We start from the raw sequence: 54,803 nt of genomic DNA, 5'->3' as shown, positions 1-54,803 counted from the left end.
AGGTGCTCCTTGGCGTCCGTGCTCAGCTCGATCGCCATGTCGCGGTCCTTCAGGCGCTCGTCCACCTGGGCGATCATCAGATCGACGATCTTGATGATGTCGTCCTTGGTGAGCTGGTGGAAGACCACCGTGTCGTCGACACGGTTCAGGAACTCCGGGCGGAAGTGCTGCTTCAGCTCGTCGTTGACCTTGGCCTTCATCCGCTCGTACCCGGTGGCGACGTCGCCGGCCACCGCGAACCCGAGGTTGAAGCCCTTGGAGATGTCCCGGGTACCGAGGTTGGTGGTCATGATGATGACGGTGTTCTTGAAGTCCACCACCCGGCCCTGGGAGTCGGTCAGCCGACCGTCCTCCAGGATCTGCAACAGCGAGTTGAAGATGTCCGGGTGGGCCTTCTCGACCTCGTCGAAGAGGACCACGGAGAACGGCTTGCGGCGCACCTTCTCGGTGAGCTGGCCGCCCTCCTCGTACCCCACGTATCCGGGCGGGGAGCCGAAGAGCCGGGAGACGGTGTGCTTCTCGCCGAACTCCGACATGTCGAGGGAGATCAGCGCGTCCTCGTCGCCGAAGAGGAACTCCGCGAGCGTCTTGGACAGCTCCGTCTTACCCACGCCGGACGGGCCGGCGAAGATGAACGAGCCACCGGGACGCTTGGGGTCCTTCAGGCCCGCCCTGGTGCGGCGGATGGCCTGGGAGAGGGCCTTGATCGCGTCCTGCTGGCCGATGACGCGCTTGTGCAGCTCGTCCTCCATGCGCAGCAGTCGCGAGGACTCCTCCTCGGTGAGCTTGAAGACCGGGATGCCCGTGGAGGCGGCCAGAACCTCGGCGATGAGGTCCTCGTCCACCTCGGCGACGACGTCCATGTCGCCGGACTTCCACTCCTTCTCGCGCTGCGCCTTGCCGGTCAGCAGCTGCTTCTCGTTGTCACGCAACGAGGCGGCCTTCTCGAAGTCCTGCGAGTCGATCGCGGACTCCTTCTCCCGGCGCACGTTCGCGATCTTCTCGTCGAACTCGCGCAGGTCCGGCGGGGCCGTCATCCGGCGGATGCGCATCCGCGAGCCGGCCTCGTCGATCAGGTCGATCGCCTTGTCGGGCAGGAAGCGGTCCGAGATGTAGCGGTCGGCCAGCTGGGCCGCCGCGACCAGGGCCGAGTCCGTGATGGAGACGCGGTGGTGCGCCTCGTAGCGGTCCCGCAGGCCCTTGAGGATCTCGATGGTGTGCGGCAGCGAGGGCTCCGCGACCTGGATCGGCTGGAAGCGGCGTTCGAGCGCGGCGTCCTTCTCCAGGTACTTGCGGTACTCGTCCAGCGTGGTGGCACCGATGGTCTGCAACTCGCCGCGGGCCAGCATCGGCTTGAGGATGCTGGCGGCGTCGATGGCGCCCTCGGCGGCGCCGGCGCCGACCAGGGTGTGCAGCTCGTCGATGAACAGGATGATGTCGCCCCGGGTGCGGATCTCCTTGAGCACCTTCTTCAGGCGCTCCTCGAAGTCACCGCGGTACCGGGAGCCGGCGACCAGGGCGCCGAGGTCCAGGGTGTAGAGGTGCTTGTCCTTGAGCGTCTCGGGCACCTCGCCCTTGACGATCGCCTGGGCCAGGCCCTCGACGACGGCCGTCTTGCCGACGCCGGGCTCGCCGATCAGCACCGGGTTGTTCTTGGTGCGGCGGGACAGCACCTGCATGACCCGCTCGATCTCCTTCTCGCGCCCGATCACCGGGTCGAGCTTGGTCTCCCGAGCGGCCTGGGTGAGGTTCCGGCCGAACTGGTCGAGCACCAGGGAGGTGGAGGGCGTGCCCTCGGCCGGGGCTCCGGCGGTGGCCGCCTCCTTGCCGCCCGAGTAGCCGGAGAGCAGCTGGATCACCTGCTGCCGCACCCGGTTGAGGTCGGCGCCGAGCTTCACCAGGACCTGGGCGGCGACGCCCTCGCCCTCGCGGATCAGGCCGAGCAGGATGTGCTCGGTGCCGATGTAGTTGTGGCCGAGCTGGAGTGCCTCGCGGAGCGAAAGCTCCAGCACCTTCTTGGCCCGGGGGGTGAAGGGGATGTGCCCGGACGGAGCCTGCTGGCCCTGCCCGATGATCTCCTCCACCTGCTGGCGGACCGCCTCAAGCGAGATCCCGAGGCTCTCCAGGGCCTTAGCGGCGACACCCTCACCCTCGTGGATCAGGCCCAGAAGGATGTGCTCGGTGCCGATGTAGTTGTGGTTGAGCATCCGGGCTTCTTCCTGAGCCAGGACGACAACCCGCCGCGCGCGGTCGGTGAACCTCTCGAACATCGTTAATCGCTCCTCAGAGCGGTCAGGCAGTAAAGGGGTCGGTCCCCTCCCTGTCCTTCCGCAGCTTAGTCCCGCAACGGGGGACCGCTCATTCCGACTGTGGCTCCTGTCCCCGGCTCCGTGCCCCGAACAGGCGACAACAGCTCCAACCCGATAGTGCGAGACGATGTTCCCGCAGGCCAAGGGATGGCGCCCCGGATGACTACGCCGTCGGCGAACGCCCCCGGGAATACCAGCCACGAACCCACAACCACCGCCCCCTCATCCATTAGGGACTTCCTACCCCCCAAGGCTGACACTCCATGCGGGACTGGTCCCGAACATCCGCTACAGGCGAACGCGAACACCCTGAGCGGCGGCATGTCGACGAGCCGTGACCGGCCGGCGCCTGGCCGGCCGCCGGCGGTCGGGAGGGGTCACCGGGGGGTGGGGAGAGGGGTCGGGGACATGCCTCGGGGGGCCGCCCGGAAAGCACGACCCCCCGTACAGGGACCCTCACCCGGGCCGTGGCGAACCACGGCCGACTGAAAGGCCGTTCGATAGCGACGCGACTCAGACGCCGGCCTTCTCGTACGCCTCGCGGATGTTCGCGGGAACGCGGCCCCTGTCATTGACGTCGTATCCGTTCTCCTTCGCCCAAGCGCGGATTTTCGCGGTGTCCTGGGTGGCGCCACCCGCGGTCGCGCCCGCCACGGCCGCCCGACCGCGGCCCCGAGCGGTGCGGCCACTGCCGGCACGCCGACCAGCCTTCACATAGGGCTCAAGCGCATCGCGCAACTTGTCGGCGTTTTCGGAGTTGAGGTCGATCTCGTAAGTCTTGCCGTCGAGGGCGAACGTAACTGTCTCGTCAGCCTCGCCACCGCTGAGGTCATCGAGGAGAAGGACCTGAACCTTCTGTGCCACCGGGCTACTCCTCTTTCATAGTTCCGAATACCATTAGGGGTACTGCGCAAGTAATCAAACCGTCATTGCCGGAAAAACACAAACCCCGGGTCAAGATTACTGGGGGCACCCCTTAAGACGAGGTGGGACGATTCGGACATAACCGCCGCTCGTCACATGATTCAGAGATGCAACAGCATGCGGCTGTTACCCAAAGTGTTGGGCTTCACCCGTTCCAGTCCCAGGAACTCGGCGACGCCCTCGTCATAGGAACGCAGCAGCTCACTGTAGACATCGCCGTCCACCGGCGCGTCACCGATCTCGACGAACCCGTGGCGGGCGAAGAACTCGACTTCGAAGGTCAGGCAGAAAATGCGACGGACCCCGAGCCAGCGGGCGGTCCCGAGCAACTTCTCCAGCACCCGGTGGCCCACACCCTGCCCCTTGAGGCGCGGATCGACCGCGAGAGTACGCACCTCGGCCAGATCCTCCCACATCACGTGCAGGGCTCCGCAGGCGACCACTTCCGCGTCCTCGTCGCGCTCGGCCACCCAGAACTCCTGAATGTCCTCGTAAAGGGTGACCGTTGCCTTGTCGAGCAGGATGCGCTGGCGCGAGTAGGCGTCGATCAGCCGGCGCACGGTTGCGACGTCCGTAGTCCTGGCACGGCGGACAGTGACTTCCGTTGGGGTTTCCGACACAGCGGCGAGGTTATCGCTGGGGAGGTTGGTCTTCCTCTTCGGGGGCGGTCACGCGAACTCCCGCGACATCCACGACCCGGAGGGCGCCGCGCAATGCGGCGGTCTGCTCGGGGGACATCATGCCGAAGAAAGCGACGAGAGCGGCGGCCGGGTTGTCACTCTCTGACCACGCGTCATTCATCAAAGCCGCCGAGTACGCAGCGCGAGTGGAGATCGCCTCATAGCGATAGGCACGCCCCTCCTGCTCGCGGCGCACCCAGCCCTTCTGATGCAGGTTGTCCAGAACCGTCATCACAGTCGTATAGGCGATCGAACGGTCCTGCCGCAGATCCTCGAGAACTTCCCGCACCGTGACCGGGCGGTTCCACTCCCACACGCGGGTCATCACCGCGTCTTCCAAGTCTCCCAATGGGCGAGGCACAGGAAGAACAATAGTCCCGACAGGATAAAACGGACGTTTCCTTCAGGCCGATCGGGGGCGTCCGCCTGTCGGATCAGCCCTCGGCGGAGTCCCTGCGGGCGGTGGAATCATCGGCGCCGGACGTCGAGTTCGCGGCGGTCGCCGAGTTGACGGAGGCCAGCGCCGCGTCCACGGCGGCGTCCTCCTTGTACTTGTTGGCGCCGCCCTGGCTTCTGATGATGGTGACGATCAGATAGACGAAAGCCACGGCCATCACCGTGGGAGCGAAGAGCGCGGCGATGTGGTCCACGGGAATCGGCCTCCTTGGAGCTGCTCGGGTGAGTCAGCCTACCGACCACCGCGCGCCGCTCTCTCGTCACTCCTCCCCTTCGCCCCCCGAGGTCCGCTCCGCGGCCTCCGCGTCGCCCCCGCCCTCCGCCTCGTCCCGCTGGGGAGAACCCCCGTCCGTGGGGGGCGGCGCCGGGCGCTTGCGGCGTGGCGGGAAGACGTCCGCCGGAGTCGGCACCGGGCGCTGGGCCTGCGAACGACGCGACCGCTGCTCACCGTTGTCGTCCCCGTCGCCGCCCGGGGTCGGGGAAGAAGCCTGAGACGTAGCCATAAACCGACTTTAAGTACTAAACAGACAATCTTGGCTAATTGGCGTTCGGCGGCGTGTTCCCCCGTTCCCCCGTGTGCCCCCCTTCGGGGGCGCGGCTCAGAGCCGGGAGACGTTGCGCTCGTAGACCATGCGGAGGCCGATCAGGGTGAGCCAGGGCTCGTGCTCGTCGATCACCGTGGACTCGCGCAGCACCAGCGGGGCCACCCCGCCGGTGGCGATCACCGTCACATCGTCGGGATCGTCGGCCAGCTCCCTGGACATGCGTTCCACCATGCCGTCGACCTGGCCGGCGAAGCCGTAGAGGATGCCGGACTGCATGGACTCCACGGTGTTCTTGCCGATCACATGCCGGGGCCTGGCCAGCTCGACCTTGTGCAGCTGGGCGCCGCGCAGGCCCAGCGCCTCCACGGAGATCTCGATGCCGGGCGCGATGGCGCCGCCGGCGTACTCGCCGCGCGCCGAGACCGCGTCATAGGTGGTCGCGGTGCCGAAGTCGACCACGATGCACGGGCCCCCGTACAGCTCGACCGCCGCCACCGCGTTGATGATCCGGTCGGCGCCGACCTCCTTGGGGTTGTCGGTGAGGATCGGCACCCCCGTCTTCACGCCCGGCTCGACCAGCACGGCGGGGATGTCGCCGTAGTAGCGCCTGGTGACCTCGCGCAGCTCGTGGAGGACGGATGGCACCGTGGAGCAGATGGCGATGCCGTCGATGCCGTCGCCCAGCTCCTCGCCGAGCAGCGGGTGCATCCCCATCAGGCCCTGGAGCAGCACCGCGAGCTCGTCGGCTGTGCGGCGGGCGTCCGTGGAGATGCGCCAGTGCTCGACGATCTCCTCGCCGTCGAAGAGGCCGAGGACCGTGTGGGTGTTGCCGACGTCGATGGTGAGCAGCATGTCAGTTGCGCCCCTCGGAGCGGAGGTCGAGACCGATGTCCAGAATCGGCGCCGAATGGGTGAGCGCGCCCACCGCGAGGTAGTTCACCCCGGTGGCCGCGTACGCGGCGGCCACGTCCAGGCTGAGCCGTCCTGAGGACTCCAGCTCGGCCCGGCCGGCGACCAGGGCCACCGCCTCGGCCGTCTCCTCGGGGCTGAGGTTGTCCAGCAGCAGCAGATCGGCGCCCTCGGCGAGGACCGGCTCGATCTGGTCCAGGCGGTCCACCTCGACCTCGACCGGCACCCCGGGGAACTCGTCCCGCACCCGGCGGAACGCCTCGGCGACGCCGCCGGCGGCGATGACGTGGTTGTCCTTGATCAACGCGGCGTCGGAGAGCGACATCCGGTGGTTGACGCCGCCGCCGCAGCGCACCGCGTACTTCTCCAGCATCCGCAGCCCGGCCGTCGTCTTGCGGGTGTCGCGCACCCGGGTCGGGGTGCCGGCCAGGACGTCGGCCCAGGCCCTGGTGGCGGTGGCGATGCCGGAGAGCCGGCAGAGCAGGTTGAGCGCCGACCGTTCGCCCGTCAGCAGATCCCGGGTGCGGGTGGTGACGGAGAGCAGCACCTGTCCTGCCTCGACCCGGTCGCCGTCGGCGACATGCCGCTCCACCTCGAACTCGTCGGCGCACACCACGGAGAGCACCGCCTCGGCGATGTGCAGACCGGCGACCGTGCCGGCCTGCCGGGCGGTGAAGTCCCCGGTGGCGACGGCGGACTCGGGGATGGTGGCGACGGTGGTCAGGTCGACCCCGCCGTCCAGGTCCTCCTCGACCGCCAGGTGGGCGACGTCCTCCACCCGGATCGGGTCGAGCCCCGCCGCGTCGAGCAGCGCGGCGAGGTCCGGGTCGAGGCCGCACTCCAGGGGGTCCAGCGGGTCGAGACCCTCGGCGTCGTGCCCGGCGCCGCAGCCGCAGCCCGAGCCACAGCCGCCGACCGGCTCGTCCGCCTCCGGACGGCTGCCGATGGGCAGCAGGTTCAGCTCTACCTGCGGGGGGCCGGATGGACGGGGGCTGCTGGTCACGACTGAGGCTCTCCTAGGGGACGACCGGGCCGTCAGGGAACCCGGTCGTGTCGGTGGTGTGGACGGCGAGGACGGGGCCCGCGGCGCCGGTGCGCAGTGCGGCGACCAGATGGCGTCGCCCGACCGCGTCGTTCCGCTCGGGGTGGTCCTCGCGCCAGTGGCAGCCGCGCGTCTCCGCGCGGCGCTGGGCCGCGCTGACCAGAACCCGGGCGACCAGATGCAGGTTAGCCGTCTCCCAGGTGTCGGCGCCCGGCTCCGCCGGCTTCCGGTCATCATCTTCCGCCAGGGCGTCCAGCGCCCCGGCGGCCTCGGCGAGGCTGTCGGCCGAGCGCAGCACGCCGGCGCCCGAGGTCATCGCGCGCTGGATGGCGAGCCGCGCCTCGGGCGGCAGCAGCCCGACGCCGGGCAGCGGGCGCGGGACGGCGGGCGCCCCGGGGCCGGCCCCGGGGCCCTCGGGTGTCGCGAGCACGGCCGGCACGGGGCGTTCGGCGGTGTGTTCGGCGGTGCTTTCAGCGGCGCGCCCGGCGATGTGTTCGGCGATGCGTTCAGCGATGCGTTCAGCGAAGACAAGGCCCTCCAACAGCGAGTTGGAGGCCAGCCGGTTGGCGCCGTGCACCCCCGTGCAGGCGGTCTCGCCGCAGGCGTAGAGCCCCGGCACGGTGCTCCGCCCCGCGAGGTCGGTGCGCACCCCGCCCGAGGCGTAGTGGGCAGCGGGGGAGACGGGGATCGGCTCCGTCACCGGGTCGATGCCGTGCGAGCGGCAGGCGGCCAGGATGGTGGGGAACCTGCGCTCCCACATGGCCGCGCCGAAGTGCCGGGCGTCCAGATACATGTGGTCGGTGCCCTGCTCACGCATGCGGCGGGTGATCGCCTTGGCCACGATGTCGCGGGGCGCCAGCTCGGCCAGCTCGTGCTGGCCGGCCATGAAGCGCTCGCCGGCCGCGTCCACCAGATGGGCGCCCTCGCCCCGCACCGCCTCGGAGATCAGCGGCTGCTGCCCCTCGGCGCCTGGGCCGAGATAGAGCACCGTCGGGTGGAACTGGACGAACTCCAGATCGGAGACCTCGGCGCCGGCGCGCAGCGCCAGGGCGACGCCGTCCCCGGTGGAGACGGCCGGGTTGGTGGTCGCCGAGAAGATCTGCCCCATCCCGCCGGTGGCCAGCACCACGGCGTCCGCGCGCACGGCGCCGACCCCGTCGTGCCGGCCCTCGCCCATCACATGGAGCGTGACGCCGGCGGCGCGTCCGGTGGCGTCCTTCAGCAGGTCGAGCGCCAGGGCGTTCTGCACCGTCTCGATGCCGGCCGCGCGCACGGCGGCGAGCAGGGCGCGGGAGATCTCGGCGCCTGTGGCGTCGCCGCCGGCGTGCGCGATCCGCCGCCGGTGGTGGCCGCCCTCGCGGGTCAGCGCGAGGGCGCCGTCCGCCTCGGTGTCGAAGGTGGCGCCGAGCGCGATCAGCCGCCGGACCGCGTCCGGGCCCTCGGTGACGAGGGCGCGGACGGCGCGCTCGTCGCAGAGCCCGGCGCCGGCGACGAGGGTGTCGGCCAGATGCTGCTCGGGGGTGTCGCCCTCGCCGAGCGCGGCGGCGATGCCGCCCTGCGCCCAGCGGGTCGAGCCGTCGTCGAGGCGGGCCTTGGTGACGATCACGGTGCGCAGGCCGGCGGCGGCGCAGCGCAGCGCGGCGGTGAGCCCCGCGACGCCGGAGCCGACCACCACCACATCCGCCTCGATGGCCCAGCCGGGCGCCGGGGCCGGCAGCGGCCCGGCTATGGCGGGCGGCAGCGCCTGCTCCTCGCTCATGCCCGGCCGTCCAGGGTCAGTGTGACGTTGTCGATCAGCCGGGTGTCGCCGACCCGGGCGGCGACGGCGAGCAGCGCCTCGCCGGTGTGCTCGTCGCGCACCTCGTCGAGAGTGGCCGGATCGAGCAGTGCCAGATAGTCGAGGGCGAGCGGGGGGTCGCCGCCGGCCGCCTCGTCCAGGACGGCGCGCGCCGCCGCGCGCGCCCCTGGCGCGTCGGGCCGCTCGGCGGCGGCGAACAGCGCCCGGGAGATGGCCAGCGCCGAGACGCGCTCGGCCGGGGAGAGATAGCGGTTGCGGCTGGAACGGGCCAGGCCGTCCGGGTCGCGGAGCGTCGGGACGGGGACGATCCGCACGGGGAAGTTCAGATCGCGCACCATCCGCCGCACCAGGGCCAGCTGCTGCGCGTCCTTCGCGCCGAAGGTGGCGTAGTCGGCGCGGGTGAGGTGGAGGAGCTTGGCGACCACGGTGAGCATGCCGTCGAAGTGGCCGGGCCGGGAGGCGCCTTCGAGGCGCTCGCCCAGCGGGCCGGCCGCCAGGGTGACGGACGGTCGGCCATCCGGGTACATCTCGGCGTCGGTGGGGGCGAACACCAGATCGGCGCCGGCGGCGGCGGCGACCTCGACGTCGGCGTCGAGGGTGCGCGGATAGCGCTCGAAGTCCTCGCCGGCACCGAACTGGAGCGGGTTCACATAGACCGTGACGACGACCTGCCCGCCGGGGCCGACGCGTTCCCTGGCGGCCCTGATGTTGGCCGCGTGCCCCTCGTGCAGGGCGCCGAGCGTCATCACCACGGCGCGCTCGGCCCCGCGCGTGTAGTGGGCGTACAGCTCCTCGGCGCGACGCGCCACGGTCAGGGTCATCCCTCAGCTCCGTCCGAACCGTTTGACGCGGTGCCGCCGGCCGCACCGCCGGCGGCCAGCACGCCCAGCAGCGCCTCGGCCAGCTCGGGCTTGAGCAGCCCGTGGTCTAGGGCGCGGTCGGCCGTGGTGCGGGCCAGCGCCAGATAGCTGGCCAGGGTGTCGGGCGCGTGCGCGCGCAGCTCGGCCAGATGCGCCGCGACCGTGCCGGCGTCGCCCCTGGCCACCGGCCCTGTGAGCGCGGCGTCGCCGGAGCGCAGCGCGTTGTCGAGGGCGGCGCCCAGCAGCGGCCCCAGCATCCGGTCGGGCGCGGCGACGCCGGCGCCGCGCAGCACCTGGAGGGACTGCGCGACCAGCGTGACCAGGTAGTTGGCGCCCATGGCCAGCGCCGCGTGGTACAGCGGGCGGTCGGACTCCTCGATCCACTCCGGCTCGCCGCCCATCTCGATCACCAACGCCTCGGCGGCCATGCGCAGTTCGGCCGGCGCCGTGACGCCGAACGAGCAGCCGGCCAGCCGCTGCACATCGACGGGGGAGCCGGTGAACGTCAGCACCGGGTGCAGGGCCAGCGGCAGCGCGCCGGCGCGCAGCGCGGGGTCGAGGACGCGGGTGCCGTAGCGGCCCGAGGTGTGCACCAGCAGCTGGCCAGGGCGGATGGCGCCCGTCCCGGCAAGCCCTGCGACCAGCGTGGGCAGCGCGTCGTCCGGCACGGTCAGCAGCACCAGATCGGACGCGGCCAGCACCTCGTCCGGCGGCAGCAGCGGCACCCCGGGCAGCAGCGCCTCGGCGCGGCGCCGCGAGCTGTCCGAGACGCCGGAGGCGGCCACCGGCTGGTGCCCGGCCAGCCGCAGCGCGGCGGCCAGCACCGGGCCGACCCGGCCGGCGCCGACCACGCCGACGCGCAGCCGCGCGGGACGGTCGTGCGCCTCGACGTTGCGGGGCGCTGAGGCGGCGTTCACCGTTGCGTTCTCTTCCTTTTCGGGCGTTCCGGTCCGACCGACCCGGTACCGGACGTCCCCCTCATGCTACGGCGCCCGCCTGCCGCCGCCCGAGCCGTGCTGCCCGCTGGCCCGCACCAGGCCGCTCTCGTAGGCGAGGACCACGGCCTGCACCCGGTCCCGCAGCCGCAACTTGGCCAGAACCCGGCCCACATGGGTCTTGACGGTGGCCTCGGAGACGAAGAGCCGCGCGGCGATCTCCGCGTTGGAGAGGCCCTGCGCGATCAGCAGCAGCACCTCCCGCTCCCGGTCGGTGAGCAGGCCGAGTTCGGGGCGGTCGCGGGCCTCGGGGCCCGGCATCAGGCTGGCGAACCGGTCGAGCAGGCGACGCGTCGTGGAGGGCGCCACCACCGCGTCCCCGCTGTGCACGGAGCGGATCGCGGCCAGCAGCTCGTCCGGCGGGACGTCCTTCAGGAGGAACCCGGAGGCGCCGGACTGGAGCCCGGAGAAGGCGTACTCGTCGAGGTCGAAGGTGGTGAGGATGAGCACCCGCGGGCCGCCGACGCCGCCGGCCCCGCCCTGGCAGATCCGCCTGGTGGCCTCCACGCCGTCCATCCGGGGCATCCGCACGTCCATCAGCACCACGTCGATCTCGGTGGTCGCGAGCCGCTCAAGCGCCTCGACGCCGTCGCCCGCCTCGGCGGCGACGGTGATGTCGGGCTGCGCGCTCAGCACCATCTTGAAGCCGGTGCGCAGCAGGGCCTGGTCGTCGACGAGCATCACGCGGATCGGCGTCATCTGGCTCTCCCCCTCGGTGGTCATGGCGTAACGAGCGCGTCGCGGCGCTCAGTCGCCGCCGGACAGCGGCAGGGTGGCGCTGATACGGAAGCCGCCGCCGGGGCGGGGGCCGGCGACCAGCAGGCCGTTGACCATACCGACCCGCTCCCGCATCCCGATCAGGCCATGGCCCTGGCCGTCCGCGCCGCGCCCCTCGTAGAGCTCCTGCTGGGCGCCGCGGCCGTCGTCCTCGGCGAGCACCGTGAGCGCCTCGCCGCCGTACTCAAGGGTGACCATGGCGCCGGCGTCGGGGCCGCCGTGCTTGCGGGTGTTGGTGAGCGCCTCCTGCACGATGCGGTAGGCCGTCAGCTCGACGCCGCTCGGCAGCGGCCTGGGCGTGCCGGCTATCCGGAACTCGACCGGCAGCCCGGTGTCCCGCACCTGGTCGACCAGGTCGGCGAGCTGCTCCACGCCCGGCTGGGGAACGTAGTCCTGGGCGCTGACCTGGCTCTCCTCGGTGCGCAGCACGCCCAGCAGCCGACGCATCTCGGTGAGCGCCTGCCGGCCGGTGCCCGAGATGGTCTTGAGCGCGTTCAACGTCTGCTCGGGCGCGCTGTTCAGCACATAGGCCGCGCCGTCGGCCTGGACCACCATCACGGAGACGTTGTGCGCCACCACGTCGTGCAACTCCCGCGCGATCCTGGCACGTTCGGCGGCGACGGCCATCCGCGCCTGGGTCTCCCGCTCCAGTTCAAGCCGGGCCGCGCGCTCCTCCAGCTCCGCGTAGTACGCGCGCCGGGTGCGCAGCGAGTCGCCCAGCACCCAGGCCAGGCAGAAGGCGACGGCGAGGAAGATGGCGGAGATCACCCGGCTGGGCAGCGACTCCTCCTCGGACGTGGGCCACCGCATCGCGCTCAGGGCCGGCGCGGCGACCGACATCACCAGCCCCATCCGGGACGGCCAGCGCTCCGGCCGGGCGGCCACCGTGAAGGTGATCACCAACAGCGCGAAGTCGGCCGGGATGGGGTGGACGTCGGCCCAGAACTGGAAGAGGCCCGTGACGATGGCGAGGCCGAGCATATGGGCCGGCCAGCGGCGGCGGAGCATGATCACGACGCCGAGCAGGACGGTGGCGATCAGGCCACCCTCCTCGGGCCCCTCGTAGCTCACCTCGGCGACGACGAGGATGGAGCTGATCACCAGCACAAACGCCCAGCAGCCGTCGACCCAGGTGGGGTGACGGCGGAGAAAGTCATAGAGCCGGTTCACTTCACCCAGAGTAGCCACTACATCGGGCCGGGGAGTCAGCCCGACGACCGATACATGAAGGGCTCAACTACTCCTCAAGGTGGACGAGGCCCGATCACGACGACAGGAGACTTCCATGGGGACGGAGCCCGCGTTCCTCGGCTGGCGTGCGGCGATGGAGCGCGCGCTCTACGGGCCCGGAGGCTTCTACCTCCGCGAACGCCCGGGGGCGCACTTCCGTACCTCGGTGCACGCCTCGCCGCTCTTCGCCGACGCGGTGGCACGGCTGCTGCGCCGGGTTGACGAGGCGCTGGGCCAGCCCGCCGAGCTGGCGCTGGTCGATCTGGGCGCCGGCCGGGGCGAGTTGCTGACCGGGGTGCTCGCCAGCGCCCCGCCAGGACTGGCCGACCGGCTGCGCCCGTGCGCGGTGGAACGGGCGCCCCGGCCGGCCGGTCTCGACCCCAGGATCGCGTGGCTGGCGGAACCGCCGACCGAAACGGTCGGGCTGCTGTTCGCCAACGAGTGGCTCGACAACGTGCCGTTGGACGTGGTGGAGACCGACGAACGCGGGGTGGCCCGCCTGGTCGAGGTGGCGCCGGACGGAACGGAACGGCTGGGCGGGCCGGTCGAGGGGGCGGACGCCGCGTGGCTGGCGCGCTGGTGGCCACCGACCGGTCGTCCGGGCGAGCGGGCGGAGATCGGCCGCCCTCGGGACCTGGCCTGGGCCGCGGCGGTCGCCGGCGTCTCCCGTGGCCTCGCGGTGGCCGTCGACTACGCCCATCTCCGCGCCCGGCGCCCGGCCTCGGGCACCCTCACCGGCTACCGCGACGGCCGGGTCGTACCCCCCGTGCCGGACGGGTCGATGGATCTCACCGCCCATGTGGCGTGGGACGCCTGCGCCGGGCCCGGGTCCCACACGCCGACCCAGCGGGCGGCGTTGCGCGCGCTGGGCGTGCGCGGCGCGCGCCCGCCGTTGGCGCTGGCGAGCAGCGATCCCGCCGGCTATCTGCGCGCCCTGCGGGACGCGGGCGAGGCGGCCGAACTCACCGACCCCGAGGGGCTCGGCGGCTTCCGCTGGCTGCTGCGTCCGGTCGGCGTGGACCTGCCCCTGGCCGTCTGAGCCCCGGGGCACGGCTACTTGTCGATATCGCCGACGACGAAGAAGAAGGAGCCGAGGATGGCCACCATGTCGGCGACCAGGGTGCCGGGCAGCAGCTCGCTCAGCGCCTGGATGTTGTTGAACGAGGCCGAGCGCAACTTCAGCCGGTGCGGCGTCTTCTCGCCCTTGGAGACCAGGTAGTAGCCGTTGACGCCCAGCGGGTTCTCCGTCCAGGCGTAGGTGGCGCCCTCCGGCGCCTTCAACACCTTGGGCAGGCGCTGGTTGACGGGCCCGGGCGGCAGTTCGGCCAGCCGGTCGAGGCAGACCTCCGCCAGTTCCAGGGAGTTGCGCGTCTGGTCCAGCAGCACCTCGAAGCGGGCCAGGCAGTCGCCCTCCCGCCGGGTGACCACCCGCAGCGTGTCGGCCAACTCGCCGTAGGCGAGGTAGGGCTCGTCGCGGCGCAGGTCGAAGTCGACGCCGCTGGCCCTGGCGATCGGCCCCGACACCCCGTACGCGTGTGCCACCTCGGGCCGCAGCACCCCGACGCCCCGGGTGCGGGCCCGGAACACCTCGTTGCCCAGCACCAGTTCGTCCAGCCGGGTCAGCCCCGCCCGCACCGCGCGCACCGCCTCGCGGGTGCGTCCCTGCCAGCCGGCCGGCAGCTCGTCCTTGAGGCCGCCGACGCGGTTGAACATGTAGTGCATCCGGCCGCCCGAGACCTCCTCCATCACTCGCTGGATGCTCTCCCGCTCGGTGAACGAGTAGAAGATCGGGGTCAGTCCGCCCAGCTCAAGCGGGTAGGAGCCGAGGAACATCAGGTGGTTGAGCACCCGGTTCAACTCGGCCAGCAGGGTGCGCAGCCAGACGGCGCGTTCGGGCACCTCCATGCCCAGCATCCGCTCGACGGCCAGCACCACGCCGAGTTCGTTGGCGAAGGCGGAGAGCCAGTCGTGCCGGTTGGCCAACACGACGATCTGCCGGTAGTCGCGGACCTCGAAGAGCTTCTCCGCGCCCCGGTGCATATAGCCGACGATCGGCTCCGCCCGCGAGATCCGCTCGCCGTCCAACACCAGCCGCAGCCGCAACACACCGTGCGTCGAAGGGTGTTGGGGGCCGATGTTGAGCACCATGTCGGTGCTCTCGGCCGCCCCGCCGATGCCGACCGTGGTGTCCGTTCCGCCCGTGGTGTCCGTGCTGTCCGGAGGAGCCGTGTCAGCCGTGTGAGCCGTGTCAGCCATGCCGGTCAGTCTGTCACCTCGGCCGCGCCGCCGTCTCGACCCAGGGCCCGTCCGTCACCGTCCGTGACCGGGGCGGTCCGCGATCCCCGGCCGGGTTCCGGCCGGGCGTTCTAAGCTTCGGGTATGGACACGGTTGCGCACGGGCCCGGGCCGGACGGGCGGTCCGACGCGGCCGACCGCTGGCGCCCCATCGAGCCGGGGGTGCTGTCGCTGCGGCGGCTGCTGCTGGCCTGCTGGCTGGGGCCGCTGACGGTGGCCGCCGTGCTGCTGCCCACGCTGCTCGGCGCGCCCCTCTGGGCGCTGCTCGCCGTGCCGCCGCTGGCCGGCACCTGCTGGGGCTGGTGGGCACTGGGCCGCAACTGGCGCTCCTGGCGCTATCTGGAGCGGGACGACGACCTGTTGATCGACCGGGGGGTGCTCTGGCGCCAGCTGACGGTGGTGCCCTACGGCCGGATGCAGCTGGTCGAGGTCACCTCGGGGCCGCTCGAACGGAAGTTCGGCCTCGCGCGGCTGCAACTGCACACCGCCGCCGCGGCCACCGACGCCACCATCCCCGGGCTCGCCCCGGCCGAGGCGGAACGGCTCCGCGACCGCCTGACCGAACTGGGCGAAGCCCGCTCGGCCGGACTGTGACGGCCGGGATGAGCGACGAGCGGGAACGCGGCGGCGAGCCGGCGACGGAGATCCCCACGGAGATCCCCACCGGACAGGGCAAGCGGCTCCATCCGCTCACCCCCTGGCGCCGGGCCTGGGCGCCCGTGGCCGGGCTGTGCGCGGTGGCCCTCCAGAACGCCTCCGAGGTGCGCGACCAGGCCCAGGGCGACGGCCTCGGCTGGCTGCTGCTGGGCGTCGCGGTGCTGGTGCTGGGCGCCACCGCCTACGGCTACCTCTCCTGGCGGGTCACCCGCTATCTGGTCACCGACACCGAACTCCGCATCCGCACCGGGCTGTTGTTCCGCCGCACCGCCCACCTGCGGCTGGACCGCATCCAGGCCATCGACATCTCCCGACCGCTGCTGGCGAGGGCGTTCGGCGTCGCCAAGCTGAAGATGGACGTGGTCGGCTCGGGATCGGCCGACGAACTGGCCTTCCTCGACGACGGCGAGGCGGCCGACCTGCGTGCCGAACTGCTCGCCCGAGCGGCCGGGATCGCCCCCGAGGCCGCCCCCGGCGCCGGCGAGGCCCCGGCCCACCAACTCCACCAGGTCGACGCGCGGATGCTCGGCTGGTCGCTGGCGCTGCTGGGCAGCGGCTGGGGCGCGCTGCTGGCCGCCGCCGTCATCACGCCACTGATCTGGCTGGCCACCTCCAGCGTCTTCCCCGCCCTCGCGGTGCTGGTCCCGCTGCTGGCCGCGATCTGGCGCGGCTCGCTCGGCGCCTTCCTCACCCAGTACGGCTGGACGGTGAGCGAGTCGCCCGACGGGCTGCGCCTCGACCACGGGCTGCTCCAACGCGACCACGCGACGGTCCCGCCGGGGCGGGTACAGGCGGTACGGATCGTCGAACCGCTGCTGTGGCGGCCCAGGGGCTGGCTGCGGGTGGAGCTCGACGTGGCCGGCGAGGGCAACGAACGCGGGCTGCTGCTCCCCGTCGCCACCCGCGCCACGGCCATCGAACTCCTCGGCCGCATCCTGCCCGACGTGCGCCTCGACGAGACCCTCGCCCAGGTCACCACGGCGCCGCGGCGCGCCCGTTGGGCGGTGCCGGTATGGCGGGTCGGCTACGGCCACGGCGTGACGGACGCCGTCTTCGTCGCCCGCGCGGGGCGGCTGCGCCGCGTCCACACGCTGGTGCCCCACGCCAAGGTGCAGAGCGTCCGGCTCACCCAGGGGCCCTGGGAACAGCGCCTCGGCCTGGCCTCCATCCACGTCGACCAGGGCGCGAACGGCACGGCGACCGCGCGGCTCCAGGACGCGGCCTACGCGGCCGACGAAGTCGCCGCACAGGCCGACCGCTCCCGCCTCAGCCGCCGCACCGCCACCCCCGACCGCTGGCTCACCCCCCACCCCAACCACTGACGGCCTGCGGCCGGCAAGGCCGGGGGCCCGCGCGGGCGGAGGGGGCGCCACCGCCGGCGGCCGGCGGCCGGCGAAGCCGAACGCCGCGCGGCGGGAGGAACACCACCGCTGACGGCCGACGGTCGGGGGCGCGGGTGGGGCCGACCCGGCGGCGGAGGGGGGCACCACCACCGCTGCCGGCCTGCCGCCGGCACAGCCGGTGGCCCGCGCAGCGGCCGAGGGGAACGCCAGCGCCGGTGGCCAGCGGCCGGCAAAGCCGGAGGCCCTCGGCGGAGGGGCGCGCCACCACTGACGGCCGGCCGCCGGCACAGTCAGCGGCCCGCGCAGCGGAGGGGGGACACCACCACTGACCGGCCAGCGGCCGAGAACGCCGGGGCCCTGGCGGAGGGGGACACCACCGCCTGCGGCCGGCGAAGGCGGGGCCGACCCGGCGGCGGCCTGCCGCAGGCAAAGCCGAACGCCCCCCGGCGGAGAGGGGCACCACCGGCCGCCTGCCGCCGCTGGTGGCCGGCAAGGCCGGGGGCCGGCAAAGCCAGCGGCCGGCGCGGCGGCGGAGGGGCGCGCCACCATCGGCGGCCAGCGGTCGGCGAAGCCGGAAGCCGACCCCGGGGACACACCACCGCCGGCGGCCGGCGGCCGGCGCGGGTGGGGACCCGGCGGTGGCCTGCCGCCGGCGAAGTCGAACGCCCGCCGGCGGAGAGGGGCACCACCGCCGGCCGCCTGCCGCCGTGGGTGGCCGGCAAGGCCGGGGGCCGGCGAGGCCAGGGGCCGCACCACTGCCGCCGTGGGTGGCCGGCAAGGCCGGGGGCCGCACCACTGCCGCCGTGGGTGGCCGGCGAGGCCGGGGTCAGGTGGTGGGGTCGCCCGGGAGGGCGATGAGGTGGAGTAGGGCCTGGGCGGCTGTTCTGACGTGGGTCATGTCGCCGGGCAGGACCAGGGTGGGGCGGGCGCCCCAGCCGGGGGAGACGTTGTACCTGGTGCCGTTGACCGTCAGCGAGACCGTCTGGCCCCGGGTCATCCGCACCGGCCTGCCGGTGATCGTCGCCAGTGGCGCGCTGTCGATGAGCCGGCGGTCGCTGCCGAGGAGGGTCAGCACCCCTCGGTCCACGATGACGAACCCGTGCTGGGCGAGGGGCCGCAGCCCCCTGCCTATCTGCACCTCGTCGAAGACGTACTCCGGTCGGCCGTCGGTCATCGGCGTTCTCCTGTCAGCCGATGACGTCGTCCGGCAGCCCGTCGCCGTCGGCGTCGTCCGCCTCGTCGTCGGCGTCGTCGGCGTCCTCGTCGTCCCGGTCGATCAGCACCGGCGAGCCGTGGTGGGACCAGACGCGCCAGCCGCCGTCGTCCGCTCTGCGGAACACGTTGGTGGCCACGACCAGGCCGCCGACCAGCGGCCCCGTGGAGCCGTCCTCCTCGGACGGGCCGCCGCTGAGGATGTTCTCCGTGCAGGTCACCAGCGCGGTGTCGCCCAGTACGGAGACCTCGACATCGGTCAGGAAGAACTGGATGTACTCGGTGTTGGCCATGATCAGCGCATAGGACCGCAGCACCTCGTCCCGTCCGTTGATCACCGGCCAGCCGGGGTGGACCACGCTGATGTCGTCGGTCAACCACCGTTCCGTCAGGGCGTCCAGATCGCCCTGCTCGATCGCGTCGTACAGCGCCGTGTTGGCCGCCTCCACCGCCTCGATGTCGGTGTGCGCTCCCGTCATGCCGCTCCCTCCCCGCTCTTCGCCTCCGCGACGGCCCGGGCCACCCGGACCGCGTCCGCGCTGGCCCGAGCCTCGTGTACCCGCACAGCCCACGCCCCAGCCGTGGCCGACAGCGCGGAGATCGCCGCGGTGGCCGCGTCCCGTTCCCTGGCCGGTGGCGGGGTGCCGTCGGGGCCGGCCAGCACCCGGCCGAGGAACCGCTTCCGGGAGGCCGCGACCAGCAGCGGCAGGCCCAACTCGGCGCGCAGCGTGCCGATCCCGGCCATCAGCGCCAGATCCTGCGCGGCGTTCTTGGCGAAGCCGAGGCCCGGATCGACCACCAGCCGGTCCTCGGCGATGCCGCCGGCCACGGCAGCCGCGACGCTCTCCCGCAGTTCGGCGATCACCTCGCGGACCACGTCCCCGTAGACCGCCCGGTCGTTCATGTCCACGCTCTGGCCGCGCCAGTGCATCACCACGAACGGCACCCCGGCGTCGGCGACCAGCGGCACCATCGCGGCGTCCGCCCGGCCGCCGCTGACGTCGTTGACGAGGCGGGCGCCGGCCTCGACGGCGCGTTCGGCGACCGAGGCGCGCATGGTGTCGACGCTGATCAGCGCCCCCCGGTCGGCCAGCTCGCGCACCACGGGGACGACGCGGCGCAGCTCCTCGGCCTCGTCCACCCGGGTGGCGCCCGGGCGCGTTGACTCGCCGCCGACATCCACCAGATCGGCCCCGTCGGCCAGCAGGTCGAGGCCGCGTTTCACGGCGTCCCCGGTGTCGAACCACCGTCCTCCGTCGGAGAAGGAGTCCGGTGTGACATTGACCACCCCCATCACCGCGCAGCGGTCCCAGCGGGGCAGACCTGTCACCTGGCCGTGCGAGATGCTCATGCGACCAGGGTAGGCGCTGGTCGCGTGGCCATCCGGCGGTCGGCGGGAACGGCCTCGGGAGGCGTTCCCACCGGCCCCGAGGGGAACAGGAGGGGGTGGCTGCGACGCTGACCCCGGTGCTGTGACCGAGCGTCCGAAGGTCGCAGGTAGATTCGAACACCTCAAACAAGCCAGAGACCGGGCGAACCAGCCAGGTACGAGGACGCCGTGCCGGGTACGAGCGACACCGAAGCACGACCACGCACCAGACGGCAGGGAGCGAGAGAACCATGGACCGCATCGCGCTGCGCGGCCTGCGCGCCACCGGCTTTCACGGGGTGCTCCCCCGGGAGCGCGCCGAGGGGCAGACGTTCGTCGTGGACGTGGAGCTGGGCCTGGACACCGGCCCGGCGGCCCGGCACGACGATCTCGCGCGCACCGTGGACTACGGGGTGGTGGCCGAGCAGATCACCGCCCTGGTCGCGGGCGAGCCCTGCGATCTGGTGGAGACACTGGCCCAGCGGATCGCCGACCAGTGCCTGACCCACCAGGCCGTGGCCGAGACGACCGTCACCGTGCACAAGCCGCAGGCCCCGATCACCGTGCCCTTCGACGACGTGACCATCACCATCAAACGGAGCCGAGCATGACCCCCAGCAACGCCGCCTCCTCCCCCGACCCGACCGTTCAACCCGTGCCGGCCTCCGTGGTCAGGCAGGTGGACGCGGCCGACACCACGCTGCACAACCCGAAACGTGCCGTGCTGTCCATCGGCGGCAACGTGGGCAACCGGCTGGAGAACCTCCAGGGCGCGGTGGACGCGTTGGAGGACACCCCCGGGGTCCGCGTCAAGGCGGTGTCCCGGGTCTACGAGACCAAACCGGTGGGGGTCGAACAGGACGACCAGCCCGACTACTTCAACGCCGTGGTGCTGGTGAAGACCACGCTGCCGCCTGGCTCGCTGCTGGAGCGGGCGCAGGCGATCGAGGAGGCGTTCGAACGGGTGCGGGACGTCCGCTGGGGACCGCGCACCCTGGACGTGGACATCGTCTCCTACCAGGGCGTCACCTCGGCCGATCCGGCGCTCACCCTGCCGCATCCCCGGGCACACGAGCGGGCGTTCGTCCTGGTGCCATGGCACGATGTCGAGCCGGGGGCCGAAGTACCGGGGCACGGGCCGCTGGACGGGCTGCTCGCCTCGGTCGCCGAGCAGGGGGTGACGCTCCGCTCGGATCTGGAGCTCGTGCTCCCCGACTGACCGGTGCTGGCACGGCCGGGGGCGGCAAGGAGACGACACAAGGGGCGCGTGGAGCGGTGAACGAACTGCGGATCGGGACGCTGGTAGGGCTGTTCGCCGCGGCCTTCGGGCTGGCCTGGGCGGCGGCGGGGCTCTGGGAGTCCTGGGACAACACGCTGCCGGCCGTGCCGCTGTTCGCCCCCGTGATCCTGGCGTTGATCGCCGCGGCGCTGCTGGCCACCGCGCTCTCGCTGCGCTCCCGGCTGCGCGCGCAGCGGGAACGGCGCCCGGACGCCCGCCCGCTCGACCGGCTCAGCGCCGCGCGGGCGGTGGTCTTCGGGCAGGCGAGCGCCCTGGTGTCGGCGCTGGTCGCCGGCGGCTACGGCGGCTTCGGTCTCTTCCTGCTGCTGGAGCGGATGGACGTGCCCGCCCGCAGGGACCAGGCGCTCTACGCGGGCCTGGCCGTCGTGGCCGGGATCGCCGTGGTGGCCGTCGCGCTCTATCTGGAACGGGTCTGCCGTCTCCCGGACGGCGACGACGAGAACGGCCGCGGCCCGATGGGCTCCCCCGTCTGACGGCGCTGGCGTTCAGACCCCGCTGACCGTCTCAAGGCGCACCTCGGCGCGTTCCACGGAGCGGACGTCGGCGTCGATGGAGCGGCGCAGCGCCTCGTGCAGGGTGGCCGGGGTGAGCACGCCGAGGAAGCGGTCCTCCTCGTCGAGCACCGCTATCCAGCCGGCGTCGTACTGGAGCATGGTGCTGAACGCCGCCTTGAGCGAGGCGCCGAGCGGCAGCCAGGCCTCCATCCGGCGGGCGTGGTCGGCGACCGTGCCGGTGATCTCCCGGCCCACTCGCTCCTCGGCCGGCACCCAGCCGTGCAGTTGGTCCTGCTCGTCCAGCACCACGGCCCAGCGCACCCCCTCGGCGCGCATCCGCGCCAGCGCGCCCTTCATCGGGTCGGCGAGGTGCACCACGGGGGGGTTCTCCAGGTCGGCGCGTTCCACCGGCGTCACGGAGAGCCGCTTGAGGCCCCGGTCGCTGCCCACGAAGGACGCCACATAGTCGGTCGCCGGGGCGCCGAGGACGGCGGCCGGGGTGTCGTACTGCTCGATGCGGCCCTGGCCGAACACCGCGATGCGGTCGCCGAGTCGGACCGCCTCCTCGATGTCGTGGGTGACGAACAACACGGTCTTGCGGACCTCGCGCTGGAGCCGCAGGAACTCGTTCTGGAGGCGCTCGCGGACCACCGGGTCGACGGCCCCGAAGGGCTCGTCCATCAGCAGCACCGGGGGGTCGGCGGCCAGCGCCCTGGCCACGCCGACCCGCTGCCGCTGGCCGCCGGAGAGCTGGTCGGGGTAGCGGTCGCCGTAGACGGCGGGGTCGAGGCCGACGAGTTCGAGCAGCTCGGCCGCGCGCCGCCTGGCCTCCCGGCGTCGGCCGCCGAGCAGCACGGGGACCGTCGCCGTGTTGTCCAACACGGTGCGGTGCGGGAAGAGGCCGACCTGCTGGATCACATAGCCGATCCGGCGGCGCAGCCTCACCGGGTCCACCTCGGCGATGTCGTCGCCGGCCAGCAGGATCCGGCCCGACGTCGGCTCCTCAAGTCGGTTGACCAGCTTCATCGTGGTGGTCTTCCCACACCCCGAGGGCCCGACCAGGGTCACCAGCTCCCCCTCGGCCACCTCCAGGTCGAGATCGTCCACCGCCACCGTGCCGTTGGGGTAGCGCTTGGAGACGTGCTCGAACCGCAGCATGTTCATGATTCTGTCAGATTAACCGTCTAGGGTTCTTGAACATGAGTGCGGCAAGCGCCCAGAGCTGTCTGGCGGCGAACGACTGGATCTGCGGAGAGTATCTGCGCAGCCGCAGTCAGGAACTGACCGACGCCACGGTGGAACATGTGCTGATCACGGCCACCTCGATCGGCATCGCGGTGCTGATCGCGTTCCCCCTGGCGCTGCTCGCCCGCCGCTGGCGACTGGCATCGGCCGGCATCCTCAGCCTCACCACCGCGCTCTACACCGTCCCCACGCTGGCCATGTACGCGCTGCTGCTGCCGTTCTTCGGCATCTCCGTCTCGCTGGTCATCTGCGGCCTGGTGCTCTACTCGCTGACCATCCTGGTCCGCAACATCCTCACAGGGCTCCGCTCGGTGCCGGTCGAGGCCAGGGAGGCCGCCATCGGCCTCGGCTACGGCCGCACCCGGCTGCTCTTCACCGTCGAGCTGCCGCTGGCGCTGCCCGCGCTGATGGCCGGGCTGCGCATCGCCACCGTCTCCGCCGTCTCGCTGACCACGGTCGGCGCCATCGTCGACAACGGCGGCCTGGGCAACCTCATCTACGCGGCGATGGACAGCTACTTCAAGGCGCAGGTGCTCACCGCGTCCGTGCTCTGTGTGCTGCTCGCCATCACCGCCGACCTGCTGCTCCTCGGCCTGCAACGGCTGCTGACGCCCTGGACCAGGGCCGCCGCCGGCGGCCGGCGCGCCCGCCGCGCCGCGGGCGCACCGGTCCGCGACGCCGTGCTCGACGACGCGCGCGCGACGGTCTGAGGAAGGTGACCCGACCATGAACGCGATCCTCGACGCCTGGACCTGGCTGACCACCGCCGACCACTGGACCGGCCGCGGCGGCGTCTGGCAACGTCTCGGCGAGCACCTCGAACTCACCGGCCTCTGCCTGCTGCTCTCCGCCATGCTCGCCCTGCCACTGGCCTTCTGGCTGGGGCACGGCGGCGGCCGGCGCTACGGCGGCGCGCTGGCCATCAACATCTCCAACGCGGGCCGGGCCGTCCCCACCTTCGCCGTGCTGGTGCTGCTGACCATCAGCCCGGTCGGCGAACACGGCGAACTGCCCACCATCATCGCCCTGGTGCTCTTCGGGGTGCCGCCGCTGCTGACCAACGCCTATGTCGGGATCGCCGAGGCCGACCGCGACGTCGTCGAGGCCGCCAGGGGCATGGGCATGTCGCCGACGCAACTGCTGCTGCGGGTCGAACTCCCGCTGGCGTTCCCCCTGTTGATGACCGGGGTGCGCACCGCCGCCGTCCAGCTGGTGGCCACCGCCTCGCTGGCCGCGCTGGCCGCCGGCGGCGGCCTCGGCCGCGTCATCACCGCCGGCTTCGACACCAACAACACCGCGCAGGTCTTCGCCGGCGCGGTGCTCGTCGCCGGCCTCGCGCTGCTGGTCGAGGGCTTCCTCGCGCTGGTGCAGCGCCTCATCGACCCACATCGCCGTCCTCGCGACGGCCACGCCGAAACCGCCACCGGGCGGTCGGTGTCGACCACCCCCGAGATGGAGACAACCACGTGACCGCCAGACCAACCCCCCGCGCGGCCCGCCGCACCCGACTCGCCCTGGCCGGGATCACCGCCCTCACCCTGGCTCTCACCGCCTGTGGCGGCGACAGCCTGGAGGAGGAGAACGGCTCGGGCGGCGGAGGCGACGGAGGCGGTGACAAGGGCTCGCTGACGGTGGGCGGCGCCAACTTCACCGAGGCCACCATCATGGCCGAGCTGTACGCCGGCGTCCTGGAGGAGGCCGGCTACTCCGTCAACATCACCACCGTCGAGGGCCGCGAGCTGTACGAGCCCGAACTCGCGGGCGGCGGCATCGACGTCGTTCCCGAGTACGCCGCCACCATGGCCGAGTACCTCAACACCTCGGAGAACGGCCCCGACGCCGAACCCGTCGCCTCCCCCGACGTGGACGACACCGTCGCCGCGCTCCGCGAGCTGGCCGAGCCAAGGGGCCTGACCGTGCTCGACGCCGGCGACGCCGTCAACCAGAACGCGTTCGCCGTCACCGAGGAGTTCGCCGCCGACAACGGGCTGACCACCCTCACCGATCTGGGTGAACTCGGGGAGCCGGTGCGACTCGCCGCCGGCGAGGACTGCCCCGGCCGCCCGTTCTGCCAGCCGGGCCTGGAGAACACCTACGGCATCGACGTCGCGGAGATCGTCCCGCTCGGCGTCGGCACCGTCCAGGCCAAGCAGGCCGTCCAGCGCGGCGACGCCGAACTGGCGCTCGTCAGCACCACCGACGCGGTCCTTGAGGACTTCGGCCTGGTCACCCTGGAGGACGACCAGAACCTCCAGCAGGCCGACAACCTGCTGCCCGTCCTCAACACCGAGGGCGCCGGCAGCGACCCCGACGTCGCCGAGGCCCTCGACGCGCTCACCGCGACGCTCACCACGGAGCACCTCAAGGAGCTGAACCGCGCCGTGGACTCCGAGCGCCGCAAGGCCGAGGACGTCGCCCACGAGTACCTGGTCGAGCAGGGACTCGTCAGCGAGTGAACGCATATCCGCGCGCCGGCCGACCGGGCGTACGAACCCCCACGCGCGGCACATAACCACCAGGGCACAACCCGCCGGACGCCCTCCCGCGTGGCCGGGGCACCACGGTAGGTTTCGCCCATGGCACGTGGACGTCACCGTAGCTCGGCACTACACAGGGTGCTGCTTCCGGCCTCGCTGGCCGGCCTGGCGCTGCTGGCCGCCGGCGCGGCCTGGCTGGTGGGTGACGAGGAAGCGACACTGTTGCGCTCCCTGACCGCCGTCGCCGCGCTGGCCGCCGTGATCGCGGCGGTCCAGCTGCGGCGCTGGGACCTGGCGGCCGGCCGCACCGTCGCCAGGGAACGCGCCGGCCGCGCCGGCCTCAGCTGGAAGGCCGACGAGCGCCAGGCCGAGCTGGAAGAGGCCCAGGAGCTGGTCACCACCCTGGAGGCCAAGGTCACCGACAAGCGCTCCGAGCTGGGCCGGCTCCGCTCGGAGCACGCGGCCCTGCTGCGCCGCTACGCCACGGCGGAGAGCGAACGCGCCAACGCGCTCGAAGGACGACGGCAGTTGGCGCTGGAGGCGGCCGAGCCGGCCAAGGCGCTGTCCGCCGGCGCGACCGACCACCGCACGGCGGGCGGCGCCCCCACCCCGCTCACCTACCGCCAGGCGAACGAGGCCCTCAGCCAACTCTCCCGCCACGTCGCCCGCCAACGCGAGGCCGCCCGCCCCCAACCCCCGGCCCCCACCCCCATGGGCGGCCCCCCACCCCAACGCACCGCCGGCTTCGACTTCTTCGGCGCCCACTGACGCCTCCGGCCTGGCGGCCCCTCCGCCCGGTGGCCGGCGCACAGGACGGACTGAAAGGGGCCCTGGAGCCAGCCCAAAACCCGACCCGGACCGCGCGGCAGCGCGAAAACGCCCAGCGCGGGAGCCGCACGCGCCAGCGCAAAGCACCCCCCGGCGGGGCACCGCACATCGACGGCAGCCCTCCCATTCCCGAACAGGCCACGTCGGTCCGGCCGCGCGCCAGCGCGAAAACGCCACCGGCGCCCGGCCGCCGAGTTGGCGGCGACCGGGCGGGTGTGGGTCCCGCTCAGCGGAAGGCGGCCTCGGGGCGGTCGCCGTCGACGAGGAGGGGGAGAGCGCGGCGGCGTCCGGCGGCGATGATGGCGTACTGGTAGAGGCCCGGGGGCTCGTGCAGTTCCCGCAACGGCACCCAGCCGACGTGGGCGTTGGGCTTCATCGACGGCACCTCGGGCAGCTCTTCGCCGTCCAGGACGTAGGTCACCCCGTTGGGCAGGCCCTGGTTGTCGGTGGTGAGGGTGAAGGCGAGGACCTCGGTGAGGGCGCGGTCGTAGCCGGTGGTCTCCCGCAGGGTCTTGCGCGCGGTGAGGATGGGGCAGTGCCCGGGGAGCACGGTGCCGTGTGGCAGGACCCAGCCCTCGTCGCCCGGGGTCTTCTCCCCGCGCACCATCAGCGCGTGGTTGCCGCCGGTCGTGGCCAGGATGTGGAAGGTGACGGGCAGTCCGCTCGGTCCCGGAAGGGGCAGGGACATCGGTGAGTCTCCTCGGATCGTCAGCTGTCAGTGGGTGAGGGCGGGCAACAGCCCGGCGGCGGCGGTCAGCAGGCACATCGCGCCGACGAACGCCGGCCCGGCCGTCCGGTCCAGGAACGCCCCGACCGGACTCGCCCGCCCCCGCACGCCGTTCTCCTCGGGGCGGCGCTCGACCCGCCAGTGCCGCTCCGTCCTGGCCAGGTACCGGGTGTGCGTCGGCTCCTGCTGCGCGTGCTGCAACGCCCAGACCGCGACGGGCAACGCGTCGTCGTCGAAGAGCGGCGAGAGCTGCCCACAGCTGAAGCACTCCGCCCCATAGATCGCCTCCGGCGCACCCACCCCCCGCTCCTCACACAGCACCCGGTCCGCACCCCGGACGATCGAGACCGGCTCAACCGCCTCGCTCCCGCCCGGCGACGGGAGATCGTCATGGCTGCCAGCAGCCCCACCGCCCGCCGTCGCCGGCTGGGTTCCGAACTACGGAATCTTCGCCGTAACGCGGGGAAGTCGTTGGACGATGCCGCCGAGGTGCTGGACTGCCACCGGAGCCGGGTGAGCCGGATCGAGACAGGTCATCTCCCCGTGAAGCGGCGGGATCTGGAAGACCTCTTCAACCTGTACTCGGTGACCGACACGCAGATCCGGGAAACTCTCCAGGCCATGGCGCGGCAGCTCAACCAGCCCAACTGGTGGGCGGAGTACGGCCTCGACCCCACCTACGAGAACCTGCTGGGCCTGGAGTCCGAGTCCAACTACATCAGATCGTTCCAGTCCATCCTGATTCCCGGACTTCTCCAGACGAACGAGTACACCAGGGCCGTCATCCGCGCCAACCCGGCGCTGGTCACCGACGAGGCCGTCGAGAAGCTGCTTCAGGTGCGCACCGAGCGGAAGTTGATCCTCACTCGGGACGAGGAACCGATCCGCTTCTGGGCCATCATCGGCGAGGCGGCCCTACGGACCCCGGTGGGCGGCGCCGAAGTGATGCGGGCGCAGGTCGACCAGCTGCTGTCGATGACGGAGCGGCCGAACATCACCGTCCAGGTGCTCCCCTACCAGGCGGGGGCGCACGCCGGGCTCTCGGGCCCGTTCATCATTTTCCAGTTCCCTCTGCCTGGCGAAAGAGCCCGCGATCGAGGAGTACACCCTTGTCTTCGACAATCTGCGATCGTCGGCGTTGAATCCCGGCGATTCCTACGAACTCATCAACGACATCAGGAAGACGCTGTGACCATAGAGAGAGTCGAACCATTGAGCAGCACCGCAGGCGTCCAGTGGATCAAGTCATCCCGAAGCGGCAGCACCAACAACTGCGTTGAGGTCGCCGCGCTGGCGAAGAGGACGCACGGCGTCCGCGACTCCAAGCGCACGGACGGCCCGATCCTGACCTTCGGATCGGCGTCCTGGCAGGCGTTCCTCACGGACGTCGGCGACAACGACACCCCCCGCTAAACCACGAACCCACCCCACACCACGACGGCACCACACCACCCTCCGGGTCCGCCCGGAGGGACGCCGGCTCCCCGTGCCTGGTCCGTCCTGCCCACGCGCAACCGAGCAGATCGGACACACCCTCGTTCGCATGGGCCGCGTCGGACAAGACCCAACGCCCCGCCACGACACCAGCCAGCGAGCACTCTGGGCTACCCTCGCGTCCAAGCTCTCATAATCGACCTGCCAGCATTTCAGGTGTGCCTCCTGTGCCGAAGCCAGGCCGGCTCCATCAGCCCAAGACTCCACGGGCCGCTCCCGCGCCTCCTGCGGAACGCCCCTTCCATCTTTCTGACCTGCGACGTTGCACTACCGCCAGAGTGCTGCACTTTCACCCACCCACGGCACCCCGATCTGACCTTCAGCCAGCGGCTTTACACTCGTTTCCTCATCAACCCCGGAGGGTTCGCAACCAGCGAGGCGCTCAGCGAGGTAACTCCCCGCCTGGTCCGGTCCTCATCAACCCCGGAGGGTTCGCAACCGGTACCTTTCAAGGGACTTGGGCATCGACATCTCGGGTCCTCATCAACCCCGGAGGGTTCGCAACACTGCATCCGGTGCGGCGGCTACCTCGGCGCCCCGGTCCTCATCAACCCCGGAGGGTTCGCAACGCCACCACGATGTCCGGGATCAACAGGCCGTCCGCCGTGTCCTCATCAACCCCGGAGGGTTCGCAACGCGGGCTTGGCGGGGGCGAAGTGCGGGTGGCCGGGTCCTCATCAACCCCGGAGGGTTCGCAACCGGCGTTGTCCAATGGGAAGAGCTACCACCCCACCGGCCGGGCACCGGGGCGGAGTTGGCCTCGCTCCTCAAGGACCTCCACGGGTTGCCACAGCCGCCCCACGGCCTCGGACTCGCACATCTGGATCCCTTCGTCCACCTGCCCGAGCGGATCAGCTGGCCGACCACGACCGGCCGGCCGTGGAGGGCCGCGCGCCAGCGCAAGACGCCGCCCGCAGGGCACGGCTGCCACGCGGCACCCGCATCCCGACGCTCAACCGCGCACCAGCACCGGGGAGCGGGGCCTGCGGCCCCTGGCCCGCAGGGCCCGGCCAGGCCGCGCGCAGCGCCGTCGCTCAGGACAGCCGCTCGGCGGCCTAGCGGGCGAGGATCAGGCTCATCGCCTCGGCGCGGGTGGCCGGGTCGCGGAGTTGGCCGCGGACCGCGGATGTGGTCGTCTTGGCGCCCGGCTTGCGCACCCCGCGCATGGTCATGCACATGTGCTCGCACTCGACGACCACGATCACGCCGCGCGGCTCCAGGATCCGCATCATGGAGTCGGCGACCTGGGTGGTCAGCCGCTCCTGCACCTGTGGGCGGCGGGCGAAGACGTCGACCAGCCGGGCCAGCTTGGAGAGCCCGGTGATCTTGCCGCTGCTGCTCGGGATGTAGCCGATGTGCGCGACGCCGACGAACGGCACCAGGTGGTGCTCGCAGGAGGACATCACCTCGATGTCCTTGACCAGCACCATCTCGTCGTGGCCCAGATCGAACGTGGTGGTCAGCACGTCCTCCGGCCGCTGCCAGAGGCCGGCGAATATCTCGCGGTAGGCGCGGGCCACCCGGGCCGGGGTGTCCCGCAGGCCCTCGCGGTCCGGATCCTCACCGACGGCGATCAACAGCTCACGGATGGCGTCCTCGGCGCGCTTCTCGTCGAACACACCGACCGCCCCCGGCGCGGGCTCGCCGCCCGGCAACCTCACCGGGTCAGTCATATCCGTTCCTCGTTCCCTCGCGTCGGCCGGCCCTCTCAGAACAAGGGCCGTGCCCCTCACCCTAGAACGTGAGGGGCACGGCAGGCATTCCGGGCCATTGGCCGGACGGCCCCGGACGGGGCCGCCGGCCTGGGCGTCAGCTCTCCGGACGCGGCTCCGGGGACTTCTCCAGCTGCGGCGGAGCGCTCTCAAGGCCCGCGCCCGAGCCGTTGGCCAGGTTGATCTCCTTGGTGGGGAAGGTGACTGGCGGCCTGGTTGACGGCTCGCGGCGGGTGGATCCCGTCCACGCCGGCCGGGGCGGACGCTTCACCACGGGGCGGAAGACCTCGGCCAGATCCTCCTTGTTGAGCGTCTCCCGCTCCAGGAGGGCGAGCACCAGATCGTCCAGCACGTCGCGGTTCTCGACCAGGATCTCCCACGCCTCGTTGTGCGCGGTCTCGATCAGCTTCTTGACCTCCTCGTCCACCAGCCCGGCGACCTCTTCCGAGTAGTCGCGCTGATGGCCCATGTCCTTGCCGAGGAAGGGCTCGGAGCTCTCGCTGCCGAACTTGATCGCGCCGAGCCGCTCGGTCATGCCGAACTGCGTGACCATGGACCTGGCCGTGGAGGTGGCCTTGTCGATGTCGTCGCCCGCGCCCGTGGTCGGGTCGTGGAAGACCAGCTCCTCGGCCGCCCGGCCGCCCATCATGTAGGCGAGCCGGTCGAGCATCTCGTTGCGCGTGGTGGAGTACTTGTCCTCCTCGGGCAGCACCATGGTGTAACCCAGGGCGCGGCCACGGGACAGGATGGTCACCTTGTGCACCGGGTCGCTGTTGGGCGACGCGGCGGCCACCAGGGCGTGTCCGCCCTCGTGGTACGCGGTGATCATCTTCTCCTTCTGGCTCATGATCCGCGTGCGCTTCTGCGGCCCGGCCACCACCCGGTCGATCGCCTCGTCGAGGAACTTGTTGTCGATCAGCTTGGCGTCGCCACGGGCGGCCAGCAGCGCCGCCTCGTTGAGCACGTTGTTCAGATCGGCGCCGGTGAAGCCGGGAGTGCGCCGGGCGACGGCCGCGAGGTCGACGTCCGGGGCGACCGGCTTGCCCTTCTGGTGCACCTTGAGGATCTCAAGGCGCCCCTGCATGTCCGGGCGGTCCACCGCGATCTGCCGGTCGAAGCGGCCCGGGCGCAGCAGCGCCGGGTCCAGGATGTCGGGGCGGTTGGTGGCGGCGATCAGGATGACGCCGCCCTTGACGTCGAAGCCGTCCATCTCGACCAGCAGCTGGTTGAGCGTCTGCTCCCGCTCGTCGTGCCCGCCGCCCATGCCGGCGCCGCGGTGTCGGCCGACGGCGTCGATCTCGTCGACGAAGACGATGGCCGGCGCGTTGGCCTTGGCCTGCTCGAAGAGGTCGCGGACCCGGGAGGCACCGACGCCGACGAACATCTCGACGAAGTCGGAGCCCGAGATGGAGTAGAAGGGGACGCCGGCCTCGCCGGCCACCGCGCGCGCCAGCAGGGTCTTGCCGGTGCCGGGCGGGCCGTAGAGCAGCACGCCCTTGGGGATCTTGGCGCCGACGGCCTGGAACTTGGCCGGCTCCTGGAGGAACTCCTTGATCTCGTGCAGTTCCTCGACGGCCTCGTCCGAACCGGCGACATCGGCGAAGGTGGTCTTCGGGGTGTCCTTGGTGATCAGCTTGGCCTTGGACTTCCCGAAGTTCATCACCCGGGAGCCGCCGCCCTGCATCTGGTTCATCAGGAACAGGAAGACGACGATGATCAGGAGGAACGGGAGGATGGACAGCAGCATCCCGACGAACGGGTTCTGCGACTTGGGCGAGACGGTGTAGCCGTCGGCCAGCTCCTCGTCCTGGAACTTGGCCTGGAGGTTCCTGGCGAGGTCCTCACCCTGGCCGTCGATGTAGTTGGCCTGGACCTTGTCGCTGCCCTGGATCTCCTGACCCTCGGCCAGCTCGATCTTGATCGTCTGTTCGTCGCCGGTGGTGAGTTCGGCCGACCTGACCTGGTTCTGGTTGATCGCCTGGACGACCTCGCCGGTGTCCACCTTCTTGTAGCCCTCGGACGAGCTGAACACCTGCATCAACAGAATGACGGCGAGGACGGCCAGCACGATCCACATCACTGGCCCACGGAAATAGCGCTTCACGTCTATCCATACGGGGCGGCGCGGCCCCGTCCCTCCTGCCACGTAGAGGCACAGCCGCTCCCGGACGGGCTCTGCTGTGCGCGCGGTGTCCTAGTGTCGGCCGATCTGCGCCCGGCCTTGACTCAGCTGAGGCTTTACAACGCGACGGTACCCCAGCACGGCCGCTCAGCGCTGCCGGGCCTCGGGCCTCCCATCGCCTCCCCCGTTCCTCAACGGTAGGGGATCAGCCGAGGTTCCCGTTCACTCGCTGTAGACATGCGCGGCGAGCGTACCCACAAAGGGGAGGTTCCGGTACTTCTCCGCGTAGTCGAGGCCGTATCCGACGACGAACTCGCTGGGGATGTCGAAGCCGACCCACTCCACGTCGATGTCGACCTTGGCCGCGTCCGGCTTGCGGAGCAGGGAGCAGATCCGCAGCGACGCCGGCTCCCTGGAGCCGAGGTTCGACAACAGCCAGGAGAGGGTCAGCCCGGAGTCGATGATGTCCTCGACGATCAGCACATGCCGGCCCTGGATGTCGGTGTCCAGGTCCTTGAGGATGCGCACCACCCCGGATGACTGGGTGCCGGCGCCGTAGGACGACACCGCCATCCAGTCCATCGTGACCGGGGTGGAGAGGGCTCTGGCGAGATCCGCCATGACCATCACGGCGCCCTTCAGGACCCCGACCAACAGCAGGTCCTCGCCCGCGTACCGGGCGTCGATCTCGGCGGCCAACTCCTTCAGCTTGGCGTCGATCTCTTCCTTGGTGATGAGCACCGACTCCAGGTCGGTCCCCAGGTCCGCTTCTCGCACCCGTGCCACTGCTCTCTACTGGCCCTACTCGGCTCTGCTCGGCTCCGCCGCTCGGCGGTACTCGTCCGCCTGCTGGAGCACCAGTCTGCCACCCTGCCTGCTGGCCTCGACGCGGCCCGGTAGGTTCAGCGGACTCTGGCCGCGCCAGGCGGTGATCAGCCGGTCGGTCTCCTCGATGTGACGGGCGAAGAGGGAGCCGGCCGGAGCGCCAGCGGCGATGGCGGCGCGGCGCAGCACCCGGCGGCGGACGGCGGGCGGCAGCTCGCGCAGCGCGGCGATCTCCAGCGTGCCGTCGGGGCGGGTGGCGGCGCGCTCGGCGTCGCGGGCCCAGGCGTCCAGGGCGTCGGCGTCGTCCCTGGAGAGCTGCGCGGTGCGGGCCAGCGCCTCGACGACGCCCCGGCCGAGCGCCTTCTCCAGCACGGGCAGCGCCTCGTGCCGCACCCGGGACCTGGTGAAGCTGGGATCGGAGTTGTGCGGGTCGTCCCAGACCGGGATGGCCTGCACCAGGCAGGCCCGCCTGGTGGTCTGGCGATCGATGGCGAGGAAGGGCCGGCGGTAGCGGGGGGCCGCGTCGCCGGCCCCCGAGAGGCCGGGGAAGACGGCGGCCATCCCGGAGAGTGAGCGGGTGCCGGAGCCTCGGGCGAGGCCGAGCAGCACCGTCTCGGCCTGGTCGTCCCTGGTGTGGCCGAGGAGCACGGCCCGAGCGCCATGACGCTCGGCCACGGCGTCGAGGGCGGTGTAGCGGGCGGAACGGGCGGCGGCCTCCGGCCCGCCGTCGCCCTCCACCCGGACGGCGACGGACTCGACGGGGGCCAGACCCAGCTCCGTGAGGCGGTCGGCGACCTCGCCGGCCCTGGCGGCTGAGCCGGCCTGGAGACCGTGGTCCACGGTCACACCGCCGGCCAGCAGGCCGCAGCGGGGGGCTTCGAAGGCGAGGGCGGAGGCGAGCGCCATGGAGTCGGCGCCGCCGGAACAGGCCACCAGCACCAGAGGGGGACGGCCGGTGGCGGGGGCGGCTTCGGAACGGATTTCGTGCAACACGCGGCGAACCGCCAGACGTATCGCGGCGACCGCGGGATGGGGACCCATGTCCGAATCACTTCTTTCCGGAGAGAGGCACGGGGAGACCCTCGCGAAAGCTGTCACGCAGGGTGCGTAAATGGTGACAGAGAAGGGCTGTTACCCGAGCATCGCACGCCATCCCTGGGGCCACGGTCCCTCGTACGAGTGATTCGCCGGCCGATGTGGAACCGTTCGGGAACTGCTTTCCTCTCCGCGCCCGCCCCCGATCAGGCCCTTCGCCCCTGCCCCTCGGGGCGGACGCGGGCCAGCCAGATCTCGGGGTCGGCGATCTCGTCCTTGGTCGGCAGCGTGTTGGGCGAGGTCCACACCTTGTTGAAGCCGGCCACCCCCGTGCGCTCCACCACGGTACGGACAAACCGTTCGCCGTCCTTGTACTGGCGCAGCTTGGCGTCCATGCCGAGCAGGCGGCGCAGCGCGCGGTCCAGCCGGCCGGCGCCTACCTCCCTGCGCTTGGTGAACTTCTCCCGGATCTCGGCGACGGACGGCACCACCTGCGGGCCGACCGCGTCCATCACATGGTCGGCGTGCCCCTCAAGCAGCGACATCACCGCCGTCAACCGTTCGAGGATCTCCCGCTGCCTGGGGGTCTGCACCAGATCCACGATGCCGAGCCCCCCGGCCTCCTTGGCGCTCTCCCGCGGCTCCTCCTTGGGGGACTCGTCCTGGCCCCTGCCGCTGACCGACTGGGCGGCCTGCCGGAAGCGCTCCACCAGGGTCGCCGGATCGACGTCCGCCTCGGACAGGAACGCCTGGATCTCGCTCTCCAGATGGTCGCGCAGCCAGGGCACCGCCGTGAACTGGGTGCGGTGGGTCTCCTCGTGCAGACAGACCCAGAGCCTGAAGTCATGCGGGTCGACGCCCAGTTCCCGCTCCACATGGACGATGTTCGGCGCCACCAGCAGCAGCCGCCCGGCCTGGGCGCCGCCCTCCCCGGCCGGCAGTCCCGGGGTCGGCGGGGCGAACGTCTCGTACTGACCGAGCACCCGGGAGGAGAGGAACGCCAGCAGCATCCCCACCTCGACGCCGGTGACCTTGCCGCCGACGGCCGTCAACAGGGCGCCCGCCGGCATCCCCTCGCGGCGCTCCCGCATCCGCCCCATCACCGGCTGTAGCACCTGCCGGAAGCCCGCCACGTTGGCCCTGATCCAGCCCGGCCGGTCCACCACCAGGACCGGGGTGTCCAACGTGCCGGCGTCGAGGCCGGTGTAGGACCGGACATGGTGCTCGGCGGCGACCGCGTGCTCGCGCAGCTCGGCGACCACGGCTCGTGCCTCGTCCCTGCTCACCTCCGGACCCGGGCGCGCGAAGCGGGTCGCCGTGGAAACGGCGAGATTCCAGTCGACCAGGTCCGTACCGCCGAGGCTCGTCATGCCGTCCACGGTACGGTGCCCGCGCGCGAAGCGGGTAGGGCGCGGGACGCCGGCCCGCGCGGGGCCGTCAGCCGCAGGAGCAGCCGGCGAGCGCGCCGGCCGCGGCGTCGAGCGCCTCCTGGGCGGCGGCGGCGTCGGCCGCGTCCGCCGTCAGAAAGGCGAAGCCGAGCAGCCGGCCCTCGGCGGTGGTGGCGGTGCCGGCCAGCGAGTTGACCCCCGTCAGGGTGCCCGTCTTGGCGCGGACCGTGCCGGCGCCCGACGCGCCCTCGCCGTCGTAACGGTTGGCCAGCGTCCCGGTGAAGCCGGCGACCGGCAGCCCCGTCAGGGTGGGCCGCAGCTGGGGGCTGGCCGGATCGGCGGCGACGGTCAGCAGGCCGGTCAGCAGCCCGGCGGTGAGCCGCCCCTCCCGGTCCAGGCCGCTGGCGTCGGCCAGCCTGACCCCGTCCATCGGGACCCCCAGCTCCGTGAGCCGGTCGGTCAACGCCCGCCGCACCCCCGCCGCGTCGCCCGGCTCGTCGCCGGCCACAGCCGTCTGCCGGGCGAGCGCCTCGGCGAGATCGTTGTCGCTGGCCGTGAGCATCCGCTCGACCAGCGAGGCGACGGGCGCCGACGCGTGGTCGGCCAACTCCTCGGCCCCGCCGGGCGCGGTACCGCGCTTGACGCCGCCCGCCACCTCGACGCCGGCCTCGGCCAGCTGCCTGGCGAAGGCGTCGGCCGCGTCCCCCGCCGGGTCGTCGGCGCGGTCGGCCGGGCCCTGGGTGCTGTTGTCCAGGCGGCCGGCGTTGAGCTGGAGCGGGGTGATCGGGGCGATATTGCTGTTGACCCCGATCGGGTGAGTCTCCTCGTCGTACGCCGAGACGTCGTACGCCAGCCGCACCCGGTCGATGCCGCGCTCGGCGAGCGCCCGCGCGGTCCGGTCGGCCAGCCCCTCGACGTCGGCGGCGGTCAGCGTGGTGTCGCCGCCGCCGACGAGGTGGACCCGCTGGTCCTCCGGATCGAGGACCACCCGGGTGGTCAGCCGGTGGTCGGGGCCCAGCGCGCTGAGCGCGGCGACGGCGGTGGCGACCTTGACGGTGGACGCCGGGGCCCGGCCCGCCCGTTCGTCCCGCTGGTACAGCACGGTGCCGGTGGCCAGGTCGACCACGGAGGCCGCCGTGTGCTCGCCCAGCGCCCGTGCCTCCAGGAGCGGCGCGACGATCCGCGTCAGCACCTCGGCGGAAGGCGCCGCCGAGCCGCCGTCCAACGGGCTGAGCACGGCCGGCGCCACCGGCACCGTGCCCGCCAGCCGCTCGGCCGGCAACTGCCCCCTGACCAGCTCGGCGGCGGCGGCCTGATCCCGCTCCGCACTCCGCTGACCGCCGTCCCACGGCCCCGAAAGGGCCACCAGGCCCGCCGCCATGACGAGTCCGACCGCCGCCGAACCCACGGCCAACCGCCCGACCGAGCGGTGGCCTCGAAGCATCTGAGCTGCCCTGGGCACGGTACCGACCAGCCCCTTTCGCGTACCGACGGCTGCGTGAGAGACACTTAACCACCTGTCGCGTGCATAGATCGCTTAAGGAGTGCCCCCAGTGGAGTTCGACGTCACCATCGAGATTCCGAAGGGTTCGCGGAACAAGTACGAGGTTGACCACAAGACGGGCCGGATCCGACTGGACCGGCACCTCTTCACCTCGACCGTCTACCCCGCGGACTACGGCTACGTGGACGGCACGCTCGGTGAGGACGGCGACCCGCTGGACGCGCTGGTGCTTCTTGACGAGCCCACGTTCCCCGGCTGCCTGATCCTCGCCCGCGCCATCGGCATGTTCCGGATGCGGGACGAGGCGGGCGGCGACGACAAGCTGCTCTGTGTGCCGGCTTCCGACCCCCGGATGGAACACCTGCGGGACATCCACCACGTCAGCGAGTTCGACCGGCTGGAGATCCAGCACTTCTTCGAGGTCTACAAGGACCTGGAGCCCGGCAAGTCCGTCGAGGGCGCGAACTGGGTCGGCCGCACCGAGGCCGAGGCCGAGATCGAGGCCTCCCGCAAGCGGGCGGCTGACGCCGGCGAGACCCACTGACCCCTTCGCCTCTTCGGCCTATTCGGCCTGTTTCGCACAGCCGCGCGCCCGGGCCTTCCGCCCGGGCGCGCGGCTGTGCGTGCGGCTGTGCGAAACTGATGGCCAGAGCCCGACCGGCTCCTGGACGAGGGTGCCGTACCCAGCCATGACAAGACGGCACAGGAAGTCCGATCATGGCGTGGATCATTCTGGTCGTCTCCGGCCTGCTGGAAGCGGTGTGGGCCACGGCTCTCGGCAAGTCCCAGGGTTTCAGTCGTCTCTGGCCGAGCGTGGTGTTCGGCGTCGGCCTCGCGTGCAGCATGGTGGGCCTCGCCTACGCGCTCCGCACCATCCCCGTGGGCACCGGCTACGCCGTCTGGGTGGGCATCGGCGCGGTCCTGACCGCGGGCTACGCGATCGTCTTCGACGGCGAGTCGGCGACCCCCCTGCGGCTGCTGCTCCTCCTCGGCATCGTCGCCTGCGTGGTGGGCCTCAAACTGGCCCCCCACTGAGTCCTCCCCGGACCGGGCGACAACCACCCTCCGGCCGAGGTCCCGGCTGCTGCCGAGGCGCTGGCCGGCCCCCGGCCAGGGCCGCCGGATTCCGGCGGACGCCGGTCCACCCGCTCAAGCGGAGCCCGGCTACCGCCGAGGCGTCGACCGCCGCCAGCACCCCGGCCACCGCCGAAGCACCCGGTGCCCGGCAGGGCACCGGCCGGGGGCCGGCGGCTTCGATCACCGGTCCGGGGCCCGGCTGCCGCCGAGGCACCAGCCCGGCCGGAAAGCCGAGCGCCTTGCCGGGGTCCGGCCGCCGCCGAGGCGCCGGCCCCGTGCCGGGACGACGGCCGTCGTCCAGCTCATGAGCGCGAGGCCGTCGGTCGGCGCCGGCGCGGCCCGGCCAGGGCACAACCACCACCAGAGCGCCCGCCAACGGGCCCAGCCGGGTCGCGGATCGGCGCCTCCGGCTGAACGCGGCCGGGGTTCCGGCACGGGTCAGAAGCCTCGGGTGCGTTTGGAGCCTCGGCGGCCGATGGGGGTGGTGAGGCCGGGGGTCTTGATGAAGAGGCGGGCCATCTCGCTGCCCAGGTTGACGCCGATGGCGATGGCCAGCGCCAGCGTCACCGCGCGGAGGAGGTTCTCCAGGCCGAAGTCCACGTTGCCCTGGGCGAAGCCCAGCAGCCCCAGGTAGAACGCGCTGCCGGGGAGGAGCGGGCCGATGGCGGCGGTGACATACGGCAGGGAGGACGTGAACTGGTAGCGGGACTGGAGTTGGCCGAAGAGGCCGACCATGCCGGCCGCCACGCCCGTCGCGGCGAACGGCGAGAGGCCCGCCGTGTCGTGCATCGCGCCGTAGATCAGCCAGGCGATGCCGCCGTTGAGGGTGGCCGGCAGCACCGTGGAGCGTTCCTGCTGGAGCAGGACGCAGAAGGCCAGCGACAGCGACAGCGCCGCGCCCAACTGGATCGCCGGGCGGACGGCCCTGGTCATCACCTCGGGGTCCAGGCGGACGCCCGACGTCTCGCCGACATAGAGCACCGCCAGCACGCCGCAGACGATGCCGACGCTGAGGTAGATCACCTCCAACAGGCGGGCGGAGGCCGTCAGGTAGTAGCCCGTCAGGCCGTCCTGGACGCCGGCGACCAGGGCGCGTCCCGGGATCAGGGCGAAGAGCCCGCCGGTGATCATCGCCGCCGCCTGGGCCTCGCCCTGGCCCGAGGTGTGGCCGGCCGCCCAGAGCACCCCGACCAGCGCCGGGGCCATGGCCGCCGCGACGAACTGGTAGAACTCCGGCAGACCGCGGCCGGCGGCCAGCCAGGCCAGCCGGTCGCCGACCATCGCGCCTATCACCGCCAGCACGAACACCTGCCAGCCGCCGCCCACCAGGACGCTGGCCGCGCCGGCCAACAGCCCGGCCGCCATGGTCAGTTGCCATTTGGTGTACGGGTGCCGGTTGCGCCGCATCTGGGCGAGCCGGCCGTATGCCTCCTCCAGCGTGACATCGCCCGAGGTGATGTCGTCCACCAGCTGGAAGACGGCCGCCAACCGGGTGTAGTCGGTGCCCCTGCGCCGCACCGTGCGGGACAGCGAGACGGAGGGGTCGACGAGGGACGGCTGGTGGGTGATCGAGATCAGCGTGAAGGTGACGGTGGCGTCGCAGCGGTCCAGGCCGTAGGCGTGGGCCACGCCGAACATCGCCGCCTCGACGTCCTCGGCGCCCTCGCCGCCGGCCAGCAGCAGCTCGCCGATCCGCAGCGTGAGGTCCAGCACCCGGGGCACCGGCGGCGCGTTCTCCCCCTCGACCGCTGTCGCGAACTCGGGGGACGGCCGGTCCGCCAGCGGCATGCGCACCATGGTGCGCATCCGGTCCTGCCACGGGGTGCCCCGCCCGAACGCCGGGACGCCGTGCGTCGGCGTGAACTCGTTGCGCGGCGCCGCCTTGGGCGCCACCGACAGACCGTCGGGGAGGGCGAACTCGGAGGAGGGATGGTCGCTCTCCGCCGGGGGCAGTTCGAGCCCCTCCGGCACGGCGAAGCCGGAGGTGGTCTCCTGCTCCGTCGGCTCCTCCCCGACCGCCCAGGTGCTTTCCCCGGCCACCGCTGATCCCGCTTTCTCGCTACGCCTTGTCCCGACATGCCCCCGAAGAGGGCCCTCCAGCGCAGCATAGGAGGATCGTCGAACTCCCGCCCGAGCGGTACCGGCTACCCGGGCTCTCCCGCGGCGCGCGCGTTGGCGTGGATGGCGTCGTGGAGGAACCTCGCCAGGCCGGGACGGAGCAGGTCATAGGTGCGGGTGAACCGCTCGTCCGCGATATAGAGGTCGGCGAGCCCGGTGTGCATCCGGTGCGAACAGGCGTAGTAGACGTCACATATCTGCTGCCGGTGTTCCTCGGCCAGCGCGAGCGCCGCCGGCGATTCGGGGGCGGCGCCGGAGTCCAGCAGGGCGATCAGCCGCTCGTTGATGTCGTCGGTCCGCGCCTTGACGCGCTGCCAGTCCTCCTTGGTGTAGCGGGAGACGCGCCGCCGGGACTCCCGGTACGCGTCGGTGTCGCCCCAGCGGCGCTCGGCTTCGGCGTCGTGCCGCTCGGGGTCCTCGGGGCCGAAGACCTCGAAGCGCTCCTCGGGGGTGAGGTTGATGCCCATGTGGCGTGCCTCCATCGCTCTCTCGACGGCCGCGGCCATGTCCCGCAGGCGGGCGATCCGGTCGGTCAGCAGCGCGTGCTGCCTGCGCAGCTCACGGCGCGGGTCCGTGTCGGGGTCGTCCAGCAGGGCGGCGATCTCCTCCAGCGGGAAGCCGAGCTCCCGGTAGAAGAGGATGCGCTGCAACCGGTCGAGGTCCTCGTCCCGATAGCGGCGATGCCCGGCCGAGGTGCGCGCGCCCGGGCTGAGCAGGCCGATCTCGTCGTAGTGGTGCAGGGTCCGCACCGTGAGTCCGGCGAGTTCGGCGACCCGGCCTACGGGATGGCCCACGTCCGTCTCCTGTCCTTGCCGTATCCGCTCCGCACGGCCGCTCCGTACGGCCGCGCCGTACGGCTGCTCCATACGACCGCTCCGTACGACCGCTCCGTACGACCGCGTATGACTCCACCGTGGACCATCCCGTTACGTGAGGTGCAAGCCGGCGAGGACCGAACGGCCGTGGCCGTCAGTCGCCGAGGCGGGCGAAGCGGCGGAGGGCGAGGGGGACGAAGACCGCCAGCAGGGCCAGCGGCCAGAGCACGGCGAGCGGCGTCGCCTGGTCGGCGGCCCAGGACTCCCCCGGCCAGGCGGGGTTGCCGAACAGGTCGCGGACCGCGCCCGCCGTCGCCGACATGGGGTTCCAGTCGGCGATCGAGCCCACCCAGCCGGGCATGGTCGCCGGCGAGACGAAGGCGCTGGAGAGGAAGCCGATGGGCCAGACGAGGATCTGCACGGCCTGCACCAGCTCCGAGCGGCCGGCGACCAGGGCCAGGTAGATGCCCATCCAGAGCATGGCGAAGCGCAGCAGGAGCATCAGCCCGATGGCGGCCAGCACTTCGAGGGCGGCGGCGTCCCAGCGCCAGCCGACGGCCCAGCCGGCGCCGACCATCACCAGCAGGCTCAGCACGGAGTTGAGCATGTCCAGCAGGCTGCGCCCGACCAGTACCGCGCTCGGGGCGATCGGCATCGACCGGAAACGGTCGAGAACGCCTCGGTTGATGTCGGTGGTAAGCGCCACCATGGTCGATTCCAGGCCGAACGCCATGGTCAGCACCAGCATCCCGGGCACCAGGAAGTCGACGTAGTCGCCGCCGCCCTCCACGGCCATTCCGCCGCCGAGGAAGTAGGCGAACATCACCAGCATCATCACCGGGAAGACCAACCCCACGGCGAAGACGCCGGGTTGGCGCGCCCAGTGGGCGAGGCCGCGCCTGGTCATGGTGAGCGAGTCGACCACCAGCCGACGGGCCGGGCCCAGCAGCGGGACGACGGTGGCCGGGGGTTCGATGGTGGTCCGGGTCATGCGGGTGCCTCCGTGGGTCGCTGGTCGTCGGTGAGTCGGAGGAAGACCTCGTCGAGGGTGGGACGGCGCAGCGCGACGTCCTCGGCCTCTATGCCGGCGTCGGCCAGCGCGCGGACCGTCTCGGTCAGGGCCCGCATCCGGTCGTCGACACCGGCGCTGACCAGCCGGCGGTCGGGGTCGTCGGCGTAGCGGTCGGTGCCCGGCACCCGACGCAGCAGGTCACCGGCCGCCGCGAGCCGTTCGGGGTCACGGACCACGATGTCGATCCGGTCGCCGCCGACCTGGGACTTGAGCTGGTCGGCGGTGCCCTCGGCGATCCGTCGGCCGTCGTCGAGCAGGGAGATCAGGTCGGCGAGCTGGTCGGCCTCCTCCAGGTACTGGGTGGTCAGCAGCACCGTGACGCCCTCGTCGGCGAGTGAGCGGACGGCTCGCCACACCTCCGTACGGCCGCGCGGGTCGAGCCCCGTGGTCGGTTCGTCGAGGAAGAGGATGCGGGGGCGGGTGATCAGGCTGGCGGCCAGGTCGAGGCGTCGGCGCATGCCGCCGCTGTAGTGGCGCACCGCGCGGCGGCCCGTGTCGCCCAACTCGAAGCGGTCGAGCAGTTCGTCGGCGCGACGGGCGGCGTGGCGACCGCCGAGGTGGTAGAGGCGGCCGAAGAGTTCGAGGTTCTGTCGGCCGCTCAACTCCTCGTCGAGAGCGGCGTGTTGGCCGACCAGGCCGATGCGGTAGCGAACCTGGTCCGGTTCGCCGACCACATCGAAGCCGGCCACCTCGGCGCTGCCGCCGCTGGGGCGGAGCAGGGTGGTGAGCACCCGGACCGCCGTGCTCTTGCCGGCCCCGTTGGGGCCGAGCACGGCGTGCACGCTGCCGTCGGCGACGGTCAGGTCGAGCCCGTTCAGGGCGCTCTTGCGCTCCTTCCCGCTGCCGAAACCCTTGCGGAGGTCCCGGACCCGGATCGCCGCCGGGGGCCCGGTCTCGCTGGTCTGGTCGGTCGGGGGCATGGCACCGCCTTTCGCTGGATCGCTAGTCAAACTTGATGAGCGACCGAGGGTAGGGCGGAACCTTCCACTAGTCAAATTTGATGAGCATGGTCCGATGGCAGACTGAGGGCGTTGTCAAGAGACATCGAGAGAATCCAAGGGAGACCGAGAGAAATGGGCGGAACGGGCTGATGTCGGTGATGCGGCTGCTGGTCCTGGGGGCGGTGCGCCAGCACGGGCGGGCGCACGGCTACCAGGTGCGCAACGACCTGGAGTTCTGGGGCGCCCACGAGTGGTCGACGGCCAAGCCGGGCTCGATCTACCACGCGCTCAAGCAGCTGGCCAAGGAGGGCCTGTTGCTCGCCCACGAGCTGGCCCCCAGCACGGTCGGCGGCCCGCCCCGCGTCGAGTACGAGGTGACGGAGGCCGGCCAGGTCACCTTCCTCGAACTGCTGCGGACCGCGCTCCGCGCGCACGACGAGCGGATCGACGTGCTGACCAGCGCGGTCGGCTTCATCGTGGACCTGCCGAGGGCCGAGGCCATCGGGCTGCTCCGCGAGCGGGTCGCCGCGCTGGAGAAGTGGCGGGAAGAGGTGGAGGAGCACTGGACCCCCGACAGCCCGCCGGCGGAGTGGGGGCACATCGGGGAGATCATGCGCCTGTGGACGCACCAGGCCCAGAGCGACGCCAACTGGACCAGGGGCCTGATCGAGCGGCTGGAGAAGGGCGCCTATGTGATGGCGGGCGAGGGCGAGCGCGAGCGGGACGTGCTCCCCGAGGGCATGGAGAACCCGTTCCGCTGACCGGCCACGACCGACGCGCGAGGACGGCCGGGCCACCGCGGGGCCCCGGCCGTCGCACGGCGTGACTCAGAGGCGACGGCGCAGCTCGGCCAGCACGTCGCGGGTGCGGTCCTCGTCGAGCGCGGCCACGGCCAGCCGGTCGAGCACCACCTGGTAGGCGGCGACCTCGTCGGCCTTGTCCAGATAGAGCGCGCCGGTGAGCTGCTCAAGATAGACCAGGTCGGACAGCTCCTGCTCGGCGAAGCGCAGCAGCGTGAACGCGCCTGACTCCGCCACATGGCCACCGTGATCGAACGGGACCATCTGAAGCGTGATGTTGGGGTACTCGGAGAACTCCAGCAGCGCGCGCAGCTGTTCGGACATCGCGCTCCGGCCGCCATAGGGACGACGCAGCGCCGCCTCGTCCAGCACGCAGTTCAGATGCGGGGCGTTCTCGGAGACCAGCAGCTTCTGCCGGGCCAGCCGCAGCGCGATGCGCCGGTCGATCTCGGCGCGCGGCAGCTCGCCCCGGTGGCCGCTGACCATCACGGCGTGTGAGTACGCCTCGGTCTGCAACAGGCCGTGGACGAACTGGAGTTCGTAGGTGCCGATGCACTCGGCCGCGGCTTCGAGGCCGATATATGTCTGAAACCAGCTGGGCAGAACGTCGTTGTAACTATGCCACCAGCCGGCCCGGTTGGAGGTGCGGGCGAGACCGAGCAGCGGCTCGCGTTCGGCCTCGTCGGTCACTCCGTAGAGCGTGAGCAGATCCGCGACATCGCGCGGCTTGAAGCTGACCCGACCCAGCTCCATCCTGCTGATCTTCGATTCGGAGGCGCGGATCGAGTATCCGGCCTCCTCCCGGCTGACCCCACGGGACTCCCGCAGCCGTCGGAGCTGCGAGCCGAGCAGGATGCGGCGCACCATCGAGCCACTGGCCTCCGGACTGCCGGTATCCCTGGTTGGTCCCGCCATCCGTTGCATACTCATGCGCGTAACCGCCCTCCACTTCTGCCAGGGAGCAGTCTGCCATCTCCACGTTCCTTTGGGTGCTTGCTCGGTTACAGTCCATCAAATTTGTTCGTGCACGTGCATCTGCCCTTGCATTTGCCGTGAGCCTTGGGAAGCATGAGTAAGGCGAGCTGCTATCAGCGCGCGAGCATGGCCTGCCGTCACCCTCTGTTGACGGGGGGCACGGGGGTTGCCAGCGACGTCAGCCCTCGGCAAGCGAGCAGTGCGACCACCGCTACGCCAGGAGCGCCGAGCCATGGGGACCGAGGCAACGCCGTTGCTTGACGAGTTAGGGCTCACCTTCCTGCCCGTCGATCCGCGCGGCGTCTCCGCGTCGGCCTCGGTCGACCTCGCCCCTCGCCCCGAATCCGTCCGGCAGGCCCGGGAGTTCACCCGTCGCACCCTGAAGAGCTGGTCCCTCGCCGAGCATTTCGACGCGGTCGCGCTGGTGGTGTCCGAGCTGGTCACCAACGCCCTGCGCCATGGGATGGGCCGGCGCACGCTGGACTGGGGCCATGGCACGGGGCCGATGCGAACGGATCTGGAGCTCGAACTGCTGTGTGGCGACTCCTGGTTGGTCTGCGCGGTGCGCGATCCCAGCGAGTCCGCCCCCCGGCCGGCCCTGGCCGACAGCGGCGCCGAGGGGGGCCGTGGTCTCCATCTGGTGGACAGCTTCAGCGATGACTGGGGTTGGCGTCGACTGACCGGAGATGCTCGCGGCAAGATCGTCTGGGCAAGGTTCGGGACCGACTGACGCCCTTCTCTCCTGGTTGCCGCCCGCCGCCCCTGAGCGTTCAGCGGATCTGCCCGTTTCGGCGGATCTGGCGTCTCAGCCGCTCCGACCGTCTCAGCCGATCAGATGGTCGAACTCGCCGTCCTTGACGCCCCGTAGCAACGCCTGGATCTCCGCCGGCGTGTAGACCAGCGCCGGCCCTTCGGGGAAGCGCGAGTTGCGCATCGCCACGTCCCCGCTCGGCAGCAGGGCGAACTCCGCGCAGGTGCCCTGAGAGTTGCTGTGGCTGCTCTTCAACCACCTCACGCCCCGCAGGGCGTTCGCCGCCATGCCGTTGTACGCCTCTGGCATTCGGTCTCTCCCCGATCGTGCGAGTGGTGCGGGCGGGCTCCCCTCCCTGCCCCCGAGAGAACCGACCTGCGGGGATCATAACTCCGTTCAATTGCATATGCACGGGATGATGCACGTGCACGACCCCCGGTTGCCGACTGATCACCCTAGGTCCGGATTTCTGACGTTCCGTCAAGACATAGTCACAGCAAGGGAGTACGGCTGGGTTCGAGGAATCCGGCCGCTCCGTCGCCCGCCGGGGACCCCGTTCGGTGGTTCGACGCAGCCGGCCCGTGCATGGTTGCTCCGGGGCGTCACGAATCCGAGCGCACCCGGCCGGCTGGGGGCGCCGTCAGGAGACCGGGTCGAGCAGGTGGTCGAAGGCCGACCCGAGGCGCAGCCAGGCCGAGCGGCCCGCCGCGTACTCGGCGTCGTCAAGAAGGCAGGAGCCCAGCAGCCAACGGATGCGGTCCGCCTTCAACCGGGCTCCGGTGAAGACCAGGTGCTGGCCCCGGTCGCCCACCTCCGAGTCCCAGTCCAGGGCGGCGGCGATCCGCCACTCGGCCGGCACTCCGGCCCAGTCGTCGGCCGGCAGCGCGGCCAACCACGGGCCAACGTTGTCCACCACCAGCGAGCCGCCCGCCGCGTCCCAGCCGAGCAGGCTGTCGGGCCGGTCGGCCAGCCAGAAGCGGCCCCGGCTGCGCGGCGCCAGGCTGGTCAGCTTCGGCAGCGCCGCGTAGAGCCGCTCCGGGTGGAACGGACGCCGCTGCCGCCAGACCATGGTGGCCACCCCATGCGCGTCCGCCCGCTGCGGCAGCAGCGCGCTGCCCGGGTGTTGGCGCGCGGCCAGCGCCGCCACATCGACGCCGGCGACCGCCTGGCGCGGGTAGTCCGGGTCGTGCACGGCGACCTGGCGGGCCGTCGGGTGGAGCTGGCGCAGCAGCTCGGCGTCGGCCTCGGTGACCCGTCCCGACGGATCGGCGAGGGCCAGCAGCGGCGCGTACTCCACCTGCCGCGTCCAGGTCTCGGCCACGGTGCGGCCGTCGTCGCGCCCGGTGGCCAGGCCCAGGCTGGCCAGCTCCTGGCCGGAGGCGAGGGAGCGCCGGATCAGCGCCGGATCGACGGCGGTGACCACGCCGGCCAGCCGCAGCCGGCCGGCGCCGTGCGCCAGCAGGGTCTCGGCCATGGCCTGCGGCTCGACGGCGTCCCACAGCTCGACCACGGCGAGCCGGCAGGTGCCGGCCTCGGCGAGCCGGGTCAGCGCGGGCACCAGATCGTCACGGAGCGCGCAGCAGGCGCAGTCGTTGGCCAGCGGCGCCTCGCCGCTGCCGAGCGTTCCGTCGGCGTCGGCGAGCACCCGGGTCACGGTGCCCCGGGTGGCGCGGGACAGATCGTGGTGCAGCGCGAGGGCGCCGGGCACGGCCCGCAAGAGGGCGCGCACCGCCGTCCGGCGCGCGCCGGCGTGCAGTCCGCCGATCAACACGACGGGCAGGGTGGGCAACCGCATCAACGCTCCTCACGCCTGCCGTAGCGCCGTTCGAAGCGCTCGACGCGACCGGCCGTGTCCAACACCCGCGCGGTGCCGGTGTAGAAGGGGTGACTGGCGGAGGACGTCTCCACATCGATCACGGGATAGGTGTTGCCGTCCTCCCACTCGATGGTCTTGTCGCTGGTCGCCGTGGACCGGGTGAGAAAGGCGTAGCCGGCTGATCTGTCCCGGAAGACCACCGGCTGGTAGGCGGGATGAATGTCCGACTTCATCGCGGTGCTCCTTCGCTCTCGCTGGTGTGCCTCGCTGGCCGGCGCCCCGCGCTCGGGGGCGGGCCTCGGGGCGGGCCTTCCCCGAGTACCCCGAGCGGACCGCTCGACCCCGACGAACTTAGCGAAATGAGAACCGTTTTCACAAAGTGGACACATTGCGTTCCCGGGGCGATCGGAGCCGGGACATTTCCTGGGTGCACCCCGGGCAACAGGGGGCACAACCGGTCCGAACGTCACATCTCCTGACCCTCGTCGCGAACGCACCCCGCCGCTAGGGTGTGCGTCGTGAAGAGCAGGCTGAGCAAGCGGGGGAGCCGGGGGCGCCACGGCCGGTTTCTGACTCTCTGTGTGGCGTCGGCCCTGGCACTGACCGCCGCCGGCTGTTCGTCGGACGACGGGTCCGACGAGCCGATCGAGGGCGTCGACTCCGGGTCAGCCGACGCCGGCCCCGACGACGCCGACGGTCCAGGGGCCGAGGACACGGCCGCGTTGACCGAGCTGTACGAGCGGTACTGGGCGGCGCTGGTGACGCTGGAGAACGAGGGCGAGTTGGACCCGGCGCTCTTCGACGGGATCACCACCCCCGGGCTGGCCGAACAGGAGCTGCTCCGGGTGAGCGGCCTGATCGAGAACGGCCTGACCCGCGAAGGCGAACCGCTGATCTCGGATGTCACGGTCTCCGTGGACGGCGACACCGCCCGGGTGGAGTCCTGTATGAACCAGGCGGACTGGCCGCTGGTCAGCGAGGGCGAGGTCGTTCCCGGGCTGCTGCCCGAGGAGTTGACGGCGCCGCATCCGCAGGTCGTGACCGCCGAACGCGCCTCGGGGGCCTGGCTGATCGACGCCACGCTGCTGACGGAGGAGGCGACGATCTCGTGCGCCTGACACGTGGCGGCCGGGGCCGCCGGGGCCGTCCGGCCCGGAGAACCGTCGCCCGGCTGCTCGTGCTGCTGGGATGCCTGCTGACGTTCGGTGTGGTCGGCCCGCCGGTCGCCTCGGCCGATCCGGTCGACCCCGACTGTGTGGACCGGTCGCCGCAGGGCCGCGTCGTCGTCGACTGCTCCCGCGAGACACCGGGCGGCCCCGGCGGTCCTGGCGACGAGGGCGAGGGCTCGACCGGGGGCGGCGGCAGCGCCGAACCCACCTGCGACCTCACCCAGGTGGCGGCGTTCATCGGCACCGACGAGCACTTCTGCGAGGGCGAGAACGCCTGCTTCATCAGCGACCCGACGTTCCTCTACCCGGATCCGGAGAGCTGGCCCGAGGAGCCGCCACGGGAGGGCGCCGTCTATGTCTACAAGTACTGCGTCGCCCCGGGCGGGGCGATCGTCTTCGACGACTACCTCTGGCGGGGCGGCGAGGAGGAGGGCCCGACCCTCGAAGAGCTGGCCGAGCAGGCGTTCGGCCAGCTCGAAGCGCCCGCCTTCACCCTGGCGTTCAGTCCCCCGGACGAGACTCTGATCTTCCTGGACACCTGGTGGTGGGCCGAGGGTGCCCACGATGACGAGATCGTGGGCACGGCGGCGCTCGGGGTGGTGGCGATCGGCACCCCCGACCGGCTTGAGGTGGATCCGGGGGACGGCTCAGCCGTCCTCCACTGCCGGGTGGTCACCAGCGAGGGCGACGCCTGCGTCCACGCGTTCCAACGTTCTTCCGGCGAAGGCGGCTATCCCGCCAGGGCCCGGCTGGTCTATGACGTCAGGTTCGAGCAGAACGGCGAGCCCTTCGAGGCGCCGGCGCTGCCAGACACGCTGGAGGGGCTGTGGCAGGAGACGGCCGTGCCGGTCGACGAGTCGCAGGCGGTCGTGGTGCGCTGAGCCGGCGGCGCTCCCTGACGCTGGGGGCGTTGGTCGCGCTGTCCCCGCTGGCGCCGCTGGCCGGCTGCACGGTGGAGCGGCGCGAGGACCGGGACGTTGACGGCGACGGCGAGTGGGTCTCCCCCTTCACCGGCGAGGCCGGTGGGGAGCCGGGCCAGGTGCTGGCCGTCAAGGTGGACAACGCGCCACCGGCGAGGCCGCAGATCGGAGTCGAGGCGGCGGACCTCGTCTATGTGGAGGAGGTCGAGGCGGGGCTGAGCCGGCTGGTCGCCGTCTACGCGGGCCGGCTGCCCGAACGGGTCGGGCCCGTGCGCAGCGCCCGCGAGTCCGATCTGGAGCTGCTGCGGCAGTTCGACGAACCGGCGTTGGCGTTCTCCGGCGCGCAGAGCGGCCTGCTGCCGCTGATCGACGCGGCCCCTGCGCACACCAGGACGCCGGACGCGGCGCCCGACGCCTACCACCGCGATCCCCAACGGGCCGCGCCGCACAACCTGTTCGTGGCTCCCGAGGCGCTGCTGGCGACGGCGCCGGAGGCGGGCGAGGCGGCCGATATCGGCTTTGTCTTCGGCGCGGCGCCCGAGGGCGGCGGCGAGCCGGTCGACGAGCGCGAGGTCTCCTACGCCAACGCCGGGTTCGGCTTCCGCTGGGACGCGGCGGCGCGGCGGTGGTCCGTCGCCCTGGACGGCGAGGCCACCGAACTGAGCGCCGCGACCGTGGTGTTGCAGTACGTCACGGTGCGGCCCTCGGAGTTCGGGGACGGCGCCGGCCATATCACCCCCTATACCGAGACGGTGGGCTCGGGCGACGCCGAGGTGTTGCGCGACGGGCGGTCCTGGCCGGCGCGTTGGCGCCGGCGGAGCGAACGGCGGGGCACCGCGTTCACCGGCGCCGACGGTCAGCCGCTGCGCTTCGCCCCGGGCCCGGTGTGGGTGGTGTTCCTGCCGGCCTGAGCCGCCGGGGTCGCCACCACCGGCCGCAGCAGCGCGGGGGTCAGGGCCAGGGTGACGGCGAGGGAGAGCGCCGCCAGCAGCCCCATCGCCGCCTCGACGCCCACGAGTTGCGCGACCGCGCCCCCCAGGGTGGCGCCGACGGCCTGCATGGTCAGCATTCCGGACGAGTGCAGGCCCAGCGCCTGGCCCCGCAGCTCCCCAGGGGTGAGCGCGATCAGCCGCTCCTGGAGCAGCAGTCCGGCGCCGAAGCCGACGCAAGCCACGCCGACCAGCGGCACGGCGAGCGGGATGGGCGGCCCCAGCGCGAAGAGCGTGAAGGGCGCGGCCAGCAGCAGCCGCAGCGGGGTGATCAGCCGGCCGCGCAGCCGGGCCGGCAGCAGCCGGCCGACCAGCACGTCGCCCAGCACCATGCCCAGCGCGCTCGCCACGAAGAGCAGGGCGGCGGCCTCGGGGGCGAAGGGCACGATCAGCGCCTCGCAGCCGACGACAAGACCGTTCGGCACCCAGAGCGCGGCGTAGCAGACCCGGCGGTCCCGGCTCGACCAGAGCCGCCGGTTGCCGCGCCAGGTCTCGGCGACGGACGGCCGCCCCGGCGCGTTGGGCGGCCGGTCGGTCAGGCCCAGGCGCGCGAGGAGCGCGGCGCCCAGGAAGAGGGCGCACGCGACCAGCAGCGCGCCGCGCGGGGAGACGAGCACCACCAGCACGCCGCCCAGCGCGAAGCCGGCGATCTGGGTGGCGCCCATCGCGACATTGATGGTCGAACGGGCCAGCAGATAGCCGTCGTCGGGCACGATCCGCAGCAGCAGCCCCCAACGGACGGCGCCGGCCACCGAGTTGACCAGCCCCAGCGTCAACACCACGGCCAGCGCCAGCGGGATGGGCAACCCCGGCGCGGCCAGCGTCGCCGCGCCCAGCGCGAAGAGCAACAGCACGCCCACGGTGGCGGCGCGGGGCCGGAGCCGGTCGGCGGCGGAGAGCAGCGTGGTCGCGCCGAGCACCTGTGCGAAGGAGGACCCGAACATGCTCACGGCGGTGAGCAGCGGCGATCCTGTGGTGTCGTGGACCAGGACCGCCAGGGCCAGGCCCTGGACGGTCAACCCGGCGCCACCCGCCGTGGTGGTCAGGAAGAGCGGGGTGAACTCCGGCACCCGGAGAAGCTGACGGTAGCTGCGCATCCCGGCAGTGTGCGGAAGGACCCGGCGGACGGCGCAGCTTTTCGCGCCGACGCGAAAACCCGGCGTGGCGGCGGGGGGTGGGGCATGATACGCAGGGAAATCGAACAGGAGTTCCCCAACGGGGGCGGGAAGGGGCACCGATGGGTGACTGGGTGCTGAGCCCCGATGTGCTGGCCGGGGGTCGGTTCCGGGTGTCGGCGATGGCCGAGACGGTGGCCACGCTGCTCTCGTTGGCCGGCAACGGCGAACAGCCCGGCTGGGCGCACGGGCTGGCCGGCCACCGGGCCGCGTTCCGGGCGCGGTTGGCGGCTGACCCGGTGGCGACGCGGTTCCTCGCCACCGCCATGGGCCGCGACTGGCTGCCGGACTTCCTGGTCGCCCCGCCCCACCCGGAGGACCGGGACTTCGAGGACGAGTGGCGGCGGCTGCGCGCCACCCCACCGGCCGTGGCGGCGGCCGACACCGCGTACACCGGGCCGCTGCCCGCCCTGCTGCGGGGGCCCGAACTGCCGGAGCGCGTCGCGGAGTTGGTGCGCTGGGTGTGGACGGAGACGGTGCGAGCCGACTGGCCGCGCCGGTCGCGGATCTTCGAGGCGGACATCGTCTCCCGCACCCAGGCCCTCGCCAGCGGCGGCTGGGTCGCGGCGCTGGCCACGCTGCGGCCCGGTCTGCGCTGGCTCGGCGACGGCAGGCTCCGGATCAACGCCCACCCCAACCCGCCGCGCGCGCTGGCCGACGCCGAGCTGCTGTTCATCCCGACCACGACCAGCCGAGGCTGGGTGGGGTGGTCCCAGCCGCACCGCTACGCGGTGGTCTACCCCTGCTCCGGGCTGCTGGCCGAGCCGGCGGCGGCGCGGGACGGCACGGCGCTCGGCCGGCTGCTGGGCGCCAACCGGGCGGCGGTGCTGCGCCGGCTGGCCACGCCGCGTTCGCCGAGCCAGCTGGTCGCGCTCACCGGCCAGCCGCTGGGGTCAGTCGGCGGGCATCTGCGGGTGCTCCGGGAGGCGGGTCTGGTGCGGCGGCGGCGCGCCGGCCGCTCGGTGCTGTACTACCGCACGGAGTTGGGCGACCGGCTGCTGGCCGGCCCCGACGAGCCACCGGCCGAACCCTTGACCTCAACTTAACTTGAACTCGTACGCTCCGTTCCATGAGCATGGAGATCACGGCCTGGAACGCGCTGTACAACGCCCGCCACGCGAAGGACGACCAACGCCCCTTCTCCCGCGCGACGCTGCGTCGCATCGGCGGGTTCGCCGGCCCGCACCGCCGGGCCCTCACCTGGTTCCTGGTGCTCAGCGTCCTGACGGCGCTGCTCGCCGTCGCCACCCCGGTGCTCGCCGGACGCGTGGTGAACGCGATCTCCGACGGCGCCGAGCAGCGCGTGGTGATCACCATCGCGCTGGCCATCGCGGCGATCGCCGTCGCCGAGGCCGGCGTCAACCTCCTCGCCCGCTGGCTCTCGGCGCGGATAGGCGAGGGACTGATCCTGGACCTGCGCACCGCCGTCTTCGACCATGTGCAGCGGATGCCGATCGCGTTCTTCACCAGAACCCGCACCGGGGCCCTGGTCAGCCGGCTGAACTCGGATGTGATCGGCGCCCAGCGGGCGTTCAGCGACACCCTCTCCGGGATGCTGAGCAATCTGGTGATGCTGCTGCTCACCATGGGCGTGATGCTCTCCATCTCCTGGCAGATCACGGTGCTGGCGCTGGCGCTGCTGCCGATCTTCATCCTGCCGGCCCGCCGGATGGGCCGCCGGCTGGCGCGGCTCTCCCGGGAGGCCGCCAACCACAACGCGGTGATGTCGACGCAGATGACCGAGCGCTTCTCGGCGCCCGGCGCCACCCTGGTCAAGCTCTACGGGCGGCCCGACGAGGAGTCCCACGAGTTCGCGGTGCGCGCCCGGCGGGTGCGGGACATCGGGATCAGGTCGGCCATGTTGCAGATGGTCTTCGTCACCACCCTCACCCTGGTCTCGGCCCTGGCGCTGGCCCTGGTCTACGGCCTCGGCGGGTTCTACGCGCTCCGTGGCGATCTGGACTCGGGCGCCGTGGTCTCGCTGGCGCTGCTGCTGACCCGGCTCTACGCGCCGCTGACCGCGCTGGCCAGCGCCCGGGTCGAGGTGATGAGCGCGCTGGTGAGCTTCCAACGGGTGTTCGAGGTGCTGGATCTGCGCCCGCTGATCGAGGAGCGCCCCGACGCCCGCCCGGTCCCGGCCGGCCCGGTCTCCGTCCGCTTCGACGGTGTCGACTTCGGCTACCCGGCGCCCGACAAGGTCTCGTTGGCCTCCCTCGAAGAGGTGGCGACGCTGGACGCGCGCGGCGGCGAACAGGTGCTGCACGAGGTCTCGTTCACCGCCGAGCCCGGTCAACTCGTCGCGCTGGTCGGCTCGTCCGGCGCCGGCAAGTCCACCATCGCGCAGCTGGCCACCCGGCTCTACGACGCGGACGGCGGCAGCGTCGAGGTGGGCGGGGTGGATGTCCGCGAGCTGACGGCGGCCTCGCTGCGCGAGACGGTGGGCATGGTCACCCAGGACGGGCACCTCTTCCACGAGACGGTCCGCGCCAATCTGCGGCTGGCCAGGCCGGAGGCCACCGAGGACGAGCTGTGGGACGCCCTGCGCAGGTCCCGGCTCGACGACCTGATCGAGGCGCTGCCCGACGGCCTTGACACGGTGGTGGGCGAGCGCGGCTACCGGCTCTCCGGCGGCGAGCGGCAGCGGCTGACCATCGCCCGGCTGCTGCTGGCCCAGCCCAGGGTGGTGATCCTGGACGAGGCCACCGCCCATCTCGACGCCACCTCGGAGGCGGCGGTGCAGGAGGCCCTGGCGGAGGCGCTGGCCGGCCGGACCTCGGTGGTGATCGCCCACCGCCTGTCCACGGTGCGCGCGGCGGACCAGATCCTGGTGGTCGAGGCCGGCCGCATCGCCGAACGCGGCACCCACGACGAGCTGTTGGCGGCCGGCGGTCGCTACGCGGAGCTGTACCGCACCCAGTTCGAGACGTCGGCGGACGACGCGTCCGACGAGGTCCGGCCGATCACGGCGGAACCCGTCGCCTGACGTTCCGTCCGGTGCCCTCCCGCGCCGGCTCGCCCGGTCGGCGCAGCTCAGCGCGCGGGAGCCGGCGGCCGGTCGGACCATGATCATATGACCCTCACGCTTGATCATCTGCGCCGCTGCACGGTGGCCGCCGACCTCGGGGCGGCCCGCACCCGCGTCTATCTCAAACAGACAGGACTGATCGTGGACGAGCCGTCCGTGGTGGCGGTGAACACCAGAAACGGCTCGTTGATCGCGGTCGGCACCCCCGCCGAGCGGATGTCGGGGCGCACCCCGGCCAACATCCGGGTGATCCGCCCGATCAACGGCGGCACCGTCGTCGACATCGAGATGGCCCAGCGGATGCTGCGCGCGATGGTCGGCAGCAGGCTGCGGCGGGCCTGGCGCCGCCGCCCGCTGCTGCGGGCCGCCGTCTGCATCCCGCACGACGCCGACCCGCTCTCCCGCCGCGCGATGCACGAGACCATGGTCGGCCTCGGCGCCCGCCGGGTCGAGCTGGTGGACGGCCTGGTCACCGCCGGCATCGGCGCGGGCCTGCCGGTGGAGGAGCCGGAGGCCACCATGATCGTGCAGTGCGGCGCCACCACCACCCAGATCGCGGTGCTCGCCCTCGGCTCCATCGTGGCCGCCGAGAAGGTCCCGATGGGCGG

The 54,803-nt window shown here is 72.2% G+C and carries 56 protein-coding genes, 1 CRISPR repeat array and 1 riboswitch (2 of these 58 only partly in view); of the genes, 21 read left to right on the top strand and 35 right to left on the bottom strand.

Annotated features, from left to right (window positions below; genetic code table 11):
• From K4G22_RS16860 to K4G22_RS16800, 13 genes are all read right to left on the bottom strand, one after another.
• On the bottom strand, window positions 1–2,270 hold the 5' portion of the coding sequence (locus K4G22_RS16860; RefSeq protein WP_228081062.1) for an ATP-dependent Clp protease ATP-binding subunit. Its footprint begins 253 nt before the window's first position; only the first 2,270 of its 2,523 coding nucleotides appear in the window; the start codon lies at window positions 2,268–2,270; its stop codon lies off the left edge, out of view.
• A gap of 552 nt (window positions 2,271–2,822) precedes the next feature.
• Complete coding sequence (locus tag K4G22_RS16855) at window positions 2,823–3,173, bottom strand: histone-like nucleoid-structuring protein Lsr2 (protein ID WP_228081061.1); 351 nt, start codon at window positions 3,171–3,173, stop codon at window positions 2,823–2,825.
• A 161-nt stretch (window positions 3,174–3,334) separates the two neighbouring features.
• Window positions 3,335–3,853, bottom strand: a complete 519-nt coding sequence (locus tag K4G22_RS16850; RefSeq protein WP_228081060.1) for an amino-acid N-acetyltransferase — start codon at window positions 3,851–3,853, stop codon at window positions 3,335–3,337.
• Between the two features lie 10 nt (window positions 3,854–3,863).
• The gene (locus K4G22_RS16845; protein ID WP_228081059.1) at window positions 3,864–4,274 is read right to left on the bottom strand and encodes a BlaI/MecI/CopY family transcriptional regulator; all 411 of its coding nucleotides are present in this window, start codon (window positions 4,272–4,274) and stop codon (window positions 3,864–3,866) included.
• Window positions 4,275–4,347: 73 nt separating this feature from the next.
• Window positions 4,348–4,563, bottom strand: coding sequence for a hypothetical protein (locus tag K4G22_RS16840; RefSeq protein WP_228081058.1), 216 nt, complete (start codon window positions 4,561–4,563; stop codon window positions 4,348–4,350).
• Between the two features lie 66 nt (window positions 4,564–4,629).
• Complete coding sequence (locus tag K4G22_RS16835; protein WP_228081056.1) at window positions 4,630–4,872, bottom strand: hypothetical protein; 243 nt, start codon at window positions 4,870–4,872, stop codon at window positions 4,630–4,632.
• Window positions 4,873–4,968: 96 nt separating this feature from the next.
• On the bottom strand, window positions 4,969–5,766 hold the full coding sequence (locus tag K4G22_RS16830) for a type III pantothenate kinase (protein ID WP_062210539.1): 798 nt from the start codon (window positions 5,764–5,766) through the stop codon (window positions 4,969–4,971).
• Window position 5,767: 1 nt separating this feature from the next.
• Window positions 5,768–6,826 carry a carboxylating nicotinate-nucleotide diphosphorylase gene (nadC, locus tag K4G22_RS16825; RefSeq protein WP_425336704.1) on the bottom strand — a complete coding sequence of 353 codons (1,059 nt, stop codon included), beginning with the start codon at window positions 6,824–6,826 and terminating at the stop codon, window positions 5,768–5,770.
• A 13-nt stretch (window positions 6,827–6,839) separates the two neighbouring features.
• Window positions 6,840–8,624, bottom strand: coding sequence for an L-aspartate oxidase (locus K4G22_RS16820; protein WP_228081055.1), 1,785 nt, complete (start codon window positions 8,622–8,624; stop codon window positions 6,840–6,842).
• Window positions 8,621–9,484 carry a pantoate--beta-alanine ligase gene (gene panC / locus K4G22_RS16815; RefSeq protein ID WP_228081054.1) on the bottom strand — a complete coding sequence of 288 codons (864 nt, stop codon included), beginning with the start codon at window positions 9,482–9,484 and terminating at the stop codon, window positions 8,621–8,623. The genes K4G22_RS16820 and panC overlap by 4 nt, the downstream gene beginning before the upstream one ends.
• Complete coding sequence (locus K4G22_RS16810; protein WP_228081053.1) at window positions 9,481–10,440, bottom strand: Rossmann-like and DUF2520 domain-containing protein; 960 nt, start codon at window positions 10,438–10,440, stop codon at window positions 9,481–9,483. The genes panC and K4G22_RS16810 overlap by 4 nt, the downstream gene beginning before the upstream one ends.
• Window positions 10,441–10,506: 66 nt before the next feature.
• Entirely contained in the window at window positions 10,507–11,241 is a 735-nt protein-coding gene (locus tag K4G22_RS16805) for a response regulator (RefSeq protein ID WP_425336703.1), read from the bottom strand.
• A 24-nt stretch (window positions 11,242–11,265) separates the two neighbouring features.
• The gene (locus tag K4G22_RS16800) at window positions 11,266–12,465 is read right to left on the bottom strand and encodes a sensor histidine kinase (RefSeq protein WP_228081052.1); all 1,200 of its coding nucleotides are present in this window, start codon (window positions 12,463–12,465) and stop codon (window positions 11,266–11,268) included.
• Between the two features lie 115 nt (window positions 12,466–12,580).
• Here K4G22_RS16800 and K4G22_RS16795 point away from each other — a divergent pair, with 115 nt between their 5' ends.
• Window positions 12,581–13,564 carry an SAM-dependent methyltransferase gene (locus K4G22_RS16795; RefSeq protein ID WP_228081051.1) on the top strand — a complete coding sequence of 328 codons (984 nt, stop codon included), beginning with the start codon at window positions 12,581–12,583 and terminating at the stop codon, window positions 13,562–13,564.
• Between the two features lie 14 nt (window positions 13,565–13,578).
• Here K4G22_RS16795 and K4G22_RS16790 read toward each other — a convergent pair whose 3' ends face one another.
• On the bottom strand, window positions 13,579–14,673 hold the full coding sequence (locus K4G22_RS16790) for an NADH-quinone oxidoreductase subunit D (protein ID WP_228084114.1): 1,095 nt from the start codon (window positions 14,671–14,673) through the stop codon (window positions 13,579–13,581).
• Between the two features lie 231 nt (window positions 14,674–14,904).
• Between K4G22_RS16790 and K4G22_RS16785 the strand changes: the two genes are divergently transcribed.
• Complete coding sequence (locus K4G22_RS16785; protein WP_228081050.1) at window positions 14,905–15,414, top strand: PH domain-containing protein; 510 nt, start codon at window positions 14,905–14,907, stop codon at window positions 15,412–15,414.
• 8 nt (window positions 15,415–15,422) lie between these two features.
• Window positions 15,423–16,799, top strand: a complete 1,377-nt coding sequence (locus K4G22_RS16780; protein ID WP_228081049.1) for a PH domain-containing protein — start codon at window positions 15,423–15,425, stop codon at window positions 16,797–16,799.
• An 847-nt stretch (window positions 16,800–17,646) separates the two neighbouring features.
• Here the strand turns inward: K4G22_RS16780 and K4G22_RS16775 are convergent.
• Genes K4G22_RS16775 through folP form a run of 3 tightly spaced genes read right to left on the bottom strand, consistent with a single transcriptional unit; the run spans window position 17,647 to window position 19,383 of the window.
• Window positions 17,647–17,994 (bottom strand): hypothetical protein, encoded by a 348-nt coding sequence (locus K4G22_RS16775; protein ID WP_228081048.1) that lies wholly within the window; start codon window positions 17,992–17,994, stop codon window positions 17,647–17,649.
• Window positions 17,995–18,007: 13 nt separating this feature from the next.
• The gene (locus tag K4G22_RS16770; RefSeq protein WP_228081047.1) at window positions 18,008–18,511 is read right to left on the bottom strand and encodes a nuclear transport factor 2 family protein; all 504 of its coding nucleotides are present in this window, start codon (window positions 18,509–18,511) and stop codon (window positions 18,008–18,010) included.
• The gene (gene folP, locus K4G22_RS16765; RefSeq protein WP_228081046.1) at window positions 18,508–19,383 is read right to left on the bottom strand and encodes a dihydropteroate synthase; all 876 of its coding nucleotides are present in this window, start codon (window positions 19,381–19,383) and stop codon (window positions 18,508–18,510) included. The genes K4G22_RS16770 and folP overlap by 4 nt, the downstream gene beginning before the upstream one ends.
• 269 nt (window positions 19,384–19,652) lie before the next feature.
• Here folP and folB point away from each other — a divergent pair, with 269 nt between their 5' ends.
• The 3 genes from folB to K4G22_RS16750 are packed head-to-tail and all read left to right on the top strand — an operon-like array spanning window position 19,653 to window position 21,174.
• Window positions 19,653–20,012 (top strand): dihydroneopterin aldolase, encoded by a 360-nt coding sequence (folB, locus tag K4G22_RS16760; RefSeq protein ID WP_228081045.1) that lies wholly within the window; start codon window positions 19,653–19,655, stop codon window positions 20,010–20,012.
• Complete coding sequence (gene folK, locus K4G22_RS16755) at window positions 20,009–20,620, top strand: 2-amino-4-hydroxy-6-hydroxymethyldihydropteridine diphosphokinase (RefSeq protein ID WP_228081044.1); 612 nt, start codon at window positions 20,009–20,011, stop codon at window positions 20,618–20,620. The genes folB and folK overlap by 4 nt, the downstream gene beginning before the upstream one ends.
• Window positions 20,621–20,676: 56 nt before the next feature.
• Entirely contained in the window at window positions 20,677–21,174 is a 498-nt protein-coding gene (locus K4G22_RS16750; protein WP_228081043.1) for a DUF3180 domain-containing protein, read from the top strand.
• 12 nt (window positions 21,175–21,186) lie between these two features.
• On the opposite strand, the gene K4G22_RS16745 is transcribed toward K4G22_RS16750, so the two are convergent.
• Window positions 21,187–22,353, bottom strand: a complete 1,167-nt coding sequence (locus tag K4G22_RS16745; protein WP_228084113.1) for an ABC transporter ATP-binding protein — start codon at window positions 22,351–22,353, stop codon at window positions 21,187–21,189.
• 41 nt (window positions 22,354–22,394) lie between these two features.
• Between K4G22_RS16745 and K4G22_RS16740 the strand changes: the two genes are divergently transcribed.
• From K4G22_RS16740 to K4G22_RS16725, 4 genes are all read left to right on the top strand, one after another.
• Window positions 22,395–23,150, top strand: a complete 756-nt coding sequence (locus K4G22_RS16740) for an ABC transporter permease (RefSeq protein ID WP_228081042.1) — start codon at window positions 22,395–22,397, stop codon at window positions 23,148–23,150.
• Window positions 23,151–23,166: 16 nt separating this feature from the next.
• On the top strand, window positions 23,167–23,910 hold the full coding sequence (locus K4G22_RS16735) for an ABC transporter permease (protein WP_228081041.1): 744 nt from the start codon (window positions 23,167–23,169) through the stop codon (window positions 23,908–23,910).
• The gene (locus K4G22_RS16730) at window positions 23,907–24,896 is read left to right on the top strand and encodes an ABC transporter substrate-binding protein (protein ID WP_425336702.1); all 990 of its coding nucleotides are present in this window, start codon (window positions 23,907–23,909) and stop codon (window positions 24,894–24,896) included. Before K4G22_RS16735 ends, K4G22_RS16730 begins: the two co-directional genes overlap by 4 nt.
• A 159-nt stretch (window positions 24,897–25,055) precedes the next feature.
• Window positions 25,056–25,685, top strand: coding sequence for a hypothetical protein (locus tag K4G22_RS16725; protein ID WP_228081040.1), 630 nt, complete (start codon window positions 25,056–25,058; stop codon window positions 25,683–25,685).
• 286 nt (window positions 25,686–25,971) lie between these two features.
• Here the strand turns inward: K4G22_RS16725 and K4G22_RS16720 are convergent, their stop codons facing one another.
• Window positions 25,972–26,433: an NUDIX hydrolase gene (locus K4G22_RS16720; protein WP_228081039.1), complete on the bottom strand. Its 462-nt coding sequence runs from the start codon at window positions 26,431–26,433 to the stop codon at window positions 25,972–25,974.
• A gap of 27 nt (window positions 26,434–26,460) precedes the next feature.
• Window positions 26,461–26,814 (bottom strand): DUF7848 domain-containing protein, encoded by a 354-nt coding sequence (locus K4G22_RS16715; protein WP_483414805.1) that lies wholly within the window; start codon window positions 26,812–26,814, stop codon window positions 26,461–26,463.
• A 48-nt stretch (window positions 26,815–26,862) separates the two neighbouring features.
• Between K4G22_RS16715 and K4G22_RS16710 the strand changes: the two genes are divergently transcribed.
• Window positions 26,863–27,885: a Scr1 family TA system antitoxin-like transcriptional regulator gene (locus tag K4G22_RS16710; RefSeq protein WP_228081037.1), complete on the top strand. Its 1,023-nt coding sequence runs from the start codon at window positions 26,863–26,865 to the stop codon at window positions 27,883–27,885.
• Between the two features lie 422 nt (window positions 27,886–28,307).
• Window positions 28,308–28,665: direct repeats of the CRISPR family, unit length 30 nt; unit sequence GGTCCTCATCAACCCCGGAGGGTTCGCAAC.
• Window positions 28,666–29,021: 356 nt separating this feature from the next.
• Here K4G22_RS16710 and folE read toward each other — a convergent pair.
• From folE to dacB, 6 genes are all read right to left on the bottom strand, one after another.
• Window positions 29,022–29,639: a GTP cyclohydrolase I FolE gene (gene folE / locus K4G22_RS16705; RefSeq protein ID WP_228081036.1), complete on the bottom strand. Its 618-nt coding sequence runs from the start codon at window positions 29,637–29,639 to the stop codon at window positions 29,022–29,024.
• Window positions 29,640–29,775: 136 nt separating this feature from the next.
• Window positions 29,776–31,788 carry an ATP-dependent zinc metalloprotease FtsH gene (ftsH, locus tag K4G22_RS16700; RefSeq protein ID WP_228084111.1) on the bottom strand — a complete coding sequence of 671 codons (2,013 nt, stop codon included), beginning with the start codon at window positions 31,786–31,788 and terminating at the stop codon, window positions 29,776–29,778.
• 234 nt (window positions 31,789–32,022) lie between these two features.
• On the bottom strand, window positions 32,023–32,577 hold the full coding sequence (gene hpt, locus K4G22_RS16695) for a hypoxanthine phosphoribosyltransferase (protein WP_228081035.1): 555 nt from the start codon (window positions 32,575–32,577) through the stop codon (window positions 32,023–32,025).
• Between the two features lie 24 nt (window positions 32,578–32,601).
• Window positions 32,602–33,666, bottom strand: coding sequence for a tRNA lysidine(34) synthetase TilS (gene tilS, locus K4G22_RS16690; RefSeq protein WP_228081034.1), 1,065 nt, complete (start codon window positions 33,664–33,666; stop codon window positions 32,602–32,604).
• A 200-nt stretch (window positions 33,667–33,866) separates the two neighbouring features.
• Window positions 33,867–35,030, bottom strand: coding sequence for a zinc-dependent metalloprotease (locus K4G22_RS16685; RefSeq protein ID WP_228081033.1), 1,164 nt, complete (start codon window positions 35,028–35,030; stop codon window positions 33,867–33,869).
• Window positions 35,031–35,097: 67 nt separating this feature from the next.
• Window positions 35,098–36,492 (bottom strand): D-alanyl-D-alanine carboxypeptidase/D-alanyl-D-alanine endopeptidase, encoded by a 1,395-nt coding sequence (gene dacB / locus K4G22_RS16680; RefSeq protein WP_228081032.1) that lies wholly within the window; start codon window positions 36,490–36,492, stop codon window positions 35,098–35,100.
• A gap of 109 nt (window positions 36,493–36,601) precedes the next feature.
• On the opposite strand from dacB, the gene K4G22_RS16675 reads away from it, so the two are divergent.
• Window positions 36,602–37,096: an inorganic diphosphatase gene (locus K4G22_RS16675; RefSeq protein ID WP_228081031.1), complete on the top strand. Its 495-nt coding sequence runs from the start codon at window positions 36,602–36,604 to the stop codon at window positions 37,094–37,096.
• 100 nt (window positions 37,097–37,196) lie between these two features.
• Window positions 37,197–37,259: riboswitch (guanidine-III (ykkC-III) riboswitch) on the top strand.
• 10 nt (window positions 37,260–37,269) lie between these two features.
• Window positions 37,270–37,587 (top strand): DMT family transporter, encoded by a 318-nt coding sequence (locus K4G22_RS16670; protein WP_228081030.1) that lies wholly within the window; start codon window positions 37,270–37,272, stop codon window positions 37,585–37,587.
• A gap of 480 nt (window positions 37,588–38,067) precedes the next feature.
• Here K4G22_RS16670 and K4G22_RS16665 read toward each other — a convergent pair whose 3' ends face one another.
• From K4G22_RS16665 to K4G22_RS16650, 4 genes are all read right to left on the bottom strand, one after another.
• Window positions 38,068–39,669, bottom strand: coding sequence for a threonine/serine exporter family protein (locus tag K4G22_RS16665; protein WP_228081029.1), 1,602 nt, complete (start codon window positions 39,667–39,669; stop codon window positions 38,068–38,070).
• A gap of 104 nt (window positions 39,670–39,773) precedes the next feature.
• On the bottom strand, window positions 39,774–40,541 hold the full coding sequence (locus K4G22_RS16660) for a MerR family transcriptional regulator (RefSeq protein WP_228081028.1): 768 nt from the start codon (window positions 40,539–40,541) through the stop codon (window positions 39,774–39,776).
• Window positions 40,542–40,716: 175 nt separating this feature from the next.
• Window positions 40,717–41,553: an ABC transporter permease gene (locus tag K4G22_RS16655; RefSeq protein ID WP_425336699.1), complete on the bottom strand. Its 837-nt coding sequence runs from the start codon at window positions 41,551–41,553 to the stop codon at window positions 40,717–40,719.
• Window positions 41,550–42,554, bottom strand: a complete 1,005-nt coding sequence (locus K4G22_RS16650; protein WP_228081027.1) for an ATP-binding cassette domain-containing protein — start codon at window positions 42,552–42,554, stop codon at window positions 41,550–41,552. Before K4G22_RS16650 ends, K4G22_RS16655 begins: the two co-directional genes overlap by 4 nt.
• 170 nt (window positions 42,555–42,724) lie before the next feature.
• On the opposite strand from K4G22_RS16650, the gene K4G22_RS16645 reads away from it, so the two are divergent.
• Window positions 42,725–43,336 carry a PadR family transcriptional regulator gene (locus tag K4G22_RS16645; protein ID WP_228081026.1) on the top strand — a complete coding sequence of 204 codons (612 nt, stop codon included), beginning with the start codon at window positions 42,725–42,727 and terminating at the stop codon, window positions 43,334–43,336.
• A 66-nt stretch (window positions 43,337–43,402) separates the two neighbouring features.
• On the opposite strand, the gene K4G22_RS16640 is transcribed toward K4G22_RS16645, so the two are convergent.
• Window positions 43,403–44,290, bottom strand: a complete 888-nt coding sequence (locus tag K4G22_RS16640; protein WP_425336698.1) for a helix-turn-helix domain-containing protein — start codon at window positions 44,288–44,290, stop codon at window positions 43,403–43,405.
• A 292-nt stretch (window positions 44,291–44,582) separates the two neighbouring features.
• Here K4G22_RS16640 and K4G22_RS16635 point away from each other — a divergent pair, with 292 nt between their 5' ends.
• A complete protein-coding gene (locus K4G22_RS16635) occupies window positions 44,583–45,080 on the top strand; it encodes an ATP-binding protein (protein WP_228081025.1) in 498 nt (165 codons plus the stop codon).
• Window positions 45,081–45,173: 93 nt separating this feature from the next.
• Here the strand turns inward: K4G22_RS16635 and K4G22_RS16630 are convergent, their stop codons facing one another.
• From K4G22_RS16630 to K4G22_RS16620, 3 genes are all read right to left on the bottom strand, one after another.
• Entirely contained in the window at window positions 45,174–45,410 is a 237-nt protein-coding gene (locus K4G22_RS16630) for a DUF397 domain-containing protein (RefSeq protein ID WP_228081024.1), read from the bottom strand.
• Between the two features lie 331 nt (window positions 45,411–45,741).
• Window positions 45,742–46,896 carry a CobW family GTP-binding protein gene (locus tag K4G22_RS16625; RefSeq protein WP_228081023.1) on the bottom strand — a complete coding sequence of 385 codons (1,155 nt, stop codon included), beginning with the start codon at window positions 46,894–46,896 and terminating at the stop codon, window positions 45,742–45,744.
• Complete coding sequence (locus tag K4G22_RS16620; RefSeq protein ID WP_228081022.1) at window positions 46,896–47,150, bottom strand: type B 50S ribosomal protein L31; 255 nt, start codon at window positions 47,148–47,150, stop codon at window positions 46,896–46,898. Before K4G22_RS16620 ends, K4G22_RS16625 begins: the two co-directional genes overlap by 1 nt.
• Window positions 47,151–47,435: 285 nt before the next feature.
• Between K4G22_RS16620 and K4G22_RS16615 the strand changes: the two genes are divergently transcribed.
• From K4G22_RS16615 to K4G22_RS16605, 3 genes are read left to right on the top strand one after another with little or no spacing between them, the layout of a single operon-like run.
• Window positions 47,436–48,035 (top strand): hypothetical protein, encoded by a 600-nt coding sequence (locus K4G22_RS16615; protein WP_228081021.1) that lies wholly within the window; start codon window positions 47,436–47,438, stop codon window positions 48,033–48,035.
• Window positions 48,026–48,967, top strand: coding sequence for a hypothetical protein (locus tag K4G22_RS16610; protein ID WP_228081020.1), 942 nt, complete (start codon window positions 48,026–48,028; stop codon window positions 48,965–48,967). Before K4G22_RS16615 ends, K4G22_RS16610 begins: the two co-directional genes overlap by 10 nt.
• 29 nt (window positions 48,968–48,996) lie before the next feature.
• The gene (locus K4G22_RS16605) at window positions 48,997–49,917 is read left to right on the top strand and encodes a DUF3048 domain-containing protein (RefSeq protein WP_228081019.1); all 921 of its coding nucleotides are present in this window, start codon (window positions 48,997–48,999) and stop codon (window positions 49,915–49,917) included.
• Here the strand turns inward: K4G22_RS16605 and K4G22_RS16600 are convergent.
• A complete protein-coding gene (locus tag K4G22_RS16600) occupies window positions 49,863–51,092 on the bottom strand; it encodes an MFS transporter (RefSeq protein ID WP_228081018.1) in 1,230 nt (409 codons plus the stop codon). The two genes, K4G22_RS16605 and K4G22_RS16600, sit on opposite strands and share 55 nt — an antisense overlap.
• Window positions 51,093–51,232: 140 nt before the next feature.
• On the opposite strand from K4G22_RS16600, the gene K4G22_RS16595 reads away from it, so the two are divergent.
• From K4G22_RS16595 to mreB, 3 genes are all read left to right on the top strand, one after another.
• Window positions 51,233–52,216, top strand: coding sequence for an ArsR/SmtB family transcription factor (locus K4G22_RS16595; RefSeq protein WP_228081017.1), 984 nt, complete (start codon window positions 51,233–51,235; stop codon window positions 52,214–52,216).
• 23 nt (window positions 52,217–52,239) lie between these two features.
• Window positions 52,240–54,153, top strand: a complete 1,914-nt coding sequence (locus K4G22_RS16590) for an ABC transporter ATP-binding protein (protein WP_228081016.1) — start codon at window positions 52,240–52,242, stop codon at window positions 54,151–54,153.
• A gap of 87 nt (window positions 54,154–54,240) precedes the next feature.
• Window positions 54,241–54,803, top strand: partial view of a rod shape-determining protein gene (gene mreB, locus K4G22_RS16585; protein WP_228081015.1) — the 5' portion only. It continues 466 nt past the right edge of the window; only the first 563 of its 1,029 coding nucleotides appear in the window; its start codon is at window positions 54,241–54,243; its stop codon lies off the right edge, out of view.

It is taken from the genome of Streptomyces profundus, assembly GCF_020740535.1.
Classification (GTDB): Bacteria; Actinomycetota; Actinomycetes; order Streptomycetales; family Streptomycetaceae; genus Streptomyces; species Streptomyces profundus.
This window is presented reverse-complemented; position numbering and strand designations above follow the sequence as displayed.

Bases quoted from the DNA above. Each gene is read 5' to 3' on its own strand.
- dacB (WP_228081032.1), bottom strand. From the start codon at position 36,492: ATGCTTCGAGGCCACCGCTCGGTCGGGCGGTTGGCCGTGGGTTCGGCG.
- K4G22_RS16625 (WP_228081023.1), bottom strand. From the start codon at position 46,896: ATGCGGTTGCCCACCCTGCCCGTCGTGTTGATCGGCGGACTGCACGCC.
- K4G22_RS16645 (WP_228081026.1), top strand. From the start codon at position 42,725: ATGTCGGTGATGCGGCTGCTGGTCCTGGGGGCGGTGCGCCAGCACGGG.
- K4G22_RS16735 (WP_228081041.1), top strand. From the start codon at position 23,167: ATGAACGCGATCCTCGACGCCTGGACCTGGCTGACCACCGCCGACCAC.
- K4G22_RS16740 (WP_228081042.1), top strand. From the start codon at position 22,395: ATGAGTGCGGCAAGCGCCCAGAGCTGTCTGGCGGCGAACGACTGGATC.
- K4G22_RS16775 (WP_228081048.1), bottom strand. From the start codon at position 17,994: ATGACCGACGGCCGACCGGAGTACGTCTTCGACGAGGTGCAGATAGGC.
- K4G22_RS16780 (WP_228081049.1), top strand. From the start codon at position 15,423: ATGAGCGACGAGCGGGAACGCGGCGGCGAGCCGGCGACGGAGATCCCC.
- K4G22_RS16710 (WP_228081037.1), top strand. From the start codon at position 26,863: ATGGCTGCCAGCAGCCCCACCGCCCGCCGTCGCCGGCTGGGTTCCGAA.
- K4G22_RS16745 (WP_228084113.1), bottom strand. From the start codon at position 22,353: ATGCTGCGGTTCGAGCACGTCTCCAAGCGCTACCCCAACGGCACGGTG.
- K4G22_RS16685 (WP_228081033.1), bottom strand. From the start codon at position 35,030: ATGACGAGCCTCGGCGGTACGGACCTGGTCGACTGGAATCTCGCCGTT.
- K4G22_RS16835 (WP_228081056.1), bottom strand. From the start codon at position 4,872: ATGGCTACGTCTCAGGCTTCTTCCCCGACCCCGGGCGGCGACGGGGAC.
- K4G22_RS16830 (WP_062210539.1), bottom strand. From the start codon at position 5,766: ATGCTGCTCACCATCGACGTCGGCAACACCCACACGGTCCTCGGCCTC.
- folP (WP_228081046.1), bottom strand. From the start codon at position 19,383: ATGAGCATCTCGCACGGCCAGGTGACAGGTCTGCCCCGCTGGGACCGC.
- folE (WP_228081036.1), bottom strand. From the start codon at position 29,639: ATGACTGACCCGGTGAGGTTGCCGGGCGGCGAGCCCGCGCCGGGGGCG.
- K4G22_RS16620 (WP_228081022.1), bottom strand. From the start codon at position 47,150: ATGAAGTCGGACATTCATCCCGCCTACCAGCCGGTGGTCTTCCGGGAC.
- K4G22_RS16795 (WP_228081051.1), top strand. From the start codon at position 12,581: ATGGGGACGGAGCCCGCGTTCCTCGGCTGGCGTGCGGCGATGGAGCGC.
- K4G22_RS16790 (WP_228084114.1), bottom strand. From the start codon at position 14,673: ATGGTGCTCAACATCGGCCCCCAACACCCTTCGACGCACGGTGTGTTG.
- K4G22_RS16805 (WP_425336703.1), bottom strand. From the start codon at position 11,241: ATGACCACCGAGGGGGAGAGCCAGATGACGCCGATCCGCGTGATGCTC.
- folK (WP_228081044.1), top strand. From the start codon at position 20,009: ATGACCCCCAGCAACGCCGCCTCCTCCCCCGACCCGACCGTTCAACCC.
- K4G22_RS16630 (WP_228081024.1), bottom strand. From the start codon at position 45,410: ATGCCAGAGGCGTACAACGGCATGGCGGCGAACGCCCTGCGGGGCGTG.
- K4G22_RS16590 (WP_228081016.1), top strand. From the start codon at position 52,240: ATGAGCATGGAGATCACGGCCTGGAACGCGCTGTACAACGCCCGCCAC.
- panC (WP_228081054.1), bottom strand. From the start codon at position 9,484: ATGACCCTGACCGTGGCGCGTCGCGCCGAGGAGCTGTACGCCCACTAC.
- K4G22_RS16655 (WP_425336699.1), bottom strand. From the start codon at position 41,553: ATGACCCGGACCACCATCGAACCCCCGGCCACCGTCGTCCCGCTGCTG.
- K4G22_RS16650 (WP_228081027.1), bottom strand. From the start codon at position 42,554: ATGCCCCCGACCGACCAGACCAGCGAGACCGGGCCCCCGGCGGCGATC.
- tilS (WP_228081034.1), bottom strand. From the start codon at position 33,666: ATGGGTCCCCATCCCGCGGTCGCCGCGATACGTCTGGCGGTTCGCCGC.
- K4G22_RS16670 (WP_228081030.1), top strand. From the start codon at position 37,270: ATGGCGTGGATCATTCTGGTCGTCTCCGGCCTGCTGGAAGCGGTGTGG.
- K4G22_RS16720 (WP_228081039.1), bottom strand. From the start codon at position 26,433: ATGTCCCTGCCCCTTCCGGGACCGAGCGGACTGCCCGTCACCTTCCAC.
- K4G22_RS16595 (WP_228081017.1), top strand. From the start codon at position 51,233: ATGGGTGACTGGGTGCTGAGCCCCGATGTGCTGGCCGGGGGTCGGTTC.
- K4G22_RS16640 (WP_425336698.1), bottom strand. From the start codon at position 44,290: ATGGCGGGACCAACCAGGGATACCGGCAGTCCGGAGGCCAGTGGCTCG.
- folB (WP_228081045.1), top strand. From the start codon at position 19,653: ATGGACCGCATCGCGCTGCGCGGCCTGCGCGCCACCGGCTTTCACGGG.
- K4G22_RS16785 (WP_228081050.1), top strand. From the start codon at position 14,905: ATGGACACGGTTGCGCACGGGCCCGGGCCGGACGGGCGGTCCGACGCG.
- K4G22_RS16600 (WP_228081018.1), bottom strand. From the start codon at position 51,092: ATGCGCAGCTACCGTCAGCTTCTCCGGGTGCCGGAGTTCACCCCGCTC.
- K4G22_RS16635 (WP_228081025.1), top strand. From the start codon at position 44,583: ATGGGGACCGAGGCAACGCCGTTGCTTGACGAGTTAGGGCTCACCTTC.
- K4G22_RS16770 (WP_228081047.1), bottom strand. From the start codon at position 18,511: ATGACGGGAGCGCACACCGACATCGAGGCGGTGGAGGCGGCCAACACG.
- K4G22_RS16820 (WP_228081055.1), bottom strand. From the start codon at position 8,624: ATGAGCGAGGAGCAGGCGCTGCCGCCCGCCATAGCCGGGCCGCTGCCG.